The organism is Methanosphaera sp. ISO3-F5 (assembly GCF_034480035.2).
Taxonomy (GTDB): domain Archaea; phylum Methanobacteriota; class Methanobacteria; order Methanobacteriales; family Methanobacteriaceae; genus Methanosphaera.
Window position 1 is genome coordinate 1 of sequence record NZ_CP118753.2, and the last position, 57,671, is coordinate 57,671.

Annotated in this window: 57 protein-coding genes and 1 tRNA gene (1 of these 58 running past the window's edge); 27 read left to right on the forward strand and 31 right to left on the reverse strand. The window is 31.1% G+C overall.

Annotated features, from left to right (window positions below; genetic code table 11):
* A complete protein-coding gene (locus PXD04_RS11700) occupies positions 1 to 1,155 on the forward strand; it encodes an orc1/cdc6 family replication initiation protein (RefSeq protein WP_323737067.1) in 1,155 nt (384 codons plus the stop codon).
* A 7-nt stretch (positions 1,156 to 1,162) separates the two neighbouring features.
* On the opposite strand, the gene pyrB is transcribed toward PXD04_RS11700, so the two are convergent.
* The 8 genes from pyrB to PXD04_RS11740 all read right to left on the reverse strand — a co-directional run bounded on the left by pyrB (position 1,163) and on the right by PXD04_RS11740 (position 10,139).
* Positions 1,163 to 2,095, reverse strand: coding sequence for an aspartate carbamoyltransferase (gene pyrB / locus PXD04_RS11705; protein ID WP_323737068.1), 933 nt, complete (start codon positions 2,093 to 2,095; stop codon positions 1,163 to 1,165).
* Between the two features lie 12 nt (positions 2,096 to 2,107).
* Positions 2,108 to 2,842: a tRNA (adenine-N1)-methyltransferase gene (locus PXD04_RS11710; protein ID WP_323737069.1), complete on the reverse strand. Its 735-nt coding sequence runs from the start codon at positions 2,840 to 2,842 to the stop codon at positions 2,108 to 2,110.
* 42 nt (positions 2,843 to 2,884) lie between these two features.
* Positions 2,885 to 5,125, reverse strand: a complete 2,241-nt coding sequence (locus PXD04_RS11715; protein WP_323737070.1) for a DEAD/DEAH box helicase — start codon at positions 5,123 to 5,125, stop codon at positions 2,885 to 2,887.
* A 208-nt stretch (positions 5,126 to 5,333) separates the two neighbouring features.
* Positions 5,334 to 6,530: an aconitase X catalytic domain-containing protein gene (locus PXD04_RS11720; RefSeq protein WP_323737071.1), complete on the reverse strand. Its 1,197-nt coding sequence runs from the start codon at positions 6,528 to 6,530 to the stop codon at positions 5,334 to 5,336.
* A gap of 17 nt (positions 6,531 to 6,547) precedes the next feature.
* Positions 6,548 to 7,915, reverse strand: a complete 1,368-nt coding sequence (locus PXD04_RS11725) for a DHH family phosphoesterase (RefSeq protein WP_323737072.1) — start codon at positions 7,913 to 7,915, stop codon at positions 6,548 to 6,550.
* Positions 7,881 to 8,282, reverse strand: coding sequence for a 30S ribosomal protein S15 (locus tag PXD04_RS11730; protein WP_323737073.1), 402 nt, complete (start codon positions 8,280 to 8,282; stop codon positions 7,881 to 7,883). The genes PXD04_RS11725 and PXD04_RS11730 overlap by 35 nt, the downstream gene beginning before the upstream one ends.
* Positions 8,283 to 8,360: 78 nt before the next feature.
* The gene (locus tag PXD04_RS11735; protein WP_323737413.1) at positions 8,361 to 8,915 is read right to left on the reverse strand and encodes an XTP/dITP diphosphatase; all 555 of its coding nucleotides are present in this window, start codon (positions 8,913 to 8,915) and stop codon (positions 8,361 to 8,363) included.
* Between the two features lie 99 nt (positions 8,916 to 9,014).
* The gene (locus PXD04_RS11740; protein WP_323737074.1) at positions 9,015 to 10,139 is read right to left on the reverse strand and encodes a hypothetical protein; all 1,125 of its coding nucleotides are present in this window, start codon (positions 10,137 to 10,139) and stop codon (positions 9,015 to 9,017) included.
* A 108-nt stretch (positions 10,140 to 10,247) separates the two neighbouring features.
* Here PXD04_RS11740 and PXD04_RS11745 point away from each other — a divergent pair, with 108 nt between their 5' ends.
* Both PXD04_RS11745 and PXD04_RS11750 read left to right on the forward strand, forming a co-directional pair.
* Positions 10,248 to 10,718 (forward strand): helix-turn-helix domain-containing protein, encoded by a 471-nt coding sequence (locus PXD04_RS11745; RefSeq protein WP_323736430.1) that lies wholly within the window; start codon positions 10,248 to 10,250, stop codon positions 10,716 to 10,718.
* Positions 10,719 to 10,827: 109 nt separating this feature from the next.
* Positions 10,828 to 12,159, forward strand: a complete 1,332-nt coding sequence (locus tag PXD04_RS11750) for an IS4 family transposase (protein WP_323736431.1) — start codon at positions 10,828 to 10,830, stop codon at positions 12,157 to 12,159.
* Positions 12,160 to 12,497: 338 nt separating this feature from the next.
* On the opposite strand, the gene cobT is transcribed toward PXD04_RS11750, so the two are convergent.
* The gene (cobT, locus tag PXD04_RS11755; RefSeq protein ID WP_323737075.1) at positions 12,498 to 13,574 is read right to left on the reverse strand and encodes a nicotinate mononucleotide-dependent phosphoribosyltransferase CobT; all 1,077 of its coding nucleotides are present in this window, start codon (positions 13,572 to 13,574) and stop codon (positions 12,498 to 12,500) included.
* Positions 13,575 to 13,713: 139 nt separating this feature from the next.
* On the opposite strand from cobT, the gene PXD04_RS11760 reads away from it, so the two are divergent.
* Complete coding sequence (locus PXD04_RS11760) at positions 13,714 to 15,321, forward strand: bifunctional N(6)-L-threonylcarbamoyladenine synthase/serine/threonine protein kinase (protein ID WP_323737076.1); 1,608 nt, start codon at positions 13,714 to 13,716, stop codon at positions 15,319 to 15,321.
* A 14-nt stretch (positions 15,322 to 15,335) separates the two neighbouring features.
* Here the strand turns inward: PXD04_RS11760 and PXD04_RS11765 are convergent, their stop codons facing one another.
* Positions 15,336 to 16,175, reverse strand: coding sequence for an undecaprenyl-diphosphate phosphatase (locus tag PXD04_RS11765; protein ID WP_323737077.1), 840 nt, complete (start codon positions 16,173 to 16,175; stop codon positions 15,336 to 15,338).
* Positions 16,176 to 16,237: 62 nt separating this feature from the next.
* Positions 16,238 to 17,158, reverse strand: coding sequence for a branched-chain amino acid transaminase (locus tag PXD04_RS11770; protein ID WP_323737078.1), 921 nt, complete (start codon positions 17,156 to 17,158; stop codon positions 16,238 to 16,240).
* A 187-nt stretch (positions 17,159 to 17,345) separates the two neighbouring features.
* On the opposite strand from PXD04_RS11770, the gene PXD04_RS11775 reads away from it, so the two are divergent.
* Positions 17,346 to 17,417 (forward strand) — tRNA-Val (locus tag PXD04_RS11775).
* A 568-nt stretch (positions 17,418 to 17,985) separates the two neighbouring features.
* Here PXD04_RS11775 and PXD04_RS11780 read toward each other — a convergent pair.
* Positions 17,986 to 18,867 (reverse strand): restriction endonuclease, encoded by an 882-nt coding sequence (locus PXD04_RS11780; RefSeq protein ID WP_323737079.1) that lies wholly within the window; start codon positions 18,865 to 18,867, stop codon positions 17,986 to 17,988.
* Between the two features lie 162 nt (positions 18,868 to 19,029).
* Between PXD04_RS11780 and surE the strand changes: the two genes are divergently transcribed.
* Positions 19,030 to 19,803, forward strand: a complete 774-nt coding sequence (gene surE, locus PXD04_RS11785; RefSeq protein ID WP_323737080.1) for a 5'/3'-nucleotidase SurE — start codon at positions 19,030 to 19,032, stop codon at positions 19,801 to 19,803.
* A gap of 2 nt (positions 19,804 to 19,805) precedes the next feature.
* Here the strand turns inward: surE and PXD04_RS11790 are convergent, their stop codons facing one another.
* The 11 genes from PXD04_RS11790 to PXD04_RS11840 all read right to left on the reverse strand — a co-directional run bounded on the left by PXD04_RS11790 (position 19,806) and on the right by PXD04_RS11840 (position 31,114).
* Positions 19,806 to 20,816, reverse strand: a complete 1,011-nt coding sequence (locus PXD04_RS11790) for a methanogenesis marker 12 protein (protein WP_323737081.1) — start codon at positions 20,814 to 20,816, stop codon at positions 19,806 to 19,808.
* Between the two features lie 119 nt (positions 20,817 to 20,935).
* The gene (gene ilvC / locus PXD04_RS11795) at positions 20,936 to 21,928 is read right to left on the reverse strand and encodes a ketol-acid reductoisomerase (protein ID WP_323737082.1); all 993 of its coding nucleotides are present in this window, start codon (positions 21,926 to 21,928) and stop codon (positions 20,936 to 20,938) included.
* Between the two features lie 732 nt (positions 21,929 to 22,660).
* On the reverse strand, positions 22,661 to 23,392 hold the full coding sequence (locus PXD04_RS11800) for a metallophosphoesterase (RefSeq protein WP_323737083.1): 732 nt from the start codon (positions 23,390 to 23,392) through the stop codon (positions 22,661 to 22,663).
* A gap of 361 nt (positions 23,393 to 23,753) precedes the next feature.
* Positions 23,754 to 24,293 (reverse strand): GNAT family N-acetyltransferase, encoded by a 540-nt coding sequence (locus PXD04_RS11805; protein ID WP_323737084.1) that lies wholly within the window; start codon positions 24,291 to 24,293, stop codon positions 23,754 to 23,756.
* Positions 24,294 to 24,366: 73 nt separating this feature from the next.
* Positions 24,367 to 25,707: an IS4 family transposase gene (locus tag PXD04_RS11810; RefSeq protein WP_323737085.1), complete on the reverse strand. Its 1,341-nt coding sequence runs from the start codon at positions 25,705 to 25,707 to the stop codon at positions 24,367 to 24,369.
* Between the two features lie 323 nt (positions 25,708 to 26,030).
* Positions 26,031 to 27,920: a phage holin family protein gene (locus PXD04_RS11815; protein ID WP_409988292.1), complete on the reverse strand. Its 1,890-nt coding sequence runs from the start codon at positions 27,918 to 27,920 to the stop codon at positions 26,031 to 26,033.
* Between the two features lie 333 nt (positions 27,921 to 28,253).
* Positions 28,254 to 28,391, reverse strand: a complete 138-nt coding sequence (locus PXD04_RS11820; RefSeq protein ID WP_323737087.1) for a hypothetical protein — start codon at positions 28,389 to 28,391, stop codon at positions 28,254 to 28,256.
* A gap of 414 nt (positions 28,392 to 28,805) precedes the next feature.
* Positions 28,806 to 28,934: a hypothetical protein gene (locus PXD04_RS11825; protein ID WP_323737088.1), complete on the reverse strand. Its 129-nt coding sequence runs from the start codon at positions 28,932 to 28,934 to the stop codon at positions 28,806 to 28,808.
* Positions 28,912 to 29,304 (reverse strand): hypothetical protein, encoded by a 393-nt coding sequence (locus PXD04_RS11830; protein ID WP_323737089.1) that lies wholly within the window; start codon positions 29,302 to 29,304, stop codon positions 28,912 to 28,914. Before PXD04_RS11830 ends, PXD04_RS11825 begins: the two co-directional genes overlap by 23 nt.
* Positions 29,305 to 29,595, reverse strand: a complete 291-nt coding sequence (locus PXD04_RS11835; protein WP_323737090.1) for a hypothetical protein — start codon at positions 29,593 to 29,595, stop codon at positions 29,305 to 29,307.
* Between the two features lie 310 nt (positions 29,596 to 29,905).
* Positions 29,906 to 31,114, reverse strand: a complete 1,209-nt coding sequence (locus PXD04_RS11840) for an ATP-binding protein (protein WP_323737091.1) — start codon at positions 31,112 to 31,114, stop codon at positions 29,906 to 29,908.
* A 530-nt stretch (positions 31,115 to 31,644) separates the two neighbouring features.
* On the opposite strand from PXD04_RS11840, the gene PXD04_RS11845 reads away from it, so the two are divergent.
* A complete protein-coding gene (locus PXD04_RS11845) occupies positions 31,645 to 32,688 on the forward strand; it encodes an acyltransferase (RefSeq protein WP_323737092.1) in 1,044 nt (347 codons plus the stop codon).
* Here the strand turns inward: PXD04_RS11845 and PXD04_RS11850 are convergent, their stop codons facing one another.
* The 3 genes from PXD04_RS11850 to PXD04_RS11860 are packed head-to-tail and all read right to left on the reverse strand — an operon-like array spanning position 32,689 to position 35,751.
* A complete protein-coding gene (locus PXD04_RS11850) occupies positions 32,689 to 33,534 on the reverse strand; it encodes an alpha/beta hydrolase (RefSeq protein ID WP_323737093.1) in 846 nt (281 codons plus the stop codon).
* A gap of 37 nt (positions 33,535 to 33,571) precedes the next feature.
* Positions 33,572 to 34,072: an acetolactate synthase small subunit gene (ilvN, locus tag PXD04_RS11855; RefSeq protein ID WP_409988293.1), complete on the reverse strand. Its 501-nt coding sequence runs from the start codon at positions 34,070 to 34,072 to the stop codon at positions 33,572 to 33,574.
* A 5-nt stretch (positions 34,073 to 34,077) separates the two neighbouring features.
* A complete protein-coding gene (locus tag PXD04_RS11860) occupies positions 34,078 to 35,751 on the reverse strand; it encodes an acetolactate synthase large subunit (RefSeq protein WP_323737095.1) in 1,674 nt (557 codons plus the stop codon).
* A gap of 208 nt (positions 35,752 to 35,959) precedes the next feature.
* Between PXD04_RS11860 and PXD04_RS11865 the strand changes: the two genes are divergently transcribed.
* Entirely contained in the window at positions 35,960 to 36,808 is an 849-nt protein-coding gene (locus PXD04_RS11865; RefSeq protein ID WP_323737096.1) for a hypothetical protein, read from the forward strand.
* 1 nt (position 36,809) lies between these two features.
* Positions 36,810 to 37,085: an STAS-like domain-containing protein gene (locus PXD04_RS11870; RefSeq protein WP_323737097.1), complete on the forward strand. Its 276-nt coding sequence runs from the start codon at positions 36,810 to 36,812 to the stop codon at positions 37,083 to 37,085.
* Between the two features lie 37 nt (positions 37,086 to 37,122).
* Here the strand turns inward: PXD04_RS11870 and ilvN (PXD04_RS11875) are convergent, their stop codons facing one another.
* Positions 37,123 to 37,623: an acetolactate synthase small subunit gene (gene ilvN / locus PXD04_RS11875; RefSeq protein WP_323737098.1), complete on the reverse strand. Its 501-nt coding sequence runs from the start codon at positions 37,621 to 37,623 to the stop codon at positions 37,123 to 37,125.
* Positions 37,620 to 39,302, reverse strand: coding sequence for a biosynthetic-type acetolactate synthase large subunit (gene ilvB / locus PXD04_RS11880; protein WP_323737099.1), 1,683 nt, complete (start codon positions 39,300 to 39,302; stop codon positions 37,620 to 37,622). Before ilvB ends, ilvN (PXD04_RS11875) begins: the two co-directional genes overlap by 4 nt.
* A gap of 460 nt (positions 39,303 to 39,762) precedes the next feature.
* Here ilvB and PXD04_RS11885 point away from each other — a divergent pair, with 460 nt between their 5' ends.
* Entirely contained in the window at positions 39,763 to 41,373 is a 1,611-nt protein-coding gene (locus PXD04_RS11885) for an ABC transporter substrate-binding protein (RefSeq protein WP_323737100.1), read from the forward strand.
* A gap of 21 nt (positions 41,374 to 41,394) precedes the next feature.
* Here PXD04_RS11885 and PXD04_RS11890 read toward each other — a convergent pair whose 3' ends face one another.
* Positions 41,395 to 41,556 carry a hypothetical protein gene (locus PXD04_RS11890; RefSeq protein ID WP_323737500.1) on the reverse strand — a complete coding sequence of 54 codons (162 nt, stop codon included), beginning with the start codon at positions 41,554 to 41,556 and terminating at the stop codon, positions 41,395 to 41,397.
* Here PXD04_RS11890 and PXD04_RS11895 point away from each other — a divergent pair.
* The 9 genes from PXD04_RS11895 to PXD04_RS11935 all read left to right on the forward strand — a co-directional run bounded on the left by PXD04_RS11895 (position 41,555) and on the right by PXD04_RS11935 (position 50,174).
* Positions 41,555 to 42,451, forward strand: coding sequence for an ABC transporter permease (locus tag PXD04_RS11895; RefSeq protein WP_409988261.1), 897 nt, complete (start codon positions 41,555 to 41,557; stop codon positions 42,449 to 42,451). The genes PXD04_RS11890 and PXD04_RS11895 overlap by 2 nt on opposite strands.
* Positions 42,441 to 43,295, forward strand: a complete 855-nt coding sequence (locus tag PXD04_RS11900; protein ID WP_323737415.1) for an ABC transporter permease — start codon at positions 42,441 to 42,443, stop codon at positions 43,293 to 43,295. The genes PXD04_RS11895 and PXD04_RS11900 overlap by 11 nt, the downstream gene beginning before the upstream one ends.
* 12 nt (positions 43,296 to 43,307) lie before the next feature.
* A complete protein-coding gene (locus PXD04_RS11905; RefSeq protein ID WP_323737101.1) occupies positions 43,308 to 44,258 on the forward strand; it encodes an ABC transporter ATP-binding protein in 951 nt (316 codons plus the stop codon).
* Positions 44,248 to 44,859 (forward strand): ABC transporter ATP-binding protein, encoded by a 612-nt coding sequence (locus PXD04_RS11910; protein WP_323737102.1) that lies wholly within the window; start codon positions 44,248 to 44,250, stop codon positions 44,857 to 44,859. The genes PXD04_RS11905 and PXD04_RS11910 overlap by 11 nt, the downstream gene beginning before the upstream one ends.
* Before the next feature lie 217 nt (positions 44,860 to 45,076).
* Complete coding sequence (locus PXD04_RS11915; protein ID WP_323737103.1) at positions 45,077 to 46,714, forward strand: ABC transporter substrate-binding protein; 1,638 nt, start codon at positions 45,077 to 45,079, stop codon at positions 46,712 to 46,714.
* Between the two features lie 57 nt (positions 46,715 to 46,771).
* Entirely contained in the window at positions 46,772 to 47,764 is a 993-nt protein-coding gene (locus PXD04_RS11920) for an ABC transporter permease (RefSeq protein WP_409988262.1), read from the forward strand.
* Complete coding sequence (locus tag PXD04_RS11925) at positions 47,742 to 48,605, forward strand: ABC transporter permease (RefSeq protein WP_323737104.1); 864 nt, start codon at positions 47,742 to 47,744, stop codon at positions 48,603 to 48,605. Before PXD04_RS11920 ends, PXD04_RS11925 begins: the two co-directional genes overlap by 23 nt.
* 10 nt (positions 48,606 to 48,615) lie before the next feature.
* Entirely contained in the window at positions 48,616 to 49,566 is a 951-nt protein-coding gene (locus tag PXD04_RS11930; RefSeq protein WP_323737105.1) for an ABC transporter ATP-binding protein, read from the forward strand.
* Positions 49,567 to 49,568: 2 nt separating this feature from the next.
* Positions 49,569 to 50,174 (forward strand): ABC transporter ATP-binding protein, encoded by a 606-nt coding sequence (locus PXD04_RS11935; protein WP_323737106.1) that lies wholly within the window; start codon positions 49,569 to 49,571, stop codon positions 50,172 to 50,174.
* A gap of 280 nt (positions 50,175 to 50,454) precedes the next feature.
* On the opposite strand, the gene PXD04_RS11940 is transcribed toward PXD04_RS11935, so the two are convergent.
* Complete coding sequence (locus PXD04_RS11940) at positions 50,455 to 50,661, reverse strand: hypothetical protein (RefSeq protein ID WP_323737107.1); 207 nt, start codon at positions 50,659 to 50,661, stop codon at positions 50,455 to 50,457.
* A 390-nt stretch (positions 50,662 to 51,051) separates the two neighbouring features.
* Here PXD04_RS11940 and PXD04_RS11945 point away from each other — a divergent pair, with 390 nt between their 5' ends.
* From PXD04_RS11945 to PXD04_RS11955, 3 genes are all read left to right on the forward strand, one after another.
* On the forward strand, positions 51,052 to 51,324 hold the full coding sequence (locus PXD04_RS11945; protein ID WP_323737108.1) for a helix-turn-helix domain-containing protein: 273 nt from the start codon (positions 51,052 to 51,054) through the stop codon (positions 51,322 to 51,324).
* Entirely contained in the window at positions 51,315 to 51,584 is a 270-nt protein-coding gene (locus PXD04_RS11950; protein ID WP_323737109.1) for a hypothetical protein, read from the forward strand. The genes PXD04_RS11945 and PXD04_RS11950 overlap by 10 nt, the downstream gene beginning before the upstream one ends.
* 283 nt (positions 51,585 to 51,867) lie before the next feature.
* Positions 51,868 to 52,170 (forward strand): zinc ribbon domain-containing protein, encoded by a 303-nt coding sequence (locus tag PXD04_RS11955; protein WP_323737110.1) that lies wholly within the window; start codon positions 51,868 to 51,870, stop codon positions 52,168 to 52,170.
* Between the two features lie 289 nt (positions 52,171 to 52,459).
* Here PXD04_RS11955 and PXD04_RS11960 read toward each other — a convergent pair whose 3' ends face one another.
* Complete coding sequence (locus PXD04_RS11960; protein ID WP_323737111.1) at positions 52,460 to 52,966, reverse strand: GNAT family N-acetyltransferase; 507 nt, start codon at positions 52,964 to 52,966, stop codon at positions 52,460 to 52,462.
* A gap of 247 nt (positions 52,967 to 53,213) precedes the next feature.
* Here PXD04_RS11960 and purD point away from each other — a divergent pair, with 247 nt between their 5' ends.
* From purD to PXD04_RS11985, 5 genes are all read left to right on the forward strand, one after another.
* Positions 53,214 to 54,530 carry a phosphoribosylamine--glycine ligase gene (purD, locus tag PXD04_RS11965; protein ID WP_323737112.1) on the forward strand — a complete coding sequence of 439 codons (1,317 nt, stop codon included), beginning with the start codon at positions 53,214 to 53,216 and terminating at the stop codon, positions 54,528 to 54,530.
* Positions 54,531 to 54,894: 364 nt separating this feature from the next.
* On the forward strand, positions 54,895 to 55,800 hold the full coding sequence (argF, locus tag PXD04_RS11970; protein ID WP_323737113.1) for an ornithine carbamoyltransferase: 906 nt from the start codon (positions 54,895 to 54,897) through the stop codon (positions 55,798 to 55,800).
* Between the two features lie 44 nt (positions 55,801 to 55,844).
* The gene (gene hisF, locus PXD04_RS11975; RefSeq protein ID WP_323737114.1) at positions 55,845 to 56,669 is read left to right on the forward strand and encodes an imidazole glycerol phosphate synthase subunit HisF; all 825 of its coding nucleotides are present in this window, start codon (positions 55,845 to 55,847) and stop codon (positions 56,667 to 56,669) included.
* 16 nt (positions 56,670 to 56,685) lie between these two features.
* Complete coding sequence (locus tag PXD04_RS11980; RefSeq protein ID WP_323737115.1) at positions 56,686 to 57,609, forward strand: hypothetical protein; 924 nt, start codon at positions 56,686 to 56,688, stop codon at positions 57,607 to 57,609.
* Between the two features lie 30 nt (positions 57,610 to 57,639).
* On the forward strand, positions 57,640 to 57,671 hold the 5' portion of the coding sequence (locus PXD04_RS11985) for a DNA glycosylase (RefSeq protein ID WP_323737116.1). It continues 904 nt past the right edge of the window; only the first 32 of its 936 coding nucleotides appear in the window; it begins with the start codon at positions 57,640 to 57,642; its stop codon lies off the right edge, out of view.

The window sequence follows — 57,671 nt, forward strand, 5'->3', positions numbered from 1 at the left end:
ATGAACATATTCGAAGAACTAGAAGAAAACAGAAAAACGATATTTAAATCAAAAAAATATCTAGATCATCGTTTCATACCAGAAACACTACCACACCGAAACGAAAAAATCAAATCAGTAGCACAATTCTGGGTAGAAGCATTAAGCAAAATAACCCCACAAGACATCACAATATACGGTAAAACAGGAACCGGAAAAACAGCAGTAACACTGTTTGCAAAAAATCAACTAGAAGAAATCGCAGAAAAAAACAACCTAAACATAAGAATAGAATACATACGATGCACAGACTACAACACAGAATACCAAATACTAGCAAAATTATGTCAACAACTAGGAAAACCAGTACCATACAGAGGATGGACAAAAGCAGAAGTAGTAAACACATTCAGAAATCTTTTCAGTAAAAATATTCTAGGCGAAGACCTAATACTAATTGTAATATTAGACGAAATAGATGTTATACTAAAAAACGATGGAGACAGCATACTATACACATTAACAAGAACCGACAATGTATCAATAACATCCATAAGCAACTATGTTGACTTCAAACGATTCATCAATCCAAAAGTAAAAAGCAGTCTACGAGACCGTGAAATAGTATTCCCACCATATAATGCCCAACAATTATTCGACATACTTAACGAACGTTCAAAATTATCATTCAACCCTAACGTTATAAATGAAGGAGTTATAAGCTTATGTGCAGCACTCGCAGCTAAAGAAGAAGGAGATGCACGATACGCATTAGACCTACTAAAAACATCCGGTGAAATAGCAGATGAAAAAGAATCAAATGTAATCACCGAAGAATATGTTAAAGAAGCAAAAGATCGTATAGAACACAATAAAATAATTGATGTCGTAATGACACTACCAATACAACAACAAAAAGTATTAGAAGCAATAACAATATTAACCAACAAAAACGAAGAAATAACATCAGGTTTACTATACGAAGTATACCAAAAACTAGCAAAAAATGATAAAGTATCCTACAGAAGACTATTTGATTTTATTAACGAACTAGAAATGTTAGGACTAATCTCTGCAAATACAATTTCAAGAGGAAGAGGAAAAGGAAGAACAAACATTATTACTCTTCAATGTGACACGGAACTAATAGACCAAGCATTAATCTACAAAGATTAATAATAAACTAATCTCCTTTTTCACTATTTTCTATAACTGAATCCAATATAGCCATCCTCACAGGAACACCATAAAATGCCTGCTTAAAGTACATAGCATTATCCAATTCATCAACATCAAAATTAATCTCATCCACTCTAGGTAAAGGATGCATCAAAACAATATCTGTACCCTCCAAGTTAGATTTATTCAAAGTATACTGACCTTTAACTTTCTGATATTCCTTAGGATCAGGGAATCGTTCCTTCTGTATTCTAGTCATATACAATACATCAATATCCTCAAGATTATCTAATAAAGTAGATTTTAAAGTGAACTTACATTCCAACTTTTTTAAATCATCAATAATTTCAACAGGCATCTGTAATTCTTCAGGTGCAATAAATACCATTTCAACATTAAACATTGCCAATGCATACACTAAACTATGAACAGTTCTACCATACTTCAAATCACCAACCAACGCAATTTTCAAGTTATCTAAATGACCTAAAGTTCTTTTAATCGTATACAAGTCAAGTAATGTCTGACTAGGATGTTGACCAGCACCATCACCAGCATTTATGACAGGAACATCTACCCTATCTGATATAAACCTGGCAGCACCTTCCATATCATGCCTAATTACTATTGCATCACTATACTGTGATATAATTTGAGCAGTATCATATAATACTTCACCCTTCTGAACACTAGTACTCTGTTTTTCACTAAAACCTACAACATCTCCCCCTAATCTTTTCATGGAAGTTTCAAAAGATAACCTTGTCCTAGTTGAAGGTTCATAAAAAAGAACACCCAACAATTTACCATCCATCTTATGACAAACTTTTTCAGACCTTGCAATAGGTTCCATCTTTTCTGCTTTATCTAAAATATATTCTACATCACTTTTAGTAAAATCTCTTATTGAAATAATATTCTTCAAATTAAAACTCATATCTAATCCCCACTATAATTTTCTTGCAAAAGTAATATATCCAGTATGACCAGGCATTCTAGTATTAGGCCTTGTTTTATTATTTTTAATTTCTATTTCTCTAACATTACCCTCTCTAATAGCAATGTGCTTAAAACTATTTTTTGCTAAAACTTTACTAACAATCTGGAACTGCTCTATATAAGGCGTGTAAACTGCAATAAATCCCCCTGTTTTAAGAATTCTATAAGCATCTTCTATAACCTCTGAAGGCTTTGGCAAATCAAGAAATACCAAGTCAATACTATGATCTTCCTGTTCAAATCCTTCAGTCACATCCTGATTATATAATGTAATATTATTAAAATCAGTTCCATCAATATTTTCCTGTATAACCTTTATAAAATCTTCTCTAATTTCATAACTATACACGTGACCTGCAGGACCTACAATATTTGCAAAAAATAGTAAACTTCCACCAGCACCACTACCTGATTCAACAATTTTACTGCCATAACCAATACCTGTAAGTCCAGTAATCAATCCTAAATCTTGAGGTAATACTATTGAACAGTTTCTTTTCATTAAATCAATGTAATCATTAATGTTTGGTTCGATAACAGTGTATTTTTTACCTAAATGTGTTTCTAAAACATCACCAACTTTAGCATTAACAATATCCTCTTCTGGTATTAAACCTTTTTCTGAATGAAACTCTTTATCATGCACTATGTATTTTCTATTCTTTCGGTCAACAATTACTTTCATGATAATCCCTTATTATTATATTGAAATTTTAAATTAATTATTTTATTCCTTAAATTCAGTATTTGTTACTTCAATAATATTTTTAGCAGTTTTTTCACCTATACCTTCAACATCTTTAAGTTCTTTCTTAGATGCATTAACAAGGTTTTTCACGGTTTTAAAATGTGATAATAATTTCTTTGCAGATACTGGTCCAATTCCTGGCAAACTTTCAGTAATAAATAATTGTTGTTCTGGAAGTGTAACAGGTTTTGTCTGTGTACGTACACTGACAGGCTTTTTATTATCTTTTTCTTGTTCTCTTATTGCAATTCTTTTAAGCATAAATGCAGTGTCTGTTTCATTTTGTGTCTGTATGATTGGTATTCTGAAATCTAATGCTATGGATGATAATGCTCCTCTTATTGCATTAGGATGTAGAAAAGTATGGTAAATGTTTTCTCCTTCAATTATCATTAACGGTTTTTTACAGTTGTTCACTAATTCCTTTGCTTGTTGGTATAATCGTTTATCTGTAATTGATTTACTGAAGTCTTCTACTGTTTTTCGTTCTATTATAATTTCATCAGTTATCTGATAGTCTCCTACTGTCATACTTTTTACGTTGATTTTACAGTTTATCTTATCTAATTCTCTCATAATATTGGAATTTTTTTCCCTATAATCCACGTATATTTCTGCTTCTGCATTTTCGTCTGTTGTCTGTGTATTATATGATTTTATATCTTCTTTATCTGCAAAATGATTGTCTAATGTAATGTTTTCTTTTCTATATGAATTGTATACATTACTTCTCATTGCTCTTTCTTTTCTTTGACTTGACCAGTAATATGATTCATCTAATGTTCCTTTGGTCATTAGTATGAACATTTCACCTTCATGTTTACGTCCTGTTCTTCCTTTACGTTGTATCATTCTTATTTCTGATGGTACAGGTTCGTATAATATAACATAGTCAACTGATGGTATGTCTATTCCCTCTTCTGCTACACTTGTTGATATTAGAACGTTATAATCTTCTTTTTTAAATGAATCAATTGTTTCTATCTGTTTTTTTTGGCTTAATCCTTTATCATTGTCTCTTGATGCTTGTCCATAGAATCTTAATGCTTTAATCTTATTTTTTTCACAATTTTCGTATATTGTTTTTGTTGTGTCCCTGAATTGGCTGAAAACTATTATTTTATTGTTTTTGTCTTGTTTAAGTAATTGTTCTATTAATTTTATCAATCTTATCATTTTTGGGTGGTCAATTCCTTTTTCAAGATATTTTCTTGTAAGCAGTACTGCCTTGTTGAATTTATAATCATTTTTCAATGATTTTGCTGCTTTTGTTTTTTTCTTTTCTAATTTGTTGAAGTAATTGTTTAATGTTTTAATGCTTTGTGTTTCTAGTAGTTCCTGTGAGTGCATTATGTTTATTACTTCTGTTAATATGGATACTCCTGTGAAATATTCCTTTTTCGGCATGCTGGCTGAAGCTATTTTTTGCTGTAATCTTGCTTGTTCTACTAGTACTTCTCGTTTTGATGGTTTTGCTATTGAATCTATTATGCCTAATTTTTTCAGGGTTTTAAGTCTCATTTTTAGTGTTTCTGAGATAAGGTCTTTAATTTCTTGTAGTTCTGGTGTTAGTTTTACTTTTATCCATTTTGTCTGTACTTGGTTGAAGTATGGTGCTACGTCCGGGTCGTCTTCGCTTTTTATAATAATTTCGTTAACATAAATATTTTTGGAAACTTCTTTTATCTTGCTTTTTTCCCATCCTGGACTTGCAGTTAAGCCTAGTATCAGCTGGTTTTTTGCTTGTTGAACATATTTTTGTGCTAGGTATACATATGAATATGATCCTACTGCATGGTGGCATTCATCGAATATTATTAGTGAAACGTCATTAAAATTGTATTCTCTGGATATTATGTCTGATTCGATTGTTTGTGGTGTTGCACATATTACCTGGTTATTGTTCCATAGTTGTTTTCTGTCGCTTGGTTTGTCGTTTCCTGTTAGGCTTGCTACACTTGCATTTAGGAATGTTTTGAAGCTTTTTTCATGTTGTAATGCTAATGGTTTGCTGGGTGCTAGTATTAGTATTTTGCTGTCCGGGTTATGTTTTAGTCTTTCAGCTGATACAAGGGCTGCTATAACAGTTTTACCCATTGCGGTGGGTGCAATTATCATAGTATTTCCTTTTTTAAGCACACTCATTGCCAGGTTTTGCTGATAAAGTCTTCCTTCTATCGTGTTTTTGTTTAAATATTCATGTTCTATAAAATTATTCATACATATACTCTTTATGTTAAAAGATTATAATTAATAATTCTATTTTTTGAAAATATTCAATCAATAATTTAATAACAAGAACATATCATTAAACTAATACATATATAAAAAAATAGTTATTATATTAACAGGATATTTAATTAAAAAAAAATAAGTGTGTGAAAATATTATGAATTTAATCATAATATACATCATTCATATAAAAATTTCAGGTAATCATATCAATTAAGTTTTCAACAGTATCATAAACAACATCTAGTTTACACATATTAGGAACATAATTAGCAGCCTTAGCTGAATTAACACCAATAACCTCATAATCCAATTCCTCAATAGGTGCAACAACCATACAAGTATCAGATACTACCTTACCACCAGCAGCTTCAATAATATCCAAGTAACCACATTGTTCACTAATAGACTTAATAGCTTTAGAAGTACAAATCCACAAGTCCTTATTAAGCTTTTTACCCTTAAGTAAACTGGCAACCTTCTGAATCTCTGTTATAGAAGCATGAGGACAACCTAAACTAACAAGATCAGGAATCTTATCAGTAGTACTGAGATTATCTATTGAATCCTTAACCATACTTTCATCAACATCAATAACTTCAAGTTCAGAAAATGAATCATGATTCTTAGCAAAATCAGCCTCTGGGGTAACATTTTCCACATGATAAAGACTAACAGCACCACTGGAAGCAAGAGCAGCACCTAAACTTTTCAAATTATTACGACTAAGACTGTTATTAAGTTTAAAATATGGTTTTTTATCATTAACAATTTGTCCAACATAATAACCTAAAGCACCAATTTCTGCTTCATTAGTAAAGTTATAATCCACATCAAATATCATGTCAGCTTTCCTGTTTTCTAATATATGATTACCATAATAAGGTGTTCTACCCACAATAGCAGCAAGTAATGCACTAGGACCGCCTTCACGATTACTTCTAGCACCAATAACACTATTAACATAGCAAACTGCACTAGATTCAGACCATGAAACATGATCATTTAATAAAGGAGTATTACCTATTAAGTAAGGCGTACAGGTACAGGTACTCATAACACCAATACTTTCATAACCTCTTATAATATCAATCTGCTTATCAGTAAACTCTTTACTAAAACCAAGTTCTTCCCAGTTTTCAATGTCAACACCGGCAGGATTAAGCATAGTTTCCAATTCAACATCAGCTTTCTGACCTAAATCAACAACAAAATCTAATCCAGCATCACCTATAGTTTTATATGAAACCCCAGATACCTGTGCAGATGTAATGGGAATCATCTTTTCAGCATCATATATCTTACCTAAACTAACAAGGATTTCCATACACTCAGCTTTACCTTCACCATATTCACCATTATACATATCTTCTTCATATTTTGTAAGTTGCATATTCACCACTTCAACAATTAATTATTTATCTGATACTCCACCATTTCATTAACAAGATTGATGAAATTATCTTTCTGATCAAAAGGTATAGTTGCACCAGCAGCAATATTATGTCCACCACCAGAACCATTAAAATTGTTTGATGCCTGCTTCATAATAACGCCTAAATTAACACCCTTTTCAACCATATTATCAGTAGTTCTTGAAGATACTTTAATTAAGTTATCCATTTTCATTAAACTTAATATTGGCTTATCAGGTAATATACCTAACTCAATACCAATACTGCTAACAGCTGCAGCAACTTGTTTCTGCTCTTTGTCTTCAGTATAAATGTACTGAATATTTTCTTCTTGAATACTACCTTCTCTTTTTATCCATTCAATTCCATTCTGCATATAATTACTATATTTTGATAATAAATTAAGAGCAAAATCCATCTGATTATACTTGCCAAGTTCAATACTAACAGCCGCAGTATACTCCTTATTTTTACCACAAGCATTCAATAAGTTAGCATATTCCTCAACATTACTTAATTCACGCCTAATATTAGGAATATTATAAGTTTTGCCATAAATGTTCTCATTAATATTCATCAATTCATCCTTCAAGGTATTATATTCATCATCACTTAGCTGATGAAGCAGTTTATCCTTAGGAACATTAATATTATCCAGAAATTCACCACTTTCTTCAACAAAACCTGAAACTCCCTTAATCACAGGAGTATAAGTATAAGCTAATGACTTATATAATGGCTGAGTACTTGAATAAGCTAATTTAAGTTCATCCTTAACTTCCATAGTATTATGTTCTAAAGCTTCGTCTAAAATAAGTTTATTAATACCCATTGGACCATTCTTTAACTGCATGTCTCCACATGCACCAGTTAAGGCAAGCCCTGCCAATTCATAATATTCATAATCATGAACTGATAAATAAGATAAACCTGAACCACTAACTTCCTTGGTTCCATCAATATTAAAAATATGTGGATTAACGTGAACAATCTTCTTATAATCAACCTGCATTTCAGGATCTACATCTTCAGGGAATTGATGATGATCAGCAATTATCACATCTCCACTAAGTTTAGAAATGCTTTCAAGATTTCCACTACCCATATCTGAGAAAATAAATAGTTTATAACGAGATTTAGTAAGGTCTTTAACATTACTATCTCTTAATCTTGGTAATATAGTAATATGGAATTTACCTCCTGCCTTTGTAATTGCATTAGCAAAAATTCCGGCAGAAGTTAATCCATCAGCATCATTGTGAGAAATAATTCTCACAACATGCTGGTTATCAATATGTGATTTTAACAAATCACAAGCTTCATCAGCCCTATTTAACAAGGAGAGCTGCTGTTGTTGGGTCATATCTCCATCCTTCAGGAAGTACATTGTTTCTTGTGTAGTATTTTACTAATCTTCTGATTTTGGATTCAATTTTCATTAATCCTCTTTTTGAATGTAAATCTTTAGGATTTTCTTCTAAATGTTCTCTGATGTTAACTGCTCTTTTAATTAAGTTTAATAAGTCTTCTGGGTAAGCAAATTCTGTACCGTTGTCTTTTAGAATTTCAGTAATTTTTGCACCTAAAACACTTTTGGTACTAGGAATTCCGTACTGGTCTCTTAATATAATACCGATTTGACTGGTACTTTGTCCTTCTCTGTGTAATTTTACGATTAATTCAATAATTTCATCGTCACTCATTTCTAACCATTCTGGTTTATCTGCCATAAAAAATATCTCCATCTAATTTTTATAAAAATATTTTATATTATACTAAAAAATCTTATTTACATATAATATAATAAATTATAATTCACTCTCCGAATACCATTTAGCAAATTTTTCCATAGATATTCTGCGATGTGAACATTCATTTTTTTCATCAGTAGTAAGTTCACCAAATGTTTTATCATATTTTTCAACATAAAACAGTGGATCATATGCAAATCCGTTGTCACCTTTTTCTTCTGATAAAATTTCTCCAGAAACAGTGCCTAAAAAAGTCTTGGGTTCACATTTGGGTTTGCAGTAACCAATACATGACCTGAATTCGGCGTATCTGTCCTGTTTGTCTTCTAATAATTTTATAATGCCCTTATTGGTTATTGTATCCTGAACATAAGATGAATATGTTCCAGGAAAATCATTAAGTGCCCTTATAAATAGGCCAGTATCATCTACTATAACTGGTTTTTGAAGCAACTCAGCAACATATTTTGCACCATAAGCTGCCACTTCCTCAATTGAGCCTTGAACTTCTGGGTAACCAGGATTTTCATGGTCAACTTCAATACCAAATTTTTCAAAAATACCTCTTGCCTCTTTAACTTTATGTTCATTTCCAGTAATAAATGTTACTATCATTTCTATCAATAATTATATATTAAAAAACTAGTACAAAAAAATTATGTATCAAAAAAAATAGGTGGTGTCAAGATGTGTGGGTATTTTAACATCATTTCAGTAAATCGCATTTCTCTCATCCCATCGCTTTAATTTTAAGTTAAATCTTGATAAAAATCCTTTTATAGTTTTATAACATTTTTTCACATGCTTTGGAGCAAGATCTTCAAATATTCTTTCTATGATATTGCTTGTGCTTTCGATTTTTGCATTTTCAAGGAAATATGTTAAGTTTTTAAAATACGGTGCTAATTTTTCATTAATTATGTATTGAATAACTTCGGGAAAGTCATTTATTTTCTTTTTCAAGTTTTTTACGATTTTTGCTACTTCTGTTTGAGTTTTTACATCATATATTTCATATAATTCTGGTAAAAACTTTTTATATTCTTTTATTTTTTCTTCAGGGAGATTGTTATCTTTAACATATTTTCTGATAATTCTATTGTTATTTTGTTTAAAATGGAATTTACAAAATTGATGTTTAAATCCTAAAGCATTGATGGGAGACATGTATTCGGGTTTTAAGTCTGTTGTAATGGCTTTTCGTTCTTGATTTGATGTGGCTTCTTTGAGAAATTTTAGTACTTCTTCTTCTGTTTCATGTTCAACAACTTTATAAGCTACAATAGTATCATGACACACATCAACTAATGCTAATAAAAACACGTATTTATCACTGATTTCTTTTATTTTTATCCATAAAGCATCAAATGCATAATATCCTGAATATTCTTTAATATTTGGATTAAAATGAATATGATAATCGACTAAGATGTCTTGAATTTCTTGATGGGATATCTTAATTCCATGAACTTTTTCAAAGAATTCTCTGATTTTTCTGACACTTGTGAAGTCAATTGAGTAATATGTTTCTACAATGTCTAATACTTCATTTGATACTGTAAAATTAGGTTTTACAATAGAAGAAATATCTGCTGAAAAATCGTTTCCACAATGTTTACATTTGTATCGTTTAATTTTACAATCAACAAGACCATAATCCATTAATAATATTCCTCTAGAGTAATATCCTTTTTCATTTATATCTTTAGAATAACATTCAGGACAATAAACATGTTTCTGTTTTAAATGATACGTATCATTAAGTTTAAAGACCGTTAAATTGGAATTTAATTTTTCAATTTTATCTTCTATATATTCTTTTCGGCTACATTGCAATGCTATTAAGTTGAGGTATTGTTGAACTTTGGTAGGATTATATATTTTTTTTAATGTTTATTTTTTTTTACATAATATTTATAAGTGATGATGTATATATTATTATATATGGTAGGCAAAACTAAAATTGATATTTTTAGGAATATGTCTAAATCTGAGTTAAAAGAAGCAATGCATGAGTATGTTATAGCTCATAGAATATATGAACGATTATATGCTATTAATTTATTAGCAGAAGGTTATTCATATGATATGGTAGCACATAAAATGAATAAATCTTATCAGACTATTCACAGGTGGGCTAAAATTTGTGAATCTGAGGGAATTGATGGTTTGAAACCTAATTATACTGGTGGAAGACCAGAAAAAATAAGTAAATCAGATTTACATAAAGTAGACATTATGATTAAAGAAAATGATGAAATTACTATTCAAGAAGTTCATGATTTTATTTTAAAAGAATTTAATGTCGATTACAGTATGAAGCAAATATGGGAGATTTTAACTCAAAAACTAAATTATAAATGTAAAAATACTAAAGTTATACCCAAAAATAAAGAGTTAATCATTAATACATAGTAATTTATAGGTTTAGATCATTATTCTTATTGTTTTTAATCTAATATTTTTTTTTGCATCACATCATCTATAAAAAACATTATGTAATATTTTGGTGGTTTGATTTATCATGTTTTCAAAAGTAATAGTATCCAACACATTATCCAATTTACGAAATATAGATAAAAAGTATTATGTTAATGAAAATAACTTCATATATTCAAAAAAATTAACTCCCGAAAACACAGCAGGTATTATATTGAATAATAATGGATTAAACATTAATTCACAAGCTAGACATTTCATCAAAAGAATTGAAAAAAATTGGTTTTTTAAAGTTTCAGGTTCTGCTTTTTGCCAAAGAAGACAAAATTTACTCCCTGAATTATTTAAAGAGGAAAATGATAAGTTAATTCATAACGTATACAAACAATTAAAACATTTACATAAATATAATGGAAAATCATTACTTGCAGCAGATACTTCCATCATAACACTAACTAATCATACTATTACTAACGAAAAATATGGAATTAAGTCCAAATTAGATGCTAAAAACACTATTCCACGAGCAAGAATTTCATGTATAACTGATACACTAACTAATATGGTAATAAGTGCCAACATCAATATTAAAGCAACTAGCGAACCCAAACTTGCATCTAGACAAATAAATGAGCTTAAAAACATCATCGATTTAAAAAACAGCATAATTATGGGTGACAGAGGATATGACTCACTAGAAATGATGTTAAACATCATAGAACAAAACTCCTATTTCATAATACGATTAAAAGACTCCACATTCAAAAAAGAACGCGAAAATTTAACAAAACAGGATGAAAACATATGGATTAACATAAATAATACTCGTTTAAAAAATGCTGAAAATAAAGAAATAAAAGAAAAATACCTAAAAGAAGGACGAATTAAACTAAGAATAATCGAAATAAAATTAGAAAAAGAAAATGATGAAGAAGAAAATAAAGAATACCTTATTACAAATTTAACAAAAGAAATGGCACCATATGATGATTTTAAAGAGTTATATCATCAAAGATGGAGTATAGAAACAGAATTTGACCGATTAAAAAACATACACGAAATAGAAAATTTCAGCGGTAGAAAAGAAATATGCATAAAACAAGACTTCTACGCTAAAATATTAACATACAACATGACTATGACACTTAAACAAGACGGAGAAAGATTTATGACAATATTAATCTCAAAAAACAAAAAAAGACGATACCAAATCAACATATCAACTGCACTCAGTTTATTCAAAGACATATTAATAGTATTATTAAGAGAAAAAGAAGAATTTAAACTAAAATTATTAGAATTTTGTATATACGAGATGATAGAAGATTTATCTTCATCCTTAATCGATCCACCAAACACAGAAAGAATAGTAAAAGACATAACCAACAAATTTCCAGGAAATATCAAAAGAGCATAAAAAAAGATAAAAAAATAACTCAACTTAATAGCATTGGCTACATTGCTTAGGTAGTTCATCAAAATAATCGTCAAGTTTATATTGTTTGTCGTCATAATTATTAATAGGAGAGGTATTTTGGGATTTCATAATATAATATCTCTCCTTTTTACTATATAAACCTAATTATCACTTATTTTTTGAAGCACGCCCACAAGGGGCGATAAAAAACAAATTTATAACATCAAATTTAACTTCATACTTTTGTAACTATATTGTAATATGAAATTCATACCCACAAGTGTTGACACTATCAAAAAATATATTGGTGTGGGGGGAGAAAAAGAATTACAGTAATCTTATCCGAAAACAGCTCTTGTAATTTCTTCAAGTTTACTTAGATATTCCTCAGGTGTAATACCTTTAAGGTAAGCATATAACACGCTTCCACCAGCACCTACTCCCTCTTTAACTGATCCTTTAGCAAAACTTGCAAGTCCAGGGTGGGTAGAATTTTCCATCTTAGGATCAGCTGCATAAACTGCCACATCAGCTATCTGGTTAACAATGTCTAAAATGTCACTAGTTTCATCATTTGCTACATAAACTGTAGTTGCAATTGCAATGTTAGAGAAGTCAAAGTCTGGTTTAATGGACTTAATAACTGCTATTACAGCTGTCATCTGTGTACCACCAGCAAGTGTTACTGGAACACTACTACCAATTGCTAATCCAGCTGCAGCAATAATTGTTGGATCACCAGCTATTTCTACTGCTTTAAATGCATCATCTTTCAAGTCTCCAGGTTTAACATTATTCTTTTCCAGTGCAGCATTCACAACACTTGTTTTAAGTTCATGAGGGTTATGCATCATACATCCACTAATTTTTCCTTCAACATCATAACCAAGTGCTGTAAGAACTCCCTGTGCTGTTGTTGTACCAGCTGGTGTTGATTCTCCAATCATTATATGGTCAGCAAGTTGTGATAAAAGTTTACCAGTTTCTACTGCATTATCAAATATTTCCTTAGGATTTGGAACTCCTTTTCCTTCTCTTAGGTCTCCACCTGGTTGACCGTTTAAGCTTATGAATGATGTTTTTGGTTCAACTTCAAGTCCTGCACTTATTGCTACAAAAGGCATATCTAATAATTCATATGTTGTTTTTGTAAGTACTCCAGGGGTTGGTGCAGGTACTTCATCACTTTCTGTGATTGCAATTTCTGGGAGACTTAATGCTGCATTTCTTAGCATTAACTCAACATCTAAAGCTGGAGTGTATGGTGTCATTTCTGGACTTCCACCTGCTCCACTGATTCCTTCAATTTTTGATACTTCTGTGTTACCGAGTACACATGCAAATACCATGTTTTCTGATTTTTCTAGTTCTTTTAATACTTTGTCTGATCCGAATATTTTGACATTGTCTACCATTGTAATTCCTCTCTAATTATTTAACAAATATAATATTAATTATTTTATTCAAATATATTAATAGTTATGAATAAAAAATAAAAAATGCTTGATTTAACGGCTTTATATTTAAGATTTTTTGATTAATGGGGTTATTATTGTGATATGTTTAGGTATTGAAGGAACAGCAGAAAAAACAGGAATTGGTATAGTAGATAATGAAGGTAACATACTTGCAACATGTGGTGACCAATTATATCCAGAAGTAGGAGGTATACATCCAAGAGAAGCAGCAAATTTCCATGCAGAACACATTGTTCCACTAATAAAAGAAGCACTCAAGGAATCCAATCTCACATTAAATGATATTGACTTAGTATCATTTGCAAAAGGTCCAGGACTAGGACCAGCACTTAGAACAGTTGCAACAGCAGCAAGAAGCTTGGCACAAAACATTAACGTACCACTTATAGGAGTAAATCATTGCATAGGACACGTAGAAATTGGAAAACTCACTACAGGAGCAAAAGACCCAGTGACACTATACACTAGTGGTGGAAACACTCAGATAATAAGTTACGAGACAGGAAGATACAGGATTATTGGTGAAACATTAGACATAGCTATCGGAAACTGTCTAGACCAGTTCAGCAGAGATGTTGGACTAGGACATCCCGGTGGGCCCATAGTTGAAAAACATGCACTCAACACTGATAAAACAATTGAATTACCCTATGTAGTTAAGGGTATGGACTTATCATTCAGTGGAATATTGACAAGTGCAATTAATAAATACAAACAGGGAGTAGACCTTGATGTGGTATGTAACAGTTTTCAGGAAACCTGTTTTGCAATGCTATGTGAGGTTACTGAAAGAGCACTTAGTTACACTGGAAAGACGGAAGTCTTACTATGTGGTGGAGTAGCTGCTAATAAAAAACTAAGGGAAATGTTAAAACAGATGTGTGAAGAACATTATGTAGACTTTTATATGCCGCCAATGAAGTACTGTGGAGATAATGGTTCTATGATAGCAAGGTTAGGATTACTATCATACAATCAGGGACAAACAGGTATAGAAAACAGTTACATTAATCCAAAATACCGGACAGACCAGGTAGATGTAACATGGATAAATAAAAAAGTGGAACATAATCTAGAACTGCCAAGTGATATCAGATTTAAGGGAGCAGAGGCAGACATATCTGAGATACTATGGGATGATGAAGAGGCAATTATCAAAAAAAGAGTATCAAAAAATTACAGAACAAGAGAATTAGATAATAAATTACGCATAGAAAGAACCAAGGAAGAAGCCAAATTATTACATGACTGCAAAAAGTATGGTGTGAAAACGCCATTCATATACTCAGTAGACTTAAAAAATTATGATATTATAATGCAAAAAGTATGTGCAAATCAGCTGCAAGAAAAAATCTTGGAAAAACCAGGAAATCTTGAACAGATACTAAACAATATTGGTATGATGGTAAGGAGAATGCATGATGGTGAAATAATTCATGGGGATCTAACAACTGCAAACATATTAATACAGGATGATAGTCCAGTATTCATAGACTTTGGTCTAGGCAAATACAGTAATCTTTTAGAGGATAAGGGAACGGACTTACTAGTATTCAAGAAGTCATTAACAACAATAGTACCTGATGAATCTGAAAAATATTTCACATACTTTTTAGAAGGTTATGACAGTGAAGAAGTAGTTAAAAAAATAGAAGAAATAGAAAAAAGAGGAAGATACCTCTAATAATACTTTTTTTTTTAGAAAACTAATGATAAAATTAATGTTAAAGCTCCTACAATCCAACAGTAATATGCAAAAATGTCTAAACTCCAACCTTTAATCATTTTCATAAGTAATTTAATAGCAAGATAACCAAAGACTACTGAAGATATAAATCCTGCTAATAATACCATGAATGGAATATCAAGAGTTGCAATATCTTTTACTTGAATTAATCCTGCACCAATTACCGCAGGAACAGATAATAGGAAACTGTACCTTGCAGCATATTCTCTTTCTAAACCAAGACATAATCCTGATGCAATAGTTGAACCAGATCTTGAAATACCAGGTAATACTGCAAGTCCTTGACATATACCAATAATTACTGACTGCTTAAAAGACATGTCCTTTGCAGTAATATTACCTGAAGAATGCCTTTCAGAGTAATATAATAATAAACCTGTTATTATTAAGAAAAATCCAATGAATATTGTTCCCCTGAATATTGTTTCAATAAGATCCTTTAATAATATTCCCATTATACCTGTTGGTATGGTACCTATTATAATTAGCCATGCAAAACGTTTTTCTGGAACTTTTCGTAATTCAAATTTGAACTTGTCAAAGCCTTCCGTCAAATCAATTAAGCTAAGTAAAAAACCTTTTATCAAATTTATTATATCTTTCCAGAAGAATGAAAATATTGCTACTAACGTACCTATATGTAGGACAGTATCAAATTCTAGGCCGGTTTGTACACCTAAAAGGTGCGGTATTAATGCTAAGTGACCTGAACTACTTATTGGCAAAAATTCACTAAGTCCCTGTACAGCACCTAGTATTATGGCACTGATAATATCTAAAATAATAATCACCTCATATTATGTGATTTTTAATAAAAATTGGGGAGGGCATGAAAAAAGAAAAAAAATAATGGTTATATGAAGTCTAACCAACCATATTTATCTTCTACTTTGTTGTTTATTATATTAAATAAAGAGTCTTGTAATTCTTTAGTGATAGGACCACGTTTTCCTTCACCAATTTTTATCTGATCCACGCTTCTTATTGGAGATAATTCTGCTGCAGTGCCTGTGAAGAATAATTCATCAGCAGTATAAACTCTTTCTCTTGGTATACGTTCTTCTCTTACTTCATAACCTAAATCTTTAGCAATTTGGATAACGGTATTTCTTGTTATACCATTCAGTACGCTTGAACCTATGTCTGGTGTGTATATTACTCCATTTTCTATCATGAAAAGGTTTTCTCCACTTCCTTCACCAATGTCTCCATTATAGTTTAGTACAATACTTTCACTATATCCATTAGCTACTGATTCCATTTTTGCTAGTTGTGAGTTCATATAGTTTGATCCTGCTTTTGCCATGTTTGGCATTGTGTCTGGTGCCATTTTTCTCCAGGTTGAAGTACATATATCTATTCCTTGTTCTAATGCATCTTCTCCGAGGTATTGTCCCCATTCCCAAGCAGCAATAACTGTTTCCATAGGACAGTTTAATGGATATACTCCCAGTTCCTTGTAACCTCTAAATGCTATTGGTCTAATATAACATGATTTTAAGTTGTTAGCTTTTACTGTTTCTTTTACTGCATCACATAATTCGTCAAGTGTGTATGGAATTTCCATCCTATATACTTTTCCTGAGTTAATTAATCTTTGCATATGATCTCGTAATCTAAATACTGCTGGTCCTTGTTCGGTATCATAGCATCTTAAACCTTCGAATACACTTGAACCATAGTGTACTACGTGTGATAATACATGTATTTGTGCATCTTTCCAGTCTACTAGTTCACCGTTAAACCATATTTTTCCTGATTCATCGAATGCCATTTTATTAATTCCTTCTAATTATTTCTTTTATGTTAATATTTTTCTTCTTTATCATATAATTATTTTAAGTTTTCCACAATTTTTGTTATTATTTTTACAATATAATCAGAAACCAAAACCTTTATATACTATGAATAATATACTATAGTATAGTCTGACATGAAGACTACTAAACTATTTTACAATTGGGCTGGTGGTCTAGGGGTATGATACCTCCCTTACAAGGAGGGGATCAGGAGTTCAAATCTCCTCCGGCCCATTTTACAATTAAAATAAAAACTATTTTTTAAGATACATTATTCATAAAAATTAATCAATATAATAATAGTACCTTATTTTTACTAATAATTACTTAATCTGATATATCATAAAATAATAATATGTTAATCTTTTTTTCACAGTTTATTATAAAAATTAATTATAAGTTATAACTTATAAAGTATTACTATTTATTTCATGAAACCAAAACAAAGGAACATTCACATACACCACCAAAGCAAAACAAGGAACATACAAAGTAACACTCGCATATCCTGGTAATGACCGTTATAATGCTTACAGTAAAACAAATACTGTCAAAACAGCTTAAAAAACACTTTAATCTTTTGAAGTTATGAAAAAACAGTTAATAACTTCTTATTCTATTTTTTTCATGTTCATTTTTATTTTTCCATTAATTTCTACTTTAATATTATAGTTTTGTTTAAATAATGAGTTTGGAACTAAAATTAGAATTATTGGATAAATATGGGTGATGGGATGTTTTTCAGAGATTTTATTTTAAAAATAGGTTTGGGAAGGGAGAAATTAGTATCATTTTTTTTCTTTTAGACGGTTAATGTCATTATTGATATTATTATGCTAACAAATAGTATTATGCTTCCTTGGAATATTACATTGGATATGTCTCTATCTACTAGTAGTAGACCGCCATAGCAGATTATTGCGCTAGCTGCTATTTTTCCAACACCTGTGAATGGTCCGCTTGTTACTCTGTTAAGAATAAATGAGACTAATGATGCAATTATTAATAATACTAATAAGTATATTATGGTATGTTCGGAGAAGAATTCTAACATTCCGTTAATGTTAATTGCTGGTATTTTGCTACGAAGGTCTGGTGTTCTGCTTGTTGTGCTGCTCAGGTAACTTCTTGGTTGGTTGTATAGGGTACTTTGGAGTTGGTTGACACTGCCATTGTCATGATTTCTAGATAATCTTCCTGAGAATATTGCATGGGAATTGGTGCCTCTGTTGGGAGTTAGACTTGCAGGTCTTGATGAAGTTTCATAATAGTAGTCATCATAGTCAAAGTCGTCCTCGTCTACAACTGGTTCAGAAACTACTCTTTGTTTTTGTGAGTAATTTTGTGCAATTTTCATTAGGCCTTTCTTGTCAACTAGTTTAATGTTACGTTTTTGTGCGTATACTGCTGCTCCGTGTGAAAATGTATTGGTGCTGAATACAATTATTTTAGAAGCTTTAACAGCTTTTGCAGCTTTTTCCATTTCCTTTAAAACATCTAATCCTACTTTCCATGGTTCTTCATAGTTTTTACATGCAACAACTACTCCTACTTGGCCGACGGATGTTTCTAATGTTCCGTATATGTCTATTACCTGATTTTCTACCTGATAGTTTGTTTGCGTATTAAAGCCACTATCTTCCATAATAGTGGCAATAAACTTGATTAAGCGTTTTTTTTCCAAAATTCTCCCTCATATTCATTGTTTGAAATGAAATAATTAAATTGAATCTCACATAGTTTGACAAAATTTATAATTATTATTGATTTATACTTTATTTTTCAAAGTATTATAATTTAACTATAAAATTAAAAATAAGTAAAAGATTGTATAATAAATATTAATATGAAAATTTTAATAACAAATGATGATGGAGTAAATTCAGAGGGAATCTTAGCATTAAATAATGCTGTAAAAGACTTGGCAGAAACAACAGTAGTAGCACCAGCTCAACAGCAAAGTGGTGTGGGTCATGCAATAACACTTATGAAACCATTAAGGGCAATACCAACTAAGATTGATGAAAATACAGAAGCATATGCTGTGACTGGAACACCAACAGATTGTGTAATACTGGGATCCAAAAATTTGATGCAGGAAGAACCGGACCTTGTAATTTCTGGTATTAATGTTGGAGAAAATCTTGCAAGATCAATAACAACATCTGGAACATTGGGAGCTACATTTGAAGCAGCTTATTTTGGAATACCTGCTATTGCTGTTAGTTTGCAGGTTAAACATGAGGAACTAAAATTTAAGGATGGTGTAAAAAGCATAGATTATAGTTTTGCTGAAAAGATTGTGCGAAAATTAGTTAAAAAGGTATTGGAGCATGGAATGCCTGAAGGAGCAAATATTTTGAATTTGAACATACCAGCACACCCTGTGTCTGAGGAGATAGTGCAGGTAAAGTTAGCAAATAAGATGTATGATACTGATGTGGAAAAGAGATTGGATCCTTATGGTAATCCTTATTATTGGATAGTTGGTGGATTAATAATGGAAGAAGATGGAAATACTGATGTTCATACATTACGTGTTAAAAATAAGTCAACTATAACAGCATTATCCACTGATATGACAACCTGTATTGATCTTAGTAAATGGTTAACAGATTAACTCTATTTAATTACCTTAATTCCCATTATTTCTTCTTTATTGTTTTCTATAATGTCATATGCAATATAGCTACTGCCTAGGGCTCCACTTTTTGGTGTTAATACTTGTACTGGTGCAATTTTTTCAACTTTTTCTTTAATCATGCTGCTTATGTTTACTGGTTTTGTCATGCAGCCACCTGATCCTGTAAGTATTATTCCATCAATATCGTTTTCCATAATACCGTATAGTCCGTATATTTCCATGACCACACTCATTACTAATGAGTCTATGGCTAATAGTGCATCTTCATCATGATTCTCTGCTTTTTTTATCAGGTCGTTTTTCACATTATTTACTTTTGAGTTTATGTTTGCTATTTTGGAAATTCCTGCATGGGAGAAGCATTCGTTTGCTGTTTTTCTGCCTTCGTCAATGTCACGTATCATGCCTAGATCTATTGGTCCGTGAATGAATCCCATAGCTCCTATACATGCATCCATGGCTCCCCTGATTTTTCCGTCTTCTACTAGTATGCATACTGTGTTGGAGCTGATGTCTGCTATAATCATATTTTTCCAACCGGTTTTCTGGTAGGCATAGTAGCTGAGACTTACTTTTTCGCTGCTTGCACAGTGTGAGTAACTTGCCCTGAAACGTTTATCTAGACATTCTGTATTTCTGTGTAGTCCTGGTATCAGGATGGATGGTATGTTTAGGGATACTATTTCATCGTATACTTTGCTTCCTCCCCCGGTTACTTTTCCTGCTCCGTTTATGGAGAGTATTCCCTTGTGTTTAACTTTTTCTATTGGTGTGATGTATTTGATTGAATCACCCATGGCGTATGTCATTGCTAATAATTTAATCTTCTCGGGGTCGATGTATTCAGTTAATGTATCTTCAAAGTTGATATCATTATTTGAAAGTTTGTCCCTGTTAAGTTTAAAATGTGCGACGTGTTCTCTGTTTTCATCTATCACTTGGAAACTAACAGCAGTAGTTCCATGATCCATACCCATATAATATTTCATATTATTATTTTTTTAAGGGATATGATTTATGTATTATGGTAAATGTTAACAAAAATAGTATAAAAATTTATCTGGAGATTAAAAAGAAATTAATGAATAAAGAAGTTATAGGATTAAACCTATTCTTCTTTTTCTAAACCACAAGCTGTTCTTAAGTTTTTACCAACAGTTTCGATTAAAAGGTCTCCTTCTAATCTTCTTTGTGCATAGAGTTTAGGATATGCACTTGCACCTTCTACAGCAAACTCTGTTGCAAATGAACCATCCTGGATTTCTCTGAGGATATCTTTCATGTTTTGTTTAGCTTCTTCTGTGATAATTCTGTCTCTTCTTGTTAATCCACCAAATTCTGCGGTGTTACTTACATCTTGCCACATGTTTTTGAAACCTTTTTCATAGATTAAGTCGATGATAAGTTTCATTTCGTGACATGTTTCGAAGTAAGCCATTTCAGGTTGGTAACCTCCTTCAACAAGTGTTTCAAATCCTGCTTTAATAAGTGCTGTTAATCCACCACAAAGAACTACTTGTTCACCGAATAAGTCAGTTTCTGTTTCTTCTCTGTAAGTAGTTTCAATTACACCTGCTCTTGTAAGACCAACAGCTTTTGCCATTTCTATTGCAATATCAAATGCTTCACCGGTAGCATCTTGTTCTACTGCAATTAAACCAGGGATACCGAATCCTTCTTCGTAGGTTTGTCTTACTTTAGATCCTGGACCTTTAGGTGCAATCATTGTAACGTTAACATCTTCAGGTACTCTTATACGTTTGAAATGTATGTTGTATCCGTGTGAGAAGGAGATTGTGTTTCCTGCTTCTACATATGGTTTAATCTGGGTTTCGTAAACATCTTTCTGAAATTCATCAGGAATTAATATGTGGATGATATCTGCTTCTTTTGCTGCTTCTTCAATACTTTTTACTGTAAGTCCGTCAGCTTCTGCTTTTTTCCATGAGCTTCCACCTTCACGTAAACCCATCACAACATTTAATCCACTGTCATGCATGTTTAATGATTGTCCTCTTCCTTGACTACCGTATCCGATAACTGCGATAGTTTTTCCTTCTAAAACATTTGTTGTTACATCGTCGTCATAATATACTTTCATTTTATCGAGTACTCCTTTTTTTTAATAATCTTATCTAGATAAAAAGTATAATTATATCTATGTATGAAGTTATATAAAAAAATTCTTTAAGAAAATACTAATAATTTCCAATACTTCCAATACACAATTAAAAATAATATAGTAAACAGTACTGTAAATTCACATAATTCAAAAACAAACATGTGATAGGGATATAATTTCTTATTAATATGTTAATTCATGCTTTAACCATATTTAACTTGTAATAATATGATATAGGATAAGGAGTAATCACTAATCATTTTTGAATCATACAAGAAATAATTATAATGAAAATTAAAAGATTCACTAGTTGATGATTAGGGTATTTTTTGGTTGATGATTATTTTTTGAAAAATTGTTTTAATGTCTTGTTTTCTTATTTTACCTGCTTTAATAGAAGATAGTAAAATGGGTGTAGGTTGATGATTAAGGTTGATGATTAATAATTTTCATAGGGAAATATTTAATCGGATAACCTTATATTCACACTCTAAATCATAAAGGAACTTACCTATCATGTAGTACTGTTAATCTTTTAATAAATTATTGTATAGTTGGTAAATATAGTATATGAAAGGAATTTTTGAACAATTTCCAAATATATCAAAGCATCATCTTTTTATAATCATTTGTGATAATATCAATAGATAATAATTAATTTATAATTTTCAGATTATTTTAAATTATATGATAAGTACAGTACATAATTGATTATGGTGGTGTTAATACTTCAGTAGAACCATCATTATTAACCAAAGTAATTTGCACTTTATCATCATTAATATCTATAATATTATATGAAGGGTGGGTGTTTCCACGTAGTTTCATTGAAGACACAGTTCCTGCAGTAGAAAAGATAGTATTATTCATCTTCCACACATGCGGCACATGTTTATGTCCTGACAACACTAAATTAACATTATTCTCAAGTAACAATAAGAGAACATCACCCGCATCACTCAACACATTTCTTTCCCGTCCAGTATTAGGAATAGAAATAATATGATGATGAACAGTAATAATAATGAACATATTTCTGTCTTCAGCATCCTTAATTTCCCTTTCCAAAAATCTTTTCTGTAACCTGCCAATTTTTCCATGATCTAAATCAGGCTCACTACTATCTAAACCTATTATTTTAATATTAGACTCCTCCAAGTCTAATGTACTGTAACGATCACCAATAATTTCTTCAAAGACTTCATCACCAATATTTCTGGCATCATGATTTCCGGGGATAACAATTGTTGGAGGTATTAATAAATCAAGATATTCCTTAACTTTAACAAATTCCCTATAATATCCGTTATCTGTTATGTCTCCAGATATTACAACTGCTTCTGGATTTAACTTATTAATCTTATTAATGGTATTCAAAAGAATATCTTCTCTAAAATTTGCAAAACCTATATGTAAATCAGACATATGAACTATTTTTGTCATTCAACAAACCTCTAAAAAAAATATTAATATCACTACTATATATGTGAAAAAAAATAATGATAGAAAACATAAAAAAAGTCTATAAATTAATATTATTAAGTATTCATTAATTTAAGCTTTAAATTTTCTTCTAATTATAGATATATTAGAAGTATGTAATATTATTTTTTCTTAACATCCTTCAATGAGCTATGTATACAAAAATAGAAAAAGTAATATGATGAAAAAATTAGTTAATAAAAATAGGAAGTATTATAAGAATCATTGTTCCTAGTTTAATCTGTGAATCTAGTATAATATATTGCAGTACATTCTAGTCCCCCATATTATAATATATTGTAAATTCTGGATTAAATATATCTTAAGAAATTTCATACTCCATATTATACATGCCTCTTTTTAAAAAAGATTTTTTATTAAAAACTTTAAAGCCTAACCTTTCATATAATGCTTTTGCTTTCAGATTTCTGAAATCAGCATCTAAAATAACTCTTTTATAACCCTTCTTTCGTGCATAATCAATAACATCTTTAATGACCTTAGTTCCATAACCCTTTGACCTTTGATTTTCAACAATAGCTATTTCTGCAATATAGATATCATCTTTTTTGATGTCACAAATAACAAAATAATCTAATATGGCAATAAATAATAGTTTAAGAGAGCTGAAATGAAATTTAGGTTTTTTATTCCTAGTATATGTAATTAACAATCCTATAACCTTTTCATTTTTATAAATAACCTTAATACAATCGTCTTCTTTAAGACTTTTTTTAATAGCTGAGATGGCTTTTTCTTTTGAATTAAAAAGCTTATCATAAGTTCTAAAATCTACATTATATTGTAATGTTGCAATTGTATCCATGTCATGTATTTGTGGATTGAAATTCACATATTTCATATCAATACTCTCTAATCAATGCTATCAAGTTAAGGATTTTGTGTTGAAGTAACTTTTTTTTCATTTTGTTTTTTTATGGTTTTCTGTTGTTTCCGGGGTGTTTGTTTGTTGGGTCTTGTGCTAGTCTGTTGTTGGTGTTTGGGGGTGGGCTTATTTTTGTTGTGACTAAACTTTTGGATGCTATTTCTGTTATGTGCTTTATTATTTTTGTCCGTGTTGCTTTATCTTCGAATACTAGTTTTAATAGGTATTTTCTTATTAGTCCTATTATTGTGTTTAAGTTTGGTTTGTATTCTAGTTTTTCTTGTACTTCTTTTCGTGATTTTCGGTTTATTTGTTGTGTGGCGTCATTGTATGTTGCCATTAGTATGTTGAAAATGAATATGTGGCTGTAAAAGTCTTGTTGTATGGTTATTTTCTTTTGTCCTGAGAAGTTTTCTATGTCTAATCTGTTTTTTAATCTGTCGAAATTGATTTCTGTTTCCCATCGGGTTCCATATAATCTTTTAAGGTCTTCTGGGGTAAATTTTTCTTGTGGAAGATTGGTTATTAATGATTCTATGTATGTTTCTCCATTGGATCTTGTTACTGGTATGTTCACTACTCTTATTTGTGGGTTTCCTATACTTTTAGCAATTATTTTTTCTTCAGGTGTTAAATCTTTTTTATGAATCTTTTTGACTTTGATTTCTATGTTTTCATCATCTGATAGCATTTTTGCTCGTTGATTTTTATAGGTGTCCTTTTTTAATCTTATTATGAAGTTTGATTTGTTAATCAAGTGATATAATATTAGTTTTGTACTGTTATATCCTCGGTCATATACTGTTATACTCTTATTGAGAGTTATCTTATCTTTTAAATCGTTTATGTGGTTTATTGCTAACTCTACTTCTGATGTATTTTTAGGAACTATTTCTGAAGATAGAATAAAATGATTTAAATCATCAGTAATGGCAGAAATTCTTGCTCTACTACGATATTCGTGGATAGGATTATCTTTTGGAACATCCCATTCTTTTTTAGTTAAAGGTGTATTAGGACAATCAATAACACTTGTATCACAACCAAATATCCAATATTCTTTATATTCCTTTAATTCATCACTTTGATTATAAATATCAGACATCAAATCAGAATTCATATCAACAAATACTCTTGGATCCAAATATTGTCGTTTTTCACTAAAAGCTTGAGGAGTAATAGTCACAAAATCATCCTGTTTAAGTTCTTTATAAAAAGATAAACATTCTACAACATTAGCACGGTTTTTATTGGTAATAATATGAAGAATCAAATCATCCATCCCAATTTTACGCTTACGGGTAAAATGAACATCATCTAATACATATTTTCTACAACAATACTTATTAATTTTTTCCAGATAATCAGAAACAAAAGACATGAAACACATAATAAATCACACCAAAAACAAATATAAATAACAAAAACTTGACAATACATCAAATAAAAACTATTAACATATCTAATTACTTAAATAAAACTATATAATAAGTAATATATAAAATTAACTATAATTAATACTTAAAAATAGATATAAATAAAAAACAATTAGTAGTATAAAGTATAATAATATAATATGAAGAATTAAGTAAAAATAAAGTTAAAAATGGTGATTAAATAGAAAAATAAGATATTAAAAAGAAGAAATCCTTAACTTGATAGCATTGCTCTCTAATAAAAAAAATGATTATTTGGGGGGGGGGATTATATAACTTAATCCTCACATTCTTCTTTTAATTTTCTTAAATTATCTTTCAATATTCTGTAAATGCTCTCAGCACCAACAATTTCATCATCCTCAATATTCCAAGTTTTAGGATAAAGTATAAACGGTTCTGATTGACTTCCTCCAGCTCCACCATGACTTCCAACTAATTCTTCAAAGGCACAAACTTCATCATTTTCTTCATCATAAAAACTGTTGACTAAAATGTCGGGAGTGTACTTAAATGAAATGTTTCTTTTAACATGTCTTGCAATGTTTTTACCAAATCCTCTGAAAGGATTTTCTCCAACAATTTCATCAGAATCTAAGTAGTAAGTACCATTTTTACCAATTGCCATGTTTCCTTTTTCGGATGATTTGACTACTACGAATCCGATATATTCATTGTTAACAATGCCCGGAATCAATTCAGGGAAGAACATTTGTATCTCTTCATAGGTTAGTCTATGACTCCACTGGGTTAAATAGATCATTGCAAGATTTCCGGAAGCAAGCACGATAACTTCTGAATCTCCCAGTTTTTCTTGTTCTCCTTTATCAATCAAGTCATCATTCTTTTTGGAAAATGGAATGAATGATTCAGCGTAATGATCTTCATTTGAGGTCATCTTTGCGAACATTTTCATGTTTGTAGGAAGCAATGATTTAACAAAATCTTCAAATGATTGTCCGTATCTTTGTTTAAATGTTGCACCATTTGTCTGACCATGATCTGATTGGATTACGAACTGATATTTTCTAGGAGTATAATTATTTGTTTTGATTAAACGTTTAATCTGTTTATCCATTCCCTTAAGAGCATACCATGAATCTTCATCACGAACTCCTGAATGATGCGCTATTTCATCATACCCGAGATAAGTGGAATATGCAACATCAATATCTCCGACCATCATATCCCCAATCAATGTGGACGTATTAATTTCCCTCATAAATACATTAGTAGCAGCTCTTACAGGAATATATGTGATGCCACGACTAATTCTAGGCTTAATATCCTTTATGACATGTTTTATCTGTGAAACAATTTCCAGTATCATTTCATATAAAAATAAACACACTATACGCGCAAAGTTACTAGGATTAGAGAACACTGAAAACCATGCTTTGTTGTATAATTTTCTAAGGTTTAGTATTTTACTGAATGTAAAAATCACATTATCTGTATCTCCAGAGAACAGATTAGACCTACTGGCACCATTGTCTACAAGTAATCCGTCACCATCAGAAATTCTTGATTCTAATATTTTTACTTTACTTACTCCAGAGCATTGCATCATCTGATTATCATTTTCTTTCTCAATCCACCTGAATGCAGTTATGTCCTCATTATTTCCATGTAAAATTCCTGCCTGACTAGCACCGGTCTGTGAGGACAGATCAGTTTCCCACATCCTAAGATTATGAGTATTTTCCATCATGGATTTAACTGTAGGCATTAAACCCTTGTCAACAGCTTCTTTTAAAACATCATATGCTAGACCATCAATTTCAACAATTATTAATCCAGGATAATTCTTGGTTTCTTTTTTTCTTTTCTTTTCAGCATCTCTATAAACAGACCTGTAATATGATCCTTCATCCTCAATAGTTAATATTGTTGATAATGCAGTTGTTACAAAAGACATTGCTAATGGAGCTAAAATTATTGCCGGCCCATTTACATGTATTCCGAAAGAGGGTCCTATGAATTGCAATAGAACTCCATTTAATATTAGGGTTCCTATTCCGAAAGTTAAAACAAGAAATGGCATTAATATTTTTGTAAGAATTGGCCATAATAGTGCATTAATTATACTTATGTATATGACGAATAAAGCAATATCATTGAAATGGCTTATGCTAACACCCAATCCAAAAAAACTAATAAGATACATTCCAATCACATTTCCAATAAATATGATTAAACTTCTTTTTAAGGATACTTCGGGCGGTTTTTCAAAATTCTGAATACGTTCCATTTTATCTATTCCCATATTATTCTTAACTAAGGTTAACATGTATTAAAATTGAAAATAAATTATTCCTAAATAATGTTAAACTTCCATATATTTAGTTTATCAAATCATATATTTTAATCTTCGAGACTTGGCATAAATTAGTTTCAAGAGAAAAAAAGTAATACTCGAAAAAATATTAACCTTTTTATCAAAATGATAACCAGCATTATGTCTTTGTTCAAATCAAATATAACAATACCCCCTTTTCTTTTATTGTTTATTTTTGAAAATAGTCTTGTATTTTTTTGATTTTCTCTGGGGCAGTCCGTGCCCACTTATACAGTCGTTCCTTGGGGAAGTTCTGCTTACTTTTACGTATGATGTTACATGCTGCGTTGATATCTGCATTTATTAATGTTCCGGTGCTTGTTTTATAGAGTCCTCTTTTTATTCGTTTTCCTTTAAATTTATATTCCTCTTTTTTTTCTTCGTTTGTTTTGTAGGTTGGTAGTATGTCGTTGTCTAGGAAACTGCTTTTGCTTGTGTAGGATTCTTCGGTAATAATTAGTTTGATGTCGTATTTTTGGCATTGTGTTTCTATTTTGTTTATGAATTTTTTGAAAGCTATTTGTGTGAATATTAGGGTTTTGTTTTTTTCTCATATCTGTTTCGTATTGGAAGTTTTTGTTGTATCCGAGTATTATGGTTCCTATGTCTTGTTTTTTGCATGTATTCTATTATGAATTTGGTTGTGTGATCTAGGAAGTTGTCTTTGTATTGCTTTAAATTTGGTGTTTATTTTTTGTATTCGTTTGGATGTTTTTAGTCCCTGTTAATGTTTAGTATTGATTGGTATTGTGCTGTTTTTTTGCATTTGAAGGCTATTTGATTTTTTAAAAATCGCCCGCCCACGATGTATGGGGTCCCTTCACTTGTAACAATACTTGCCATAATTATTAACACTCAAATCAATACCCATCATTTTACTTTCATCTAAATTTAGGGACTCTTTTTTCATTTGGTATGTGAAATTGGCTTTAAACGTTTGTTCATTCTTTAGGGGTATAATTTCTACTTGTATAATCTTTTTGTCACGTATATTTTCAGGAATTCTAATACGTGGTCTGCAATCTTTGGATTTTAATTGTTTTTTATATTCTCTGCTTAAGGGTAATTCGATGTAACCCTGGGCTAATTTTTTCTTGGAAGAAGTTATTGACTCCCGTGGTATTATGATATTATGTAAACTGTTATCTCTGGTTTTAGGTTTATTTGATGGTCGTTTATATTCATTATCGATGCTTTTATTTGTTAATGCCACCTAAGAATTAAAAGATTCAACATGCTTTTTAATAACATTATTTGCTATATTGGCTTGAATAAGTGAATAATCTTTACTGAATTCGGTTTTAACTTTAGTGATTATTGATTTGAAATTCATCTGTTTAAAATGTTTATCATCAGCACATTTATCTAATTTAGTAGTTTTTATAGCACTATTTCTTAATTTATTTAATTTCAATGAAATATCCACTAAAACATTGAATTGTTTCTTAGAAAGACCTCGAATAAGAGTACTTTGAGTTAAATATATACAATTTTCATCTATCATAATAATTAATACTGCTTATTTCACTCCATTAACTTTAAAAACGAAAATCAAGAAAAGAATTTCATAAAATAACAATTCTATGACTTCGATAATATAAATTATAGAATAAAATGTATATAAGTTTAATCCAAGAGCAGCTGGTAAGTAATCAGGGGGGGGTCTTGATAAGTAATATATTTCATATTCATATATACATACGTAACAATCATACTAAAAAAAGTTTCATCCACATAAAAAGTATTACAAAAACGAATTTATGCCAACACTCTTCTATTAAAAAAATAGAAAGATATAAATTGATGTCTAATAATTAATTAAAATTTCTTAAAAAGCTAATGATATTCACATGTTCAATTCCTTCTCTGGAAAAATCAAGTTTATCCATACTTAACACATATTTAGGATAATTATCTCTTATTTTAAGCAATGGCTCAAATTCACGTTTAATAACTTTTTCATCATATAACAAATAAGATACTTGAATATAAATGCGTTTATTATCTTTCTTTGCAATAAAATCAACTTCTAATGAGTTAATACGACCAACAGTTACTATATAATCATTTCTAAGAAGATGTAAAAACACTATATTTTCTAATCGTCTTCCAATATTGATTTGTTTTTCCTCAAGTTCTGATTTATAAAATCCATGATCCATAAGATAATATTTTTCTAAACCTACAATTTCATCATATCCTATTAGAGATTCATTGGATACTTTAGATAATAAAAATCCTTCTTCAAGATAATCCAAATAATTATATATAGTTTTAGTTGTTAAACCTTCAGGTATTGTAGGTTTTAAATGTTTATATATTGAATTAGCTGAAATAAGATTACCTATATTTTCTATTATAAATCGTATAATACGTTTAAATAATCCCGTATTGCGTACATTGAATCTTTCTATTATATCATTATATAATATGGATGAAAATAAGTCATTTAAGGTTGTTAATTTATTTTTTCTTGTAGCAATAGTTACAGGCATACCTCCATATTCTAAATATTCTTCAAAAAGATTTTCAATTTCTGAATTATTCTTATTATTAATTATACATTCATCATTTAATTCAATTTTATAATCTAAAAATTCATTAAAAGAAAATGGATATATGGGGATGTTGACATAACGACCTGTTAATAATGTTGCTAATTCTTTTGAGAGTAATTTTGAATTTGAACCAGTAATGTAAATATCAGTATTTTTTAACTTATGATAACCTGCAATACTTTTTTCCCATTCTTTGACTTTTTGAATCTCATCAAAAAATAGATAAACTTTGGAATTATTTCTTTTAATAAATTCTAATACTATTTCATCTAATTCTTCACGAGTTGTAATATAGTTATATGGAGGTATTTCTAAATCTATTAATAATATATTCTCCCTATCAACTTTTTTTTCTAAAATTAGTTTTTCAATTAATAAATTTAAAAAATAAGATTTACCAGAACGTCTTATTCCAGTTATAACTTTAATTAAATCAATATCAATAAATTCATCAATTTTACTCATATATAAATCTCTTTGAACCATTTGAAACTACCTGCCAAACAATATATATTTTCCTATAAGAAAAAATATTCCATTTATATTATAAAAATTTTCCTATAAGAAAAACTATTCCTGTTATGTTATAAAAATTTTATTATAAGAAAAAAATTCTAATTTCGGCTCTGTAAAAAAACTATATTTGGGTTATTACTCATATTTCTCTCAATGCAAGGTTTTCTACAGAGCCTTTCATATGATATATTGTATGCTCAATATGTTTTTCACATCTTATATATTTAATTCAATCTTTTTTTCTCCTATCATAAAGTTATCCTAAATTTATGGTGTATACAATTTTTTTCTTATTGGAGGGGTGTTTGACTTTTCAAAAGGATATAATATGATTTTTTCATTATTGGCCTTATGTTGGAGGATTACTTGTTTGTTAAGAATTATAAGATTATTTTCATGTATCTTGTAATTATTATGACATTTTTAACTAAAAATATTTCTATTATTTTAAACAAACTTCTTTATAAGGAGATTGGTTTATGAATAAAACAAGAATTGAATGGATTGATTTAGTACGTGCAATAGCTATATTAACAGTATTGTATATTCATTCTGTGGATGGTATATATATTATATCCTCTGATGCAATCATGAATTACACATTATTTTCAAGAATCTTTCAATTTGCTTCATTATTCATTGGACGTATTGGTGTTCCCTTCTTCTTGATGATAACGGGTTATTTGTTATTGGATAGGGTTTATGATGATCAGAAGGTTAAGAAGTTTTGGAATAATAATTGTAAGACATTGATTGTTGTCACAGTATTATGGTCAGCTATTTATGCATTATCCTTGTTTGTTATATCAAATAAGTATATTCAGGTCAATCCCGTGGAAGCGGGTAATCTTTTCTTTAGTCATATGTGGTATATGCCAATGATTATTGGTATGTACTTGTCTATGCCTTTTGTTGCAGCTGCCATAAAGCAGTTTGCAGATAGGACAATTTTTCAGGCAACAGTTGTATTTTCATTATTAGCATTTTGTCTGCCTTTCATAACAGTTCTACTAGATATGCAGGGTATTCAGAACGTTGCAATACAATACTGTCTGGGATTTAGTGGTGGTATTTATGGTATTTACATTATTTTAGGTTATCTTGTGAAAAAGGGAATGTTCAAGAAAATATCAAGTAATGTATGGGGGATAGTGACTATTGTGTCCTTCCTGATTTGTGTATTATTCCAGTATTATACATTCATCAGAGGATATAATTTCTTTCTATGGTATGAATTCCCATTTATACTAACAGGATCCTTTGCACTGTTTGAACTGGTTTCAAGGATGAATAGTGTAAGATTTTATAGTCAGGTTAAAGTATTGTCTAAGTATTCATTTGCTGTATTCCTGATACATAACCTGTTTAGACTTCCATTGCTTCCATTTATTGTAATGTTACCTTTCACTGAGCCGGTTAAAGCATTACTGTTATGGGTATTATTGATAGTGTGCAGTTATGCTACAGCAATTATAATTTACAGAATTCCTAAGTTTGGTAAATTTATGTTGTATATGCGTTAATTATCTTATTTCTTTTCTTATTTTTTTTATCATGTTTATTGCTTCGGGTATTGGAAACAATGGGTAAATATGGAATAAATCTTTTCCTACTATTAATTCTACATCCACGTCATTATCTACTAGTTTTTCATAGTATCTTTTCACATCTTGATAGAATATTTCATTTGTCCCTACTGTAATTAGTGTTCTTGGTAGTTTTTGGTTGTCACCATATAGGGGGCTTGCCTTATAATTGAATATATCATCAGCTGCCCATTTTTTTCCAATCTCTTTCAGTCCCACAGTTCCCAGTATAGGGTCATCTTTATCATCATATTTCCTTGGCATTGACAAATCAACCCATGGTGAAAATGCTATGATATTATCTGCTTGTCTTAGTGAAGTAAAGTTAATATACTGACTAAAACCTAGTATGAATCCTCCACCAGCTGAATCTCCCATCAATGTAATATGTTCGTATTGTTGGCATAACCTTGAATATAACTTATACATAAAATCATATGCATCTTTATAATCATGTTCCGGAGCCAAGGGGTATGCAGGTAAAATAATGGGAATTCTAAGAATTCTGCTAAGAAGATAACAGTAGATGGTATGCTGATAATTTAACTGGTTAACATAAGCACCACCATGGAGGTATATTATTACATGAGAATTATCATAGTCATGGCCCATAGTAACTATTTTCATATCTTCAAATTCTTCAGTATGAAATATTGTCCTAACGGGTTCATCCTGTTTATCTGCTAAAAATAGTTTAATTTCTTCTTGCGAATCCATATATTTTGGTTTAGTTTTCTTAAGAATAAACTCGGCAATTCTTGATAAAATTGATCTTTGGGTCATTAAACATCACAAAAAAAGTAGTTTAGTTGGAAGAGTATTATAATGTTTTTTGTCCTCTTCCTATTGCGGTTATTCCTGTTTTTGCCGTTTCTTTGATTCCGTATGGTCGTAGTAGGTTCATTAGTGCGTTTATTTTGTCTGGGTTTCCTGTTATTTCTACTGTTATTGTTTTTGGTGTTACGTCTATTATATGTCCTCTGAATATGTTTACGTACTGTATTATTTCGGCTTTGTCTTGTTCTTTTGGTGCGTGTATTTTTAGTAGTGCTAGTTGTCTTCTTAGTGTGTTTTCTGGTTTCATTTCTCGTACTTTGATGACTTCTATGAGTTTGTTTAGTTGTTTTATGATTTGTTCTAGTGTGTTGTTGTCACCGTATGTTGTGATGGTTATTCTTGAAATTTTGGTGTTTGCTGTTTTTCCTACTGTGATGTTGTCTATGTTGAAGTCTCGTCTTGTGAATAGTCCTGCTACCCTCTGCAGTACACCCGTCTTATTTTCTACGAGTATGCTTATAGTATGCTTATCATGTTTTCCCATTTTAATCATTCCTCTACTTTATATTCTCCAACAATTTTAGTAATTTTCTCTCCAGGAGGTACCATAGGTAATAACTCATTAGGATCTATAGGTATATCAATCACGGTTGCTTCTCTTGATTTAAGCGCTTCATGTATGGTTTCTTTTAGTTCTCCAGGATTTTCTACTCTTTCTCCACGTACACCATAAGATTCTGCTAGTTTAACAAAGTCAGGTGTAGGTGCAAGCTTTGTCTGTGAAATTCTTTCATCATAGTATAATACCTGCCATTGTGCTACCATTCCAAGGTATCTGTTGTTTAATACACATGTAACTATTGGAAGATCATACTCATGTATTGTTGCAAGTTCCTGTGATACCATCTGGAATCCACCATCTCCACATATAGCAAGAACGTTTTCATCAGGTTTGGCAATTTGTGCACCTATTGCAGCAGGCAAACTGTAACCCATGGTTCCCAGTCCACCACTGGATAAGAATGTTCTTGGGTTCCTGGTCTTATAGTAGTGTGCCATCCACATCTGGTTTTGTCCTACATCAGTAGATACTATTGTTGTTGGCGTAATTGCTTCCATTATCTCCTTAATTACTTCTTGAGGTTTAAGTGGAACAGTATTAAAGTTCATCTTTGGAACATATGCTTTTCTTTTTTCTACAACTTCACTTGTCCAGTTAGCAGCTTCATCGCCATATTCTTCTATGAGTGATCGTAGGGTAATTTTTGCATCACCCACTATAGGTATGTCTATTGGCACGTTTTTACCAATTTCTGCCGGGTCAATGTCTATATGAATCTTTGTTGCATTTGGTGCAAATTCTGATACTTTACCTGTTGTACGGTCAGAAAATCTGCAACCAATTGCTATAAGGCAGTCACAGTCTGTCACTGCATTGTTTGTTGATTCTAGCCCATGCATACCAAGAAGTCCAAGGGATAATTCATGGTCTTCAGGTATTGATCCTTTACCCATTAGGCTAGTTGCAACAGCTATGTTTGATAGTTTTGCAAATTCGAACAGTTCACCTGCTGCATCAGATAATATTACTCCACCACCCGCTAGGATAATAGGTTTTTCACTATTCTTTATGGTTTCTATTGCCTTTTTTATCTGTTTTATGTTTGCTTTGGTTGTAGGTTTGTATCCTTCAAGTTTCATAACTTTTTTCATGTCATCTTCGTTAACGTCTGCTTCAAGAACATCTTTTGGAAGGTCAACTACAACCACTCCTTTTCTACCGGTTCCTGCAATATGGTATGCTGCGTCAATTATTTCTGGTAAGTCTTTGGATTTTCTTGGCTGAAAATTAGCTTTTGTTATTGGCATTGTAATACTTATAGTGTCAACTTCCTGGAATGCATCAGTTCCAATGATTGGTGTTCCAACTTGTCCAGTAAGTGCAACTACTGGGCTTGAATCCATTTGTGCAGTTGCAATACCTGTTACTAGGTTTGTTGCACCAGGACCACTGGTTGCTATGCATACTCCTGTTTTTCCTGATGTTCTTGCGTATCCATCGGCGGCGTGTGCTGCTGCCTGTTCATGTCTTACAAGTATGTGTTTTATGTCACAATCATATAATGAATCATATAATGGTAGAAGTACTCCTCCAGGGTAACCGAATACTATGTCAGTACCATTTTCTTTAAGTTTCTTTAGTAATGCGTCACTTCCATTCATTTTTTCCCCTCATATTTGTTTAAATTATAATTAGATAAAAATGATATATTTTTTATAATTTTTTATACATATATAATTATATCATTTAATGCTAATACTTTTTATTAGTTTTTTAGGTTTTTTGTAAAAAATTTATTCTATTTAATAAATTTATTAGTCCTGATTATTTAAGCAGATAGCCTAAAACTTATTTAGGAGTAGTGATATTATGGATAATTTAGAAGAAGAATATTTGAAATTAGAGGATATTTTGAATAATCATATGACACTAGATATTATTGATACGACAAAATATGATTTTCTTACTCCAACAATATTAATTCCATTAATTCATTATGCAAAAAAATATAATAGAAAAATTATTGCTTCTAATAAAACAAAAAAATATGTCAATCAAGTAATAAAGCAAGAAGATACTAAGTTAACGTCATTTTTAAAGAGTGAGGATAGGTATTATATGAAAATGCCTACAACTTCAAAACTTCGTTTAGAGGAAGATTCATACTCTAATTTTGTTGAAAATTTAGATCATAGTTATGGAGGGTGGTGGTTTCAAACATATATAATTTCTGAACTAACAAATAATATATATGAACATGCATTTGGAAATCATCCCATAAATATAGGGATAAACTATGCTCAAATATATCCTGCTAATAATCTAATGGATATTTGTATTTTTGATGATGGTGTGAGCATACCTGGCAATTACACGGAGCATGGTATTAGTTATACAGATGATTGTCATGCTATTGAGTTAGCTTTATCACGTAATTCAACAGGAAAAACTAAAGGATCAAATGATTTGTTAAATGAAAGAGGTAATGGGATAAGAACAGTAATCCATAAATTAATTAATGAAAATAAAGGTGAAGCTCTGATTGCCTCTAGAAATGGTTATTTACATATTCAAGATGAAAATAATTATAAATATGGTCATTTAAAAGTAATTAATGGTACTTTGGTTACAATTAGATTAAAACAAAATCATGTTTCTCAGTTTATGGATTTATCAGAGTTTGAATTTGATAATCCTTATAGTTATGGGGGTGACTGACATGACTATACTATTAAAAGAAGAATATGCTTGGACATTAGATAGTGTTTGGTTGGCAGAAGAAATATTTGAGAATATAAACTCTCAGGATGATGAAGTGGTTGTCCTTGATTTTGAAGGAATTCGGTTCATTTCATTATCATTTACCCAGGCATATGTTAACTTTAAAAGACATTCTCCAAAGAAAATAAGAGAAATTAATCTTAATAAGGAAAATAAAACTATGTTACAGGTTGTGGCGGATAAGTTTAATATGAAAATAGGATTAGAAGAATAATTATATTTTTCATATAATCTTCTTTAATTCAATATCATCATAATGTTTTTTGTCCTCTTCCTATTGCGGTTATTCCTGTTTTTGCCGTTTCTTTGATTCCGTATGGTCGTAGTAGGTTCATTAGTGCGTTTATTTTGTCTGGGTTTCCTGTTATTTCTACTGTTATTGTTTTTGGTGTTACGTCTATTATGTGTCCTCTGAATATGTTTACGTATTGTATTATTTCGGCTTTGTCTTGTTCTTTTGGTGCGTGTATTTTTAGTAGTGCTAGTTGTCTTCTTAGTGTGTTTTCTGGTTTCATTTCTCGTACTTTGATGACTTCTATGAGTTTGTTTAGTTGTTTTATGATTTGTTCTAGTGTGTTGTTGTCACCGTATGTTGTGATGGTTATTCTTGAAATTTTGGTGTTTGCTGTTTTTCCTACTGTGATGTTGTCTATGTTGAAGTCTCGTCTTGTGAATAATCCTGCTACTCTTTGAAGTACTCCTGTCTTGTTTTCTACCAGTATACTAATGGTATGCTTATTACGTTTACTCATTTTAAGTCCTCCACATCACTAAAATCCTTTTTCATATTGTTTAATGCACTTCCTGGTGGGATTATTGGCAATAGTTCATTAGCATCAATTTTTATATCTATTACTGTTGCTTCTCTTTGTTTTAGTGCATTTTGTATTGTTTCTTTTAGTTCTCCTGGTTTTTCTACAACTTCTCCTCTAATTTTGTATGCTTTGGCAAGTTGTACAAAGTCTGGGTTGTCATAGAATTTTGTCTGATATACATGATCATTGAATAATCTTTGTAGTTGTGCTACCATTCCAAGGTAATTATTGTTTAGAACACAGGTAACTATTGGTAAATCATGTTCTTTTATTGTTGCTAATTCTTGTAAAACCATTTGGAATCCACCATCACCCACAATAGATAACACATTTTCTTCCGGTTTTGCAAATTGTGCTCCTATTGCTGCAGGTAATCCGAATCCCATTGTTCCTAGTCCTCCACTTGATATGAATGTTCTTGGTTTCTTTGTTTTATAATAGTGTGCCATCCACATCTGATTCTGACCTACATCTGTGGTTATTATTGTATCATCAGTTACTGCTTCCATTATTTCTTTTATGCATTGTTGTGGTTTCAGTGGAATATCATTGTATGACATTATAGGTTCTGTTTCTTTTTTTATCTGTGATATGTGGCTAGTCCAGTTTGTTGTATCTGGACTTTTTACTTGATTAATGAATTCTTTTAATGTGATTTTTGCATCTCCTACTATTGGGATATCTATTGATATTGTTTTACCAATTTCTGCAGGATCCACATCTATTTGTATTATTGTTGCATTTGGTGCAAATAATTCTCCATTACTCACGCTACGATCTGAAAATCTGCAACCTATTGCTATTAGACAATCACATTCTGTTATTGCTATGTTGGTTGTTTCTATTCCATGCATACCAATCATACCTAATCCTAGTGGGTGTTCTTCTGATATTGATCCTTTACCCATTAATGTTGTGCATACTGGTATGTTTGTTAGTGTTGCAAATTTTAAAAGCTCTTCAGATGCATTTGATAATATCACTCCTCCACCTGCTAATATGAGTGGTTTTTGTGAATTGTTTATTACTTCTATTGCTTTTTTTATTTGCTTTACATTTCCTTTGGTTGTTGGTTTGTAACCGGGTATGTCTGTGTTTATTTCGTATTCTTCAATGTTAATATCTTCTTCTAGGGCATTCCTTGGTAAATCTATTACTACTGGTCCTGGTCGTCCTGTGGATGATATGTAGAATGCTTTGTCGATTGCTTCCACTATTTTTTCCGGACTTCGTGGTTGGTAGTTGTGTTTGCTTATTGGCATTGTTATTCCAATTGTATCTACTTCTTGAAACATATCTGTACCAATAGCTTTAGATGGTACTTGTCCTGTTAATATTACTACTGATGATGAGTCCATGTTTGCTGTTGCAATTCCTGTTGTCACATTTGTTGCTCCGGGTCCACTTGTTGCTAGACACACACCTGTCTTTCCTGATGCTCTTGCATATCCATCGGCTGCGTGAGCTGCTGCTTGTTCATGTCTAACTAGTATGTGTTCTATATCTGATTCGCATAGTGCGTCATAAAATGGTAATAGTACTCCTCCAGGATAACCGAAGATAGTTTTCACACCATTTTCTTTTAGTTTGTTTATTAACAGTTGACTACCCTTCATTTTTATTACACCATTGAAAATTATTATATAATATATTATGTAGTAAGTTTAAGTTATATTTTAGTTATCTTGTCTCCTTTAATGATTTTTTTAGCATGTTGTTATTATTTTTTCTTAATTGTTTAGTGTGATATGAGTACTATTTTTTGACTTTTTTTTAGTAATGAAATATTATAATTTTTTTTGTTTATGAGGATGTTTTTATTTATTTTTTTTAATATTTGTTCAATTTTTTTTTATTATTTCATTTTTTACGCATATTTTTTGTATTACTTTTTAAGGGTTAAAAGCCAAATAAGTAATACTAATTATTTAAAAAGTAATATTTAAATAATGTTTTAAACAAACTATTCATAATTAATATTAAATAGTAAAAAAGTAATACAATGCATGTTTTATTTAAAAAAATGTAATACTTTCATAATATTAATTACCATAAATTTCATAATGAGGAAAGCAAATGGACAAAAAATATATAATAGGAGCAGTAATTGCAGTAGTAGCTGTAATAGTAGTAGCTGCTATAGCTTTAGGTGGTGGAAGCACTAGTCATGCAGAAGATGAATTAGTTACTTGTGTTGCTGCTCACGGTGAAGAACCAGAATATGGTTTTGACCCTATGCATGGTTGGGGATACCATGATTCAGGAACAGAACCATTAATACAAAGTACAATACTTAAAAGAGATAAAGATAACAACTTCGTAAACGATTTAGCAACAGATTACAGTGTATCTGATGATTACAAAACATACACAGTAAACATACGTGACGATGTAAAATTCACAGATGATACACAATTAACAGCAAAAGATGTAGCATTCTCATACAACACAGCAAAAGAATTTGGAGAAGGAGCAGATTTATCTTCAATGGTAGAAGCAAAAGCAACCAGTGACACACAAGTAGTATTCACACTAAATAAATCAGATTCAACTTTCGTAAACAAATTAACAGATGTTGGAATAGTACCTGAAGCAAATTACAACAATGAATCATACGGACAAAACCCAATAGGATCTGGACCATATAAATTAGCTCAATGGGATAAAGGACAACAGTTCATCCTAGAAAGAAATGATAATTACTATGGTGCAAAACCATATTTCAAAAAAATAACAAACCTCTTCCTAGATTCTGATGCAGCATTTGCAGCAGTTAAAAATGGTCAAGTAGATATTGCAGAAGTACCAGTATCTTATTCAAATGAATCAGTAGAAGGATATCACTTAGAATACTTTGATTCAATAGATGTACGTGGAATTTCATTACCAACACAATTGGATACAGGTGCAAAAATAGGTGAAGATCAAAACAATTATGGTAACAATGTAACTGGAGATCCAGCAGTAAGAGAAGCATTAAACATAGGTATAAACAGACAAGCATTAATTGACGGTGCATTAAACGGAATGGGTAATGTATCATACACTGGAGTAGCAGGACAATTACCATGGGCATTTGATTCAACATTCAAAGATGGTCAAGTAGATGAAGCTAAAACAATACTTGAAAATGCAGGATGGAAAGATACTAATGGGGATGGAATAAGAGAAAAAGACGGAGTAAAAGCATCATTCCCAGTATATTACTCAGCATCAGCTACAGAAAGACAAGCAATAGCAGTATCAGTAGCAGAACAAGCTAAACAATTAGGTATAGAAATAACTCCTGAAGGTAAAAGTTGGGATGATATTGACCCAGTAAGAAACCAAGTTGGAGTAGTATGGGGATTCGGTTCAGCTGATCCATATGAAATTCAACATCAATATGATTCAAGAGTAGCAGGAGAAGGATATGATAACCCAGAAGTACTTAATGACACATTAGTGGATACATACATTGATGCTGCTATGACACAAGATTTAAACAGTTCATACTCATCTTGGTCTGAAGCAGCAAAACAAGCAGCTTCTAATTATCCATTCTTATGGATTGGAACAGTAGATTACACATACTTCGTTTCTGATTCATTAGACATATCTAATGGTACACACCTTATTTATCCACACGGTGGAGATATATGGGGTAACATTTATGATTGGAAACGTGTAAACGCTACAGCATCATAATTTAACTAAATATAAAATGATTTATTCCATTAAATCATTTTTTTTAAATATTAAAACACTTTTTTTAAAATTATTTATAGAGATGATTAAAATAAACAGTAAAAAATTAACTAAATTTTTAGGTTTTAAAGCTATACGATTACTCATTTTATTAATTGTTGTTGCCGCAGTTAGTTTTATCATGATACAATTATCACCTATTGATCCGGTTAGAGCATATCTTGGACAAAGAATTGTTAGTCAACAGCAACTAGCAATTATCGGACAATACTGGGGAACAAATTTAACATTAACTGAAAGAGTAATGGGTTGGCTTCAAACATTAGCAACAGGTAGTATGGGTTTTTCATTAATTTATCGTGTACCCGTAACTGAAGTAATTTTACAAAAATTCATGGCATCATTAACTCTTATGGCCGCTTCATGGATAATTTCAGCAGTTGTAGGATTTGGATTAGGAATAATTGCAGGTGCAAAAGAAGGATCCTGGATAGATAAAGTTATTAAAACTTATTGTTACATTTTACAGTCTTCACCAACTTTTTGGATAGGACTAGTATTCTTAATGTTTTTCTCAGTATATCTGGGATGGTTCCCAATAGGACTTTCTGTTCCAATAGGACAATTATCAGATACAGTAACTTTCTGGCAATGGTTATACAGACTAATATTGCCTGCAATAACATTAAGTGTTGTTGGAATAGCATCAATTACATTATTCACAAGAGATAAACTTATTAACGTTAAAAAAAGTGATTATTTCTTATTTGCTCAGGCTAGAGGAGAAAGTTTCTGGGGAATGATTAAAAATCATGGAATAAGAAATGTATTACTTCCTGCAATTACAATACAATTTTTATCATTTAATGAATTATTTGGTGGAACAATTCTTGTTGAACAGGTATTTGCATATCCTGGTATAGGTCAAGCAACAGTAGCAGCAGGTTTACGATCTGATGTTCCATTATTGTTAGGTATTGTTATTGTAAGTACAATATTTGTTTATATGGGAAACTTAATTGCAGATTTAATCTATCAATATGTGGACCCAAGAATAAGGGGTGATGATGATGACTGAAATGCCCTGGTATAATAAGGGATTATTTAGTTCATTAAATTTAAGACAGAAAACACTATTAACAATTGGATTAACAGTATTTGCATTGTTAATAATATTTGTCAGTGGTTTTATGATAGATGCTAATTTACCTACAAACTTTGCTATAAAAATGCAACCTCCCTCATTTGAACATATATTTGGAACTGATTGGATGGGTCGTGACATGTTTATCCGAACTATCAAAGGTTTAAGTTTAAGTATCATGATTGGATTGGGTGCATCCATAATCAGTAGTATAATTGCAGTTATATTAGCATTCATATCAAGCATCAACAGGTACTGTGATGAATTTATAGCTTGGTTAATTGACTTATTTGCATCAATACCTCATATTCTACTTATTATGATGATTTCTATAGCATTAGGTAAAGGGGCTTTTGGTGTAACAATGGCAGTAGCATTCACTCATTGGGTAAGTCTTACAAGAGTATTACGTGCAGAAATAATGCAAATTAACACATCTGAATATGTTGCATTATCAGGTAAATTTGGTAAAAACAAGTTATGGATTGCAAAAGAACATATTTTACCTTTAGTGCTCTCACAGATTTTTGTAGGAATTTTACTGGTGTTCCCACATGCAATTATGCATGAAGCAAGCGTAACATTTTTAGGATTTGGTTTATCACCTCATGAACCAGCTATTGGTATAATATTATCTGAATCAATGACATACCTTGCAATGGGTGCATGGTGGTTAGCATTCTTCCCTGGTGTAGCATTATTAATTGTAGTATTATTGTTTGATATTGTAGGAGATAATCTTAAACGATTATTTGATCCATCAGAAGCAAATAAATAGTTGGGTGATATTATGAAAAAGTTATTAGAAGTAAATAATTTATCAATATCTTTTACACAGTATGTTCAGGGATTAAATAGGCATGATTCCAAAGTAATATCTGATTTAACTATTGATGTTGGAGAACAAGAAATTGTTGCGATACTTGGATCTAGTGGTTCAGGTAAAAGTCTTTTAGCTCATTCAATTTTAGGAATATTGCCTTATAATGCTAATGTTACAGGAGATATAAAATATAAGGGTGAGTTATTATCACAAGAAAAGAAAGAAAAAATTCGTGGAAAGGCTATTTGTCTAATTCCACAATCAGTTAATTTCTTAGATCCCCTTATGAAAGTGTCACAACAAGCAATCGGTGAATGTGAAAACGAAGAAGAATATGAGAAAAAGAAAGTTAGACAAAGAGAAGTTTTCGAAAAATATGGATTGGATGAAAGTGTTGATGATTTATATCCATTTGAATTATCCGGTGGTATGGCAAGAAAAGTATTGTTATCTACAGCATTATTAGATAATCCTGATTTATTAATAGCTGATGAACCAACCCCTGGTTTGGATGAAAAAAGTATAAATGAAACCATTAAAGATATAAAGGCTTTAAAAGATGATGGTAAAGGAGTATTACTTATTACTCATGATATTAAGGTTGCATTAGAAATAGCAGACAGAATTGCAATTTTTTATTCTGGATATGTGATAGAAATTAATTCATCAGAGAATTTCAGGGATTCTAGTAAATTACTGCATCCTTATTCTAAATCATTAATTGAGGCACTTCCTAAAAATGGGTTTAAATTAACGGAGGGTGTACAACCACTTGAAGAAATACCTGGATGTGTGTATAGCGAAAATTGTCCAATAAAATCTGAAAAATGTCTGAAAAATAAACCAGAACTTATAGAATATGGTGGTGCTATGATTCGTTGTCATAACTTTAATAAGGAGGAAGAAGATGTATCTTAATGCCAATAACATTTCATTTTCTTATAAAAAGAACAAACCCATACTTAAAAACATGTCCTTGTCTATTCCAGATAATAAGGTTATAGGGTTAATGGGAGATAGTGGTAAAGGAAAAAGTACTTTTTGTAAAATAATTTCAGGTTATATAACAAATTATAGTGGAACAGTAACATTTGATAAAGATTTAATTAATAATAAAGGTTTTTATCCTGTTCAATTAATTTTTCAACATCCAGAAAAGACAATGAATCCTAAATGGAAAATGCATAAAGTATTAGAAGAGTCTTGGAACCCACCTCAAGAATTAAAAGATACTTTTGGTTTGAAGGAAACTTGGCTGAATCGTTGGCCTAGTGAGTTATCTGGTGGTGAATTACAAAGGTTTAGTATACTACGAGCATTAAATCCTAATACTAAGTTTATTATTGCTGATGAGATTAGTACTATGCTTGATGCTGTTACTCAGGTACAAATTTGGGATGCTTTGCTTGATTATTGTAAGCATAATAAAATTGGAATATTGGCTGTTAGTCATGATAAAGAGTTGTTGGATGTTATAGCTGATGATATTATCTTATTTGATGATATCAATAAATTATAACTTTTTTTATATTTTTTTTAAAAGTATTACTTTTTTCTAATCAATTCATCAAAAAGTAATACATATATCAAAATTCGTAATATTTAAATATCTATATTCATATATCTAACTTTATGTATTAAGATATTGATATTTAGTATTACTTTTATATCAAATTTTGGCATAAAAGTAATACTTTCTACTATTCTTAATCAGCATAATATGGAGAAAAATAACTATGGATAACAAAATAAAATATGCTATTATAGCAGTTGTTGTTATTATCATAGCTATCATTGCAGCTTCTTCAATGTTAGGTAACAATAAAGACAATGACCCAACACATATTGTCTTAACAGTACCTGGACACACTGGAGAACCTGAAACTGGATTCAACCCACTAACAGGATGGGGAAATGGACACTTAAACTTCAACCCATTAGTACAAAGTACACTCTTCGGTTCAGATGAAAATGGTAGTTTTGTAAATGATTTAGCAACAAATTATAGTATAAGTGATGACAGACTAACATGGACAGTAAAAGTACGTGATGATGTTAAATTCACAAACGGTGAAAAACTAACAGCCAAAGATGTAGCTTTCACATTCAATGAAGCAAAAGTAAGTGATGGAGAACTTGACCTTACAAACCTTGAAGAAGCTAAAGCTGTTGATGACACAACCGTAGAATTCAAACTCAAAAAACCTCAATCAACGTTTATTTATGATTTAAGATATGTTGGTATTGTCCCAGAAAAAGACTACAACAATGAAACATATGGTTCAAACCCTGTAGGATCAGGACCATACAAACTCAAACAATGGGACAAAGGACAACAAGCAATCTTCGAATACAACGAGGAATACTATGGAAAAGAACCATACTTTAAACAAATAACAATGGTGTTCCCCGAAGAAGATAATGTACTACAATTAGTAAAATCAGGACAAATAGATGTAGCAGAAGTACCTATATCATCATATGGTGAAAAAATAGATGGATACAAATTAGTGGAATTTGAAAGTCCAAGAGCACAAGGATTATCCTTACCATACTTACCAGATACAGGATTAAAAACAGCTGATGCTGGAAGTCCAATAGGTAACAATGTAACCTCTGATCCTGCTATCAGAAAAGCATTAAACATAGGAATTAACAGACAAGCAATAGTTGACTCAGTATACAAAGGATTAGGTAAAGTAGAATATACTGGAGTTGATTCATTACCATTTGCAAATGAACAAGCAAAAATAACAGACAACAAACCGGACGAAGCTAAACAAATACTAGAACAAGCAGGTTGGAAAGACACTGATGGTGATGGAATAAGAGAAAAAGATGGAGTAAGAGCTTCATTTGAAGTATATTATCCACCAAACAAACAAGACAGACAATCACTTGCAACAATCATATCAGAACAAGCTAAAGACTTGGGAATAGAAATAAAATTACAATCAGCAGACTGGGATACAATATATACAAAAATGTATTCACAAGCAGTAGTAATGCAACAATCATCAGACAATCCATATTCAGCGGTATATCAACAATACCACAGTAAATCTCCAGAAGAATTAGTAGATTCTGATTACAGAAACCCTAATGCTTATAACAGTTCAGAAGTAGATGCAATACTTGAACAGGGTATGAATGCTGGAACTCTTGAAGATGCATATCAATACTGGAAAGAAGCAGCATACACTGGAAGTGGAGCTGGATTTGGTCCAAATGGTGATTCACCATGGTTATGGGCTGCAGATAACCACTTCGGATATTTTGTTAAAAATGATATTGATATGAAAACAATATCCAAATTAGGTCAAGATTATTATTGTAACATACTTGATTGGACTCGTACTAATTCTACAAGTTAGGTAATTAAAAGTTATTTACTTTTAATTTTTATTTTTTTTTATAGGAGGCTTTTATTTTTGAATAATAGAACAAAAACATTTATTAGAAATAAAGCAATTCATTTCATACTTTTAATGCTTGCAGTAGCTATTTTTAGTTTTGTTTTATTGGAATTATCTCCTATTGATCCGGTCAATGCTTACCTTAAACAAGCAGTTATTTCTCCAGAACAAAGAATAATGCTTGAACAGTATTGGGGAGTGAATCAACCATTAACAACTAAAATTTGGGGTTGGTTAAGTAATTTACTGCAAGGTAACTTAGGTACTTCTTTAATCTATAGAGTACCTGTAGTGGATGTTATAGTGGAAAGATTCATGGCATCATTCGTATTAATGTTCCTTTCATGGATAATAAGCGGATTTTTAGGATTTGGATTAGGAATAGTTGCAGGAAAAAACAAAGGTGGTTGGATAGATAAATTAGTTAAATTATACTGTTATATTCTACAATCAGCACCATCCTTCTGGATAGGACTACTTATACTTATTATATTCTCGGTTGAACTGGGATGGTTCCCTATTGGTATGAGTGTAGCTATAGGAACTGTTAGTTCAGATGCTACAATATGGCAGTGGCTGGCAAGACTAGTGTTACCTACATTAACATTAAGTTTGGTTGGAGTAGCACCTATTGCAATGTATACACGAAATGAATTGGTTAATGTATTATCATCAGATTATATTCTCTTTGCACGTGCAAGAGGAGAATCTGGATGGCCATTAATAGAAAGACAGGCCTTAAGAAATATATTATTACCCGCATTAACACTTCAATTCCAAAACTTTGCAGAATTATTTGGTGGAGCAGTGTTGGTAGAGCAAGTATTTTCTTATCCTGGAATAGGACAGACAGCTGTAGCTGCAGGACTTCAAAGTGATGTAACTTTACTATTGGGAATAGTATTGGTTAGTGCAGTATTTGTATTTGTCGGTAACTTATTGGCAGATGTAATGTACTTCTTTGTTGATCCAAGAATTAGGGAGAATGAGTATCTTGACAAAAACTGAAGAAAACAAACAAGGATTTTTAAATCTTAACCTAAGAACAAAAACTCTCCTGGTTACGGTAATAGCATTAATAATACTGGTTTCAGTATTCTTAAGTAATTTCTTAATAGATCATCAAGCAGTATTGACAAGTAACTTCTATAATATAAACCAGGCGCCATCATTTGAACACTTATTTGGAACAGACTGGATGGGAAGAGACATGTTTATGAGAACACTTCTTGGTCTTGGAATAAGTATAGGTGTAGGAGCATTTGCTTCAGTAATAAGTACTGTAGTGGCAATATTACTGGGGGTATTTTCCAGTGTGAACACATTAGTGGACGAAGTAGTAACAGCAATAATTGACTTATTTGGTTCAATACCTCATATATTATTAATCATCCTAGTATCACTAGCCTTTGGTGGAGGATACTATGGGGTAATTATGGCTGTTGGTTTAACCCATTGGACTCCATTGGCAAGGGTTCTTAGGGCTGAGATAAAGAAGATTAACACAAGTGAATACATTAAATTATCAAATGAATTTGGAAAATCTAAATTATGGATTGCAAAAAAACATATCTTCCCATTAATAATATCTCAAATCATAGTAGGGGTAATATTAATGTTCCCTCATGCAATCATGCACGAAGCAAGTATATCTTTCCTTGGTTTTGGTTTACCAGCTCATGAACCGGCTATTGGAATTATACTGGCAGAATCAATGAAATATCTGAGCATGGGATACTGGTGGCTGGCATTCTATCCTGGATTGTCCTTACTATTCTTAGTACTATTATTTGATTTAATAGGTGAAAATGTGCATAGATTGTTAGACCCACAAAGTGCACAAGAGTAGGTGATATAATATGAGTAAATTATTGGAAGTAGAAAAATTATCAATTTCTTTCTCACAATATTTTAAAGGTCTTGAACAAAGAGAACTTAAGGTTTTGTCTGATTTGACTATGGATGTTGATGACCATGAAATATTAGCTGTTCTTGGAAGTAGTGGTTCTGGAAAAAGTTTACTTGCACATGCTATTTTGGGGATATTGCCTTCAAATGCTAAAATAGCTGGTAGTATAAGATATAAAGGTAAAGAAATGGATGATGAATTAAAAGAGGAACTCAGAGGAAAAAAAATAAGTTTTATTCCACAATCTGTAAATAATTTGAATCCACTTATGAAAGTTAAAGACCAAGCTATAGGTTATACTGAATCGGAAGAAGAAAAACAGGTTTTGGTTAAGAAACAAAGAGAAATTTTCAACCAATATAACTTGTCAGAAGAAGTTGATGAGATGTATCCATTTCAATTATCTGGTGGTATGGCACGTAAGGTATTAATATCCACGGCTTTACTTAATGATCCTGAAATAATTATTGCTGATGAACCTACGCCGGGTCTTGATGAACAGGCAGTGGAAGAAACTATCAATAACCTTGTGGAACTTAAGGAAAAAGGTATTGGTATGATTTTAATTACTCATGATATACATACGGCTATAGAGACAAGTGATAGAATAGCAATATTGTATCTGGGGTATGTGATAGAAATTACTGATACTAAAAACTTTTCTGGTGATGGAAAGAATCTTTTACATCCTTATACCAGGTCTCTTTATAGGGCTCTTCCCGAAACTCATTTTGAGTTAACTGAGGGTCATCAACCATCTTATCAGCATATTCCTAAAGGATGTCCATATCATGAAAACTGTCCTCATCAGGTAAGGGAATGTCATTATGAATTACCAGAGCTCAGGGAGTTAAATGGTACTGTTATCAGATGTTTTAACCCATTGGTGGATGGTGAATAAAGATGGATACTCTTAAAGCAGAAAATGTTAATTTTGGTTATGGTTCTCATCAAATTCTCAAGAATTTGAATTTTGAAATGAATAATAATCAGGTCATAGGTTTATTTGGTGATAGTGGTAGTGGTAAAAGTACTTTATGTAAGGTTTTAACAGGATTTATTAATGATTATGAGGGTAATATTACTGTTAATGGCCAAAAACATAAAGGCGGTTATAATCCTATTCAGCTTATTTATCAGCATCCTGAAAAAGTTATGAATCCACGTTGGAAGATGAAGGATGTTCTTGAGGAATCTTGGATGCCCGATGACAGTTTGCTTGATGAATTCGGTATAAAAAGGGAATGGTTTGGCCGTTACCCATCTGAGTTATCTGGTGGAGAATTACAGAGGTTTAGTATCTTAAGGTCATTAAATCCTAAGACCAAGTTTATCATTGCTGATGAGATTAGTACTATGCTTGATGCGGTTACTCAGGTACAGATATGGGAAAGTTTATTGACGGTTGCCCGTAAGAATGAAGTGGGAGTACTTGTAGTTAGTCATGATAAAAACTTGTTAAACAGGATTTGTGATGATATAGTTTATCTGGCTGATATTACTGACTAAATAATCCTTTATTTTTTATGGACTTTATTGTCCTTTTTATTTATTCTTTTTCTTAATTATTTATAATGAATTGTTACTATTTTTATATGATGAATATTTGTTTATAAAAAGTCAATTAACAAAATAACAGATAAAATGTTGGTTTGAATATATAAGTAAATAAATTAAGTGGTAATTATAAAATTAAAGTTAACTAGTTTTTTTTTTAGTTTAAAAAAATATGGATGATTGAAGGAGGAATAGGGGGGGGGTGTATTATAAATGGAATGAGTTTAATCATTTAATTAGTTATTGCTTGACAATACATTTCCTCGTCTTTAAGTAATATTTTAATTTTTCCTTCTTCTTCAAGTTGTTTAATTATAACTGGTATGTCCTCGTAGGGTACTGGAATAGGGGTTTCCTCGGAAATTAGTAGAGGCAGACTAGTTAGAGGTATGTCAGAATGTTTTTTAATCATATTATAAATCAATTGAGCATTAATCATGTGATGCACCTTATTGGATATAACTTTTTTTATTATTTTGTATTACTTTTTTATTAATTTTTAGTTAAAAGTAATACTTTTTGTTTAATTAATATTACAATTGGTAATATGTAATTAATACTATTTAATCTTTTAGTATGAATTATTTTATTAAATCAGTAAATTGTAAGAAATATCTGCTATAAATTGTTGTTAAATATATCACTAACTATTTTACTAATTAAATCATAATTTTTTAAAAGAAGGGCTCTGTAGAAATCATATGAATAAAGTGTGAAAAGTAATACTTTTTATCAAAATATTTAAATACTATTATCAAATAATTATTAACTATACAATAAGTAATAATTTATTATCTATATTTAATATTTTATTATTTGGTGTATTTTTTTGAAAGTTGTTATGTATAAGAGTTTTGTTGTTCGTATTTATCCTGATGAGGTTCAGGAGAATTTTTTCACCAATCAGTTTGGTTGTTGTCGGTTTGTTTTTAATACTTTTCTGGATGCCAAAAAGAAAGTATATACTGAAAAGGGGGAGTATTTGTCTTTTTATGATTGTTCAGCTATGTTAACTGAGCTAAAAAAGTCTAAAACTTGGTTAAAACGAGTTGATTCCACAGGTTTAATTGAATCATTGAAAAATTTAGAAAAATGCATTTAACAGATTCTTTAACCAAATCAGCAAGTATCCACGCCATAAAAATAAATATAATCCAGTACAATCTTATAAAACCAATAATATACAATAACAATATCAGAATTAAGGACAAATTTATTCGCCTTCCTAAGGTAGGTTGGATAAGATATCGTACCCAACAAAAAATAACTGGCCAAATACAATCTGTAACAGTTAAACAAAAAGCATCAGGCAAATATTTTATTTCTATCTTATGTAAAAAATGTTACAAGACATATTTATAAGACTAATAATCGTAGTTGCGGTATAGATCTGGGAGTATCACATTTTGTCACAATAAACACGGGCAAAATAATACAGTTCCCACAACAAAACAAAATCATACAACTAAACAACAAAATACGAAGATTACAAAGAAAACTATTCCAAAAAAGAATTTAGCAGCAAAAACTACAATAAAATCAAAAAGAAAATAGCACAAACCTATGAAAAAATACATATACATACTAGACTATCACTTCTATAAGATAGCACAACAATATAACAGAAGAATACCAAGTAATCTGCATGGAAACACTAAACATCAAAGATATGCTAAAAAACAGCAGACTATCCCGTAGTATACAAGAAAAATCATGGCACATGTTCACAAAAAATAATAGAACAAAAAGAGCATATGAACACAGACGAACACTAATACACATCACCCAATGGTACCCCTCCAGTAAAACATGCAACAACTGCCAATACTACAATAACAAGTTAAAACTCGACAACAGAACATGGACATGCCCACAATGTGGAAACACACATGACAGAGACATAAACGCAGCCAAAAACATACAACGAGAAGGATTAAAAAAAATATAATTATATAAACAAAGTATTTTATATGTGAACCGAGGGTTTCCCGGAGATCGCCTGTACCACTTACTATGCTTAGCATTAGCGGCAATTAGGCAGGAATCAAATGAAAAAATACAATTACTCAATATGAGTGAGAATTGTATTATGATGAAGAAAGGAGAATATTGAAATAAAATATTTCCCTCTGTAAAAAAAACTATATTTGGGTTATTACTCATATTTCTCTCAATGCAAGGTTTTCTACAGAGCCAAAAGAAGTATATGGTTTGGAGGTGATTGAGTTTTTATTATATTATAATATTTTTTCTAAGTGTATTGTTCCAAATTCATCATTGCTTTCTTCTACAATAATATATTCTTGACTTAACCAGAATGGTAGTCCACCATAACTGTCTTTTTGTGTATGGAGGTATATTTCTTTGTAGTTATTTTCGCAGAATTCCTCTATTTTTTTCAGCATCTTAGTTGCTATTTTATTGTGTCTGTATGTTGGTTCAACAAATAATCTGTATATGCTTGCGGTTTCTTTATCATTATAGTTTCTGTCCTTAATCTTAAAATCTCTGTCATATGCTCTTATTGCACAAGTTCCTACTAGTTCTTCTTTTTCTGAATCAACTGCTAATATAAAAGTATTATTGGCTGGTTTTAAATAGTATTCATCTAAATTTTTTATGTCCTGATGATATTCGGGTGTATAATCCATATTATAGCATAGTTTTACCATATCTAATAAGAACTTTTCTATATCATATTTTGCCAATAAATTTTCATTTAATTCATAAATACATATTTCCATTTTGATCCCCATATGTTTTGTATTAATTATAATATCATCATTTAATAATAATTTTAAATAAGTTATTACTCATATTATGTATTTTGTAATATATAAACATAAAGAAAGTATTACTCATTATTAAAAACAATTTTGGAAGAGTAATAATCCAATATTTTCTATAATTATGATAAAACTAAATAAAATATTTAACATAAATACTATTATAATAAATTTTTTCATTTATATAATGAGGACGTGTTGAAACATGAAAATATTAGTAGTAGGTAGCGGTGCACGTGAACACGCAATAGCAAAAGCATTAGATAAGACAGCAGACGTATACACATATATGGGCAGAAAAAATCCTGGATTAGCAGAAATATCCAAAGAATATGAAGTAGCTGACGAATCCGATTTTGAAAACATCATACGATTTGCAAAAGACAATGAAATAGAAATGGCATTTATTGGTCCTGAAGCACCACTTGAAAAAGGAATAGTGGATGAACTACAAAAAGAGGGAATTTCCTCTGTCGGACCTACAAAACTGGCTGCACAAATTGAAACAAACAAGGCATTCATGAGAAAACTATTTGAAGACTATGATATACCAGGATCCATAAAATATGGTACATTCTATGACCTAAATGAAGCATTCAAATTCATTGACTCATTTGACGAACCAGTAGTAGTAAAACCTATAGGATTAACCGGTGGAAAAGGAGTTAAAATAGTAGGTGACCAACTCGAAGACAACGAAGAAGCCAAAAAATACGTAAAAGAAATATTCGACCAAAAAATGGGAGGATTCGAAGGAGTAGTAATAGAAGAACTACTAGTCGGAGAAGAATACACAATACAAGCATTCGTAGACGGAACAAACATAGTGCCAATGCCAGCAGCACAAGACCACCCACACGCATTCGAAGGAAACAAAGGACCAATAACAGGTGGAATGGGATCATACTCAGATACAAACCACTTACTACCATTCCTGACACAAGAAGAATACAATGCATCAGTAGAAATAATGAAAGAAACAATAAAAGCAATAGCAAAAGAAGCACAACCCTACAAAGGAATACTATACGGACAATTCATGATAACCAAAGAAGGACCAAAAGTAATAGAATACAATGCAAGATTCGGAGACCCAGAATCAATGAACGTACTAGCACTAATAGATGATGACTTCGCAAAAATATCACAACAGATCGTGGACGGAACACTAAGCGAAGCAAAATTCCAAAACAAAGCATCAGTATGCAAATATGTAGTACCAGACAACTACCCAAACACAAAAGCAGCAGATACAATCATAGAAGTGGATGAAGAAAAAATCAAAGACTTAGACGCACAAGTATACTATGCAGCAGTATACCAGGATGACAATGATGATGTAAAACTAACATCCTCCAGAGCACTAGGAGTACTGGCAGTACGAGACACAATAGAAGAAGCAGAAAAAGTGTGTGAAGAAGCAATACAGTACATTGAGGGTGACATCTACCATAGAAGTGATGTAGCAACAGAAAAACTATTAAATGAAAAAATAAAACATATGGAAGAAGTAAGAAAATAGAAGAATCTACTTCTTATTCAATACTTTTTTTAAAACATTAAATTTTTTATAACATTTTTTGAATATTATATAACCCCTTTTTTTGACTATTTACTTTACATACTTTAACATGAGGATTAATACACTACAACTTCTAAGAATTCATTAATATGATATATTTTACAATAAAATTAGAAATTATAATCGTTATAACTTATGTAAGGTATGATTATAAAAAATTACAGGTTACAGTAAACTCTTAATTTTACCTGACTATATCTTGTTATAAAATGATTATTTAACTAATACTTTTTTAATTATAAAAGACATATATAATATATTATTTATTATTTAATTATCATCAAATTATTTAGGGAAGGAAATTATGGAAAATTTATTATCAATGACTGATGCCAAAGAAGAAGTTTTTAACATACTAGACATAGCATCAAGTCTTAAATCAGGGGAAATTAATGATAAACCATTAACAGACAAATATCTGGGAATGATATTTGAAAAATCATCCACACGAACAAGAGTTTCATTTGAAGTAGGAATGCACCAATTAGGTGGAACACCATTATACCTGTCAAGCAATGATTTACAGATAGGGAGAGGAGAACCAATACCAGACACCGCAAGAGTATTATCCAGATTCCTAGATTGTATCATGATAAGAGCAAAAAACCATGAAACAGTAGCACAACTCATAGAACATGCAGACATACCAATTATAAACGGTTTAACAGACAAGGAACATCCATGCCAAACATTTGCAGACCTACTAACAATAAAAGAATACAAAGGAGATTTCAATAGAAAATTCGTATTCATAGGCGACGGAAACAATGTATGCAACTCCTTACTTTTAGGGGCAGCATATACTGGTATGGACATGACAGTAGCATGTCCTGAAGGATATGAACCAGATGAAGAAATATATAAACTAGCATTAGAAGAAGCTGAAAAAACAGGATCATCAATCAACATTGAACACGACATACACGAAGCAGTAAAAGATGCAGACGTACTGTACACTGATGTATGGGTAAGTATGGGTGATGAAGAAGAAAAAGAAGAAAGAGAAAGAATCTTCAAAGAGTATCAGATAAACTCACAACTTTTATCAGAAGCAAAAAAGGATGCAATAGTAATGCACTGCTTACCAGCAATAAGAGGACAAGAAATTACAGATGAAGTAATGACCTCAGAACAATCCGCAATATGGGATCAAGCAGAAAACAGGCTACATGCACAAAAAGCAATACTCTACAAATTACTCAATAAATAAGATAATCCTTCCCCCATAAAACTAATTTTTTTATAGTGATATCCATGTTATCAAAGAGAATAATTCCCTGTCTTGACTGTGACTTACAAGTTCCAGAAGGACGAGTAGTGAAAGGAGTGGAATTCAAACAAATCCGTTATGCAGGTAATCCAGTAGAACTTGCAACAAAATACTATGAACAAGGAGCAGATGAAATAGTATTTCTAGACATCACAGCATCTCATGAAAGACGTTCAACAATGGCAGATGTAATCAACAAAACTGTTGAAAACGTGTTCTGTCCAATATGTGTCGGTGGAGGAATACGTGAAGTAGAAGATTATGTGAACATGTTAAAAGCAGGAGCAGATAAATGTTCCACAAACACGGCCGCAATAAAAGATCCATCCCTAATAAACAGAGCATCAGAACATGTGGGCAGTCAAGCATGCGTAATAGGTATAGATGCAAAAAGACGTTATGTCGAAAATCCGGACGAATCAGATGAACATTACATAGTCGAAACAGATAAGGGTTACTGTTGGTTTGACTGCAGCATATACGGTGGACGAGAATTCACAGGTATTGATGCAATCAAATGGGCAATAGAATGTGAAGAAAGGGGAGCTGGAGAAATACTGTTAACAAGCATGGACCGTGACGGAACAAAAGTTGGATATGACCTTGATTTAACACGTGCAATAAGTCGCAACGTGTCAATACCAGTAATAGCTTCAGGTGGTGTGGGAAATCCTGAACACATTTATGAAGCATTTAATAACGGGGAAGCAGATGCAGCACTGGCAGCAAGCATATTTCACTTCGACGAATATCCAATCCCTGATGTAAAAAAATATCTTAAAGAAAAAAATATCCAAATACGAATATAATGGAGCATAAGAGTAGATGACACTAATAATAAACATAGTAACACCTGAAGGAATCATAATGGCCTCAGACAGCAGACAAAGTGAAAGAAACCTTAAACAATTCACAAGAATATCCACAAACTCTGCAAACAAAATATTCTCCTTAAATGATCAAGTTGTAGTTGGAACTGCAGGCCTAGCATTCTTCGCAGATAATACGGGAATTAGAAAAAATGTTTCAGAATATATTGAAAACTTCAAGAAAGAGAATAATCTACAAAATTTAACTGTTGATGAAATATCTGAAAGGTTACAGGAATACATTAACAAGCAATACCCTTGGGAAAAACAGTTAGACATATCTGCTCAGCAATTAGAGATAGAAGCAGAACGTAACGGGGAAAAAATATTGTCCCTGGAAAGAAAGGATGATTCTATTGACTTTAAGATTAAGCAACCATCCGGACGGATTAAGGAAGGACATTTAAATATAGAACCAGTAAATCTCCTAGTTAGTGGATACAACTCTGATGGGACATGTGAAACATATGAAATCAATTCTCCGGGAAAAAGAATTATTAAAAGAAGAAATAATGAATATGGGTGTACCTGGCTAGGACAGGGGGATGTGGTGTCACGATTAATTCTAGGATATGATTCTAACCTCTTTAAAATTCCAACAATTAAAATGATGAACAAGAAATCCTCAGAAGACTTAAGATCACAGATACATGGACTAGAATACTATATTCAGTGGAGTCTATTAACACTGCAGGATGCAGCAGATTTAGCAGTGTTCCTAATTAAATCAACATCATTCATACAGAGATATGCGGATGGTATAAGCATGGATATTGGGGATATACAGGGTGTTGGAGGACCAATAGATGTGGTTCTCATAACAAAAGATGGAATAAAATGGATTAATAAGAAAGAGGTTACTTTTTCAGAAGATATATAACACAACATTACAACTACTTGGATGATATGTATGAATTCAGGACAATTTATTATAGATAACAA

Excerpts from the sequence above, each read along its gene's own strand:
- PXD04_RS11700 (WP_323737067.1), top strand. The coding sequence starts at position 1 with ATGAACATATTCGAAGAACTAGAAGAAAACAGAAAAACGATATTTAAA.
- pyrB (WP_323737068.1), bottom strand. The coding sequence starts at position 2,095 with ATGAGTTTTAATTTGAAGAATATTATTTCAATAAGAGATTTTACTAAA.
- PXD04_RS11710 (WP_323737069.1), bottom strand. The coding sequence starts at position 2,842 with ATGAAAGTAATTGTTGACCGAAAGAATAGAAAATACATAGTGCATGAT.
- PXD04_RS11715 (WP_323737070.1), bottom strand. The coding sequence starts at position 5,125 with ATGAATAATTTTATAGAACATGAATATTTAAACAAAAACACGATAGAA.
- PXD04_RS11720 (WP_323737071.1), bottom strand. The coding sequence starts at position 6,530 with ATGCAACTTACAAAATATGAAGAAGATATGTATAATGGTGAATATGGT.
- PXD04_RS11725 (WP_323737072.1), bottom strand. The coding sequence starts at position 7,915 with ATGACCCAACAACAGCAGCTCTCCTTGTTAAATAGGGCTGATGAAGCT.
- PXD04_RS11730 (WP_323737073.1), bottom strand. The coding sequence starts at position 8,282 with ATGGCAGATAAACCAGAATGGTTAGAAATGAGTGACGATGAAATTATT.
- PXD04_RS11745 (WP_323736430.1), top strand. The coding sequence starts at position 10,248 with ATGGTAGGCAAAACTAAAATTGATATTTTTAGGAATATGTCTAAATCT.
- PXD04_RS11750 (WP_323736431.1), top strand. The coding sequence starts at position 10,828 with ATGTTTTCAAAAGTAATAGTATCCAACACATTATCCAATTTACGAAAT.
- cobT (WP_323737075.1), bottom strand. The coding sequence starts at position 13,574 with ATGGTAGACAATGTCAAAATATTCGGATCAGACAAAGTATTAAAAGAA.
- PXD04_RS11770 (WP_323737078.1), bottom strand. The coding sequence starts at position 17,158 with ATGGCATTCGATGAATCAGGAAAAATATGGTTTAACGGTGAACTAGTA.
- surE (WP_323737080.1), top strand. The coding sequence starts at position 19,030 with ATGAAAATTTTAATAACAAATGATGATGGAGTAAATTCAGAGGGAATC.
- PXD04_RS11790 (WP_323737081.1), bottom strand. The coding sequence starts at position 20,816 with ATGAAATATTATATGGGTATGGATCATGGAACTACTGCTGTTAGTTTC.
- ilvC (WP_323737082.1), bottom strand. The coding sequence starts at position 21,928 with ATGAAAGTATATTATGACGACGATGTAACAACAAATGTTTTAGAAGGA.
- PXD04_RS11800 (WP_323737083.1), bottom strand. The coding sequence starts at position 23,392 with ATGACAAAAATAGTTCATATGTCTGATTTACATATAGGTTTTGCAAAT.
- PXD04_RS11805 (WP_323737084.1), bottom strand. The coding sequence starts at position 24,293 with ATGAAATATGTGAATTTCAATCCACAAATACATGACATGGATACAATT.
- PXD04_RS11810 (WP_323737085.1), bottom strand. The coding sequence starts at position 25,707 with ATGTGTTTCATGTCTTTTGTTTCTGATTATCTGGAAAAAATTAATAAG.
- PXD04_RS11815 (WP_409988292.1), bottom strand. The coding sequence starts at position 27,920 with ATGTATCTTATTAGTTTTTTTGGATTGGGTGTTAGCATAAGCCATTTC.
- PXD04_RS11820 (WP_323737087.1), bottom strand. The coding sequence starts at position 28,391 with ATGCAGATATCAACGCAGCATGTAACATCATACGTAAAAGTAAGCAGA.
- PXD04_RS11825 (WP_323737088.1), bottom strand. The coding sequence starts at position 28,934 with ATGGCAAGTATTGTTACAAGTGAAGGGACCCCATACATCGTGGGCGGG.
- PXD04_RS11835 (WP_323737090.1), bottom strand. The coding sequence starts at position 29,595 with ATGATAGATGAAAATTGTATATATTTAACTCAAAGTACTCTTATTCGA.
- PXD04_RS11840 (WP_323737091.1), bottom strand. The coding sequence starts at position 31,114 with ATGAGTAAAATTGATGAATTTATTGATATTGATTTAATTAAAGTTATA.
- PXD04_RS11845 (WP_323737092.1), top strand. The coding sequence starts at position 31,645 with ATGAATAAAACAAGAATTGAATGGATTGATTTAGTACGTGCAATAGCT.
- PXD04_RS11850 (WP_323737093.1), bottom strand. The coding sequence starts at position 33,534 with ATGACCCAAAGATCAATTTTATCAAGAATTGCCGAGTTTATTCTTAAG.
- ilvN (WP_409988293.1), bottom strand. The coding sequence starts at position 34,072 with ATGGGAAAACATGATAAGCATACTATAAGCATACTCGTAGAAAATAAG.
- PXD04_RS11860 (WP_323737095.1), bottom strand. The coding sequence starts at position 35,751 with ATGAATGGAAGTGACGCATTACTAAAGAAACTTAAAGAAAATGGTACT.
- PXD04_RS11865 (WP_323737096.1), top strand. The coding sequence starts at position 35,960 with ATGGATAATTTAGAAGAAGAATATTTGAAATTAGAGGATATTTTGAAT.
- PXD04_RS11870 (WP_323737097.1), top strand. The coding sequence starts at position 36,810 with ATGACTATACTATTAAAAGAAGAATATGCTTGGACATTAGATAGTGTT.
- ilvN (WP_323737098.1), bottom strand. The coding sequence starts at position 37,623 with ATGAGTAAACGTAATAAGCATACCATTAGTATACTGGTAGAAAACAAG.
- ilvB (WP_323737099.1), bottom strand. The coding sequence starts at position 39,302 with ATGAAGGGTAGTCAACTGTTAATAAACAAACTAAAAGAAAATGGTGTG.
- PXD04_RS11885 (WP_323737100.1), top strand. The coding sequence starts at position 39,763 with ATGGACAAAAAATATATAATAGGAGCAGTAATTGCAGTAGTAGCTGTA.
- PXD04_RS11895 (WP_409988261.1), top strand. The coding sequence starts at position 41,555 with ATGATACAATTATCACCTATTGATCCGGTTAGAGCATATCTTGGACAA.
- PXD04_RS11890 (WP_323737500.1), bottom strand. The coding sequence starts at position 41,556 with ATGATAAAACTAACTGCGGCAACAACAATTAATAAAATGAGTAATCGT.
- PXD04_RS11900 (WP_323737415.1), top strand. The coding sequence starts at position 42,441 with ATGATGACTGAAATGCCCTGGTATAATAAGGGATTATTTAGTTCATTA.
- PXD04_RS11905 (WP_323737101.1), top strand. The coding sequence starts at position 43,308 with ATGAAAAAGTTATTAGAAGTAAATAATTTATCAATATCTTTTACACAG.
- PXD04_RS11910 (WP_323737102.1), top strand. The coding sequence starts at position 44,248 with ATGTATCTTAATGCCAATAACATTTCATTTTCTTATAAAAAGAACAAA.
- PXD04_RS11915 (WP_323737103.1), top strand. The coding sequence starts at position 45,077 with ATGGATAACAAAATAAAATATGCTATTATAGCAGTTGTTGTTATTATC.
- PXD04_RS11925 (WP_323737104.1), top strand. The coding sequence starts at position 47,742 with ATGAGTATCTTGACAAAAACTGAAGAAAACAAACAAGGATTTTTAAAT.
- PXD04_RS11930 (WP_323737105.1), top strand. The coding sequence starts at position 48,616 with ATGAGTAAATTATTGGAAGTAGAAAAATTATCAATTTCTTTCTCACAA.
- PXD04_RS11935 (WP_323737106.1), top strand. The coding sequence starts at position 49,569 with ATGGATACTCTTAAAGCAGAAAATGTTAATTTTGGTTATGGTTCTCAT.
- PXD04_RS11940 (WP_323737107.1), bottom strand. The coding sequence starts at position 50,661 with ATGATTAATGCTCAATTGATTTATAATATGATTAAAAAACATTCTGAC.
- PXD04_RS11950 (WP_323737109.1), top strand. The coding sequence starts at position 51,315 with ATGCATTTAACAGATTCTTTAACCAAATCAGCAAGTATCCACGCCATA.
- PXD04_RS11955 (WP_323737110.1), top strand. The coding sequence starts at position 51,868 with ATGGAAACACTAAACATCAAAGATATGCTAAAAAACAGCAGACTATCC.
- PXD04_RS11960 (WP_323737111.1), bottom strand. The coding sequence starts at position 52,966 with ATGGAAATATGTATTTATGAATTAAATGAAAATTTATTGGCAAAATAT.
- purD (WP_323737112.1), top strand. The coding sequence starts at position 53,214 with ATGAAAATATTAGTAGTAGGTAGCGGTGCACGTGAACACGCAATAGCA.
- argF (WP_323737113.1), top strand. The coding sequence starts at position 54,895 with ATGGAAAATTTATTATCAATGACTGATGCCAAAGAAGAAGTTTTTAAC.
- hisF (WP_323737114.1), top strand. The coding sequence starts at position 55,845 with ATGTTATCAAAGAGAATAATTCCCTGTCTTGACTGTGACTTACAAGTT.
- PXD04_RS11980 (WP_323737115.1), top strand. The coding sequence starts at position 56,686 with ATGACACTAATAATAAACATAGTAACACCTGAAGGAATCATAATGGCC.